General features: G+C 71.0%; 41 protein-coding genes (1 of these 41 cut by a window edge). 27 read left to right on the top strand and 14 right to left on the bottom strand.

Annotated features, from left to right (window positions below; translation table 11 throughout):
* From AB0K60_RS13085 to AB0K60_RS13070, 4 genes are all read right to left on the bottom strand, one after another.
* The coding region (locus AB0K60_RS13085; RefSeq protein ID WP_364052634.1) for an SGNH/GDSL hydrolase family protein at positions 1-1,980 on the bottom strand (1,980 nt) is incomplete at its 3' end.
* Between the two features lie 56 nt (positions 1,981-2,036).
* Positions 2,037-2,291: a hypothetical protein gene (locus tag AB0K60_RS13080; RefSeq protein WP_364052631.1), complete on the bottom strand. Its 255-nt coding sequence runs from the start codon at positions 2,289-2,291 to the stop codon at positions 2,037-2,039.
* 6 nt (positions 2,292-2,297) lie between these two features.
* Positions 2,298-3,056: an SDR family oxidoreductase gene (locus tag AB0K60_RS13075; RefSeq protein WP_364052628.1), complete on the bottom strand. Its 759-nt coding sequence runs from the start codon at positions 3,054-3,056 to the stop codon at positions 2,298-2,300.
* A complete protein-coding gene (locus AB0K60_RS13070) occupies positions 3,046-3,462 on the bottom strand; it encodes an ester cyclase (protein WP_364052625.1) in 417 nt (138 codons plus the stop codon). The genes AB0K60_RS13075 and AB0K60_RS13070 overlap by 11 nt, the downstream gene beginning before the upstream one ends.
* Before the next feature lie 71 nt (positions 3,463-3,533).
* Here AB0K60_RS13070 and AB0K60_RS13065 point away from each other — a divergent pair, with 71 nt between their 5' ends.
* Entirely contained in the window at positions 3,534-4,505 is a 972-nt protein-coding gene (locus AB0K60_RS13065; RefSeq protein ID WP_364052622.1) for a LysR family transcriptional regulator, read from the top strand.
* A 4-nt stretch (positions 4,506-4,509) separates the two neighbouring features.
* Here AB0K60_RS13065 and AB0K60_RS13060 read toward each other — a convergent pair whose 3' ends face one another.
* From AB0K60_RS13060 to AB0K60_RS13045, 4 genes are all read right to left on the bottom strand, one after another.
* Positions 4,510-5,127, bottom strand: coding sequence for a hypothetical protein (locus AB0K60_RS13060; RefSeq protein ID WP_364052619.1), 618 nt, complete (start codon positions 5,125-5,127; stop codon positions 4,510-4,512).
* A gap of 366 nt (positions 5,128-5,493) precedes the next feature.
* Positions 5,494-5,865 (bottom strand): signal peptidase I, encoded by a 372-nt coding sequence (locus AB0K60_RS13055; RefSeq protein ID WP_364052616.1) that lies wholly within the window; start codon positions 5,863-5,865, stop codon positions 5,494-5,496.
* A 191-nt stretch (positions 5,866-6,056) separates the two neighbouring features.
* Positions 6,057-6,581, bottom strand: a complete 525-nt coding sequence (locus AB0K60_RS13050; RefSeq protein ID WP_364052613.1) for a DUF6879 family protein — start codon at positions 6,579-6,581, stop codon at positions 6,057-6,059.
* Between the two features lie 84 nt (positions 6,582-6,665).
* A complete protein-coding gene (locus AB0K60_RS13045; RefSeq protein WP_364052610.1) occupies positions 6,666-7,526 on the bottom strand; it encodes a hypothetical protein in 861 nt (286 codons plus the stop codon).
* A gap of 115 nt (positions 7,527-7,641) precedes the next feature.
* Here AB0K60_RS13045 and AB0K60_RS13040 point away from each other — a divergent pair, with 115 nt between their 5' ends.
* Positions 7,642-8,667 carry a hypothetical protein gene (locus AB0K60_RS13040; protein ID WP_364052607.1) on the top strand — a complete coding sequence of 342 codons (1,026 nt, stop codon included), beginning with the start codon at positions 7,642-7,644 and terminating at the stop codon, positions 8,665-8,667.
* Positions 8,668-9,000: 333 nt separating this feature from the next.
* On the opposite strand, the gene AB0K60_RS13035 is transcribed toward AB0K60_RS13040, so the two are convergent.
* Entirely contained in the window at positions 9,001-9,597 is a 597-nt protein-coding gene (locus AB0K60_RS13035) for an ATP-binding protein (RefSeq protein ID WP_364052604.1), read from the bottom strand.
* Between the two features lie 210 nt (positions 9,598-9,807).
* Between AB0K60_RS13035 and AB0K60_RS13030 the strand changes: the two genes are divergently transcribed.
* The 9 genes from AB0K60_RS13030 (at position 9,808) to AB0K60_RS12990 (ending at position 16,573) form a co-directional block, all read left to right on the top strand.
* Positions 9,808-10,671, top strand: coding sequence for a helix-turn-helix transcriptional regulator (locus AB0K60_RS13030; protein WP_364052601.1), 864 nt, complete (start codon positions 9,808-9,810; stop codon positions 10,669-10,671).
* 41 nt (positions 10,672-10,712) lie between these two features.
* A complete protein-coding gene (locus tag AB0K60_RS13025; protein ID WP_364052598.1) occupies positions 10,713-10,934 on the top strand; it encodes a DUF397 domain-containing protein in 222 nt (73 codons plus the stop codon).
* A 54-nt stretch (positions 10,935-10,988) separates the two neighbouring features.
* Positions 10,989-11,210 carry a DUF397 domain-containing protein gene (locus AB0K60_RS13020; RefSeq protein WP_364052595.1) on the top strand — a complete coding sequence of 74 codons (222 nt, stop codon included), beginning with the start codon at positions 10,989-10,991 and terminating at the stop codon, positions 11,208-11,210.
* A gap of 48 nt (positions 11,211-11,258) precedes the next feature.
* Positions 11,259-11,480 carry a DUF397 domain-containing protein gene (locus tag AB0K60_RS13015; protein ID WP_364052592.1) on the top strand — a complete coding sequence of 74 codons (222 nt, stop codon included), beginning with the start codon at positions 11,259-11,261 and terminating at the stop codon, positions 11,478-11,480.
* A 60-nt stretch (positions 11,481-11,540) separates the two neighbouring features.
* Positions 11,541-11,762 carry a DUF397 domain-containing protein gene (locus tag AB0K60_RS13010; RefSeq protein WP_364052589.1) on the top strand — a complete coding sequence of 74 codons (222 nt, stop codon included), beginning with the start codon at positions 11,541-11,543 and terminating at the stop codon, positions 11,760-11,762.
* 761 nt (positions 11,763-12,523) lie between these two features.
* Positions 12,524-12,712 (top strand): hypothetical protein, encoded by a 189-nt coding sequence (locus tag AB0K60_RS13005; protein ID WP_364052586.1) that lies wholly within the window; start codon positions 12,524-12,526, stop codon positions 12,710-12,712.
* A 164-nt stretch (positions 12,713-12,876) separates the two neighbouring features.
* A complete protein-coding gene (locus AB0K60_RS13000) occupies positions 12,877-13,839 on the top strand; it encodes an amidohydrolase family protein (protein WP_364052583.1) in 963 nt (320 codons plus the stop codon).
* Between the two features lie 95 nt (positions 13,840-13,934).
* The gene (locus AB0K60_RS12995) at positions 13,935-14,645 is read left to right on the top strand and encodes a GntR family transcriptional regulator (RefSeq protein ID WP_364052580.1); all 711 of its coding nucleotides are present in this window, start codon (positions 13,935-13,937) and stop codon (positions 14,643-14,645) included.
* Positions 14,646-14,974: 329 nt separating this feature from the next.
* Positions 14,975-16,573, top strand: coding sequence for a peptide chain release factor 3 (locus AB0K60_RS12990; RefSeq protein WP_364052577.1), 1,599 nt, complete (start codon positions 14,975-14,977; stop codon positions 16,571-16,573).
* 306 nt (positions 16,574-16,879) lie between these two features.
* Here AB0K60_RS12990 and AB0K60_RS12985 read toward each other — a convergent pair whose 3' ends face one another.
* The 3 genes from AB0K60_RS12985 to AB0K60_RS12975 all read right to left on the bottom strand — a co-directional run bounded on the left by AB0K60_RS12985 (position 16,880) and on the right by AB0K60_RS12975 (position 20,925).
* Positions 16,880-19,357, bottom strand: a complete 2,478-nt coding sequence (locus AB0K60_RS12985) for a DUF4132 domain-containing protein (protein WP_364052574.1) — start codon at positions 19,355-19,357, stop codon at positions 16,880-16,882.
* 1 nt (position 19,358) lies between these two features.
* Positions 19,359-19,751 carry a hypothetical protein gene (locus AB0K60_RS12980; protein ID WP_364052571.1) on the bottom strand — a complete coding sequence of 131 codons (393 nt, stop codon included), beginning with the start codon at positions 19,749-19,751 and terminating at the stop codon, positions 19,359-19,361.
* Positions 19,752-19,884: 133 nt separating this feature from the next.
* Positions 19,885-20,925 carry an LLM class flavin-dependent oxidoreductase gene (locus AB0K60_RS12975; protein WP_364052568.1) on the bottom strand — a complete coding sequence of 347 codons (1,041 nt, stop codon included), beginning with the start codon at positions 20,923-20,925 and terminating at the stop codon, positions 19,885-19,887.
* A gap of 384 nt (positions 20,926-21,309) precedes the next feature.
* Between AB0K60_RS12975 and AB0K60_RS12970 the strand changes: the two genes are divergently transcribed.
* Both AB0K60_RS12970 and AB0K60_RS12965 read left to right on the top strand, forming a co-directional pair.
* On the top strand, positions 21,310-22,929 hold the full coding sequence (locus tag AB0K60_RS12970) for a cellulose binding domain-containing protein (protein WP_364052565.1): 1,620 nt from the start codon (positions 21,310-21,312) through the stop codon (positions 22,927-22,929).
* 10 nt (positions 22,930-22,939) lie between these two features.
* Complete coding sequence (locus AB0K60_RS12965; protein WP_364052562.1) at positions 22,940-24,496, top strand: glycosyl hydrolase family 18 protein; 1,557 nt, start codon at positions 22,940-22,942, stop codon at positions 24,494-24,496.
* A gap of 81 nt (positions 24,497-24,577) precedes the next feature.
* Here the strand turns inward: AB0K60_RS12965 and AB0K60_RS12960 are convergent, their stop codons facing one another.
* Positions 24,578-25,066, bottom strand: coding sequence for a flavodoxin (locus tag AB0K60_RS12960; RefSeq protein ID WP_364052559.1), 489 nt, complete (start codon positions 25,064-25,066; stop codon positions 24,578-24,580).
* 121 nt (positions 25,067-25,187) lie between these two features.
* Between AB0K60_RS12960 and AB0K60_RS12955 the strand changes: the two genes are divergently transcribed.
* The gene (locus AB0K60_RS12955; RefSeq protein ID WP_364052556.1) at positions 25,188-26,072 is read left to right on the top strand and encodes a hypothetical protein; all 885 of its coding nucleotides are present in this window, start codon (positions 25,188-25,190) and stop codon (positions 26,070-26,072) included.
* A gap of 5 nt (positions 26,073-26,077) precedes the next feature.
* Here AB0K60_RS12955 and AB0K60_RS12950 read toward each other — a convergent pair whose 3' ends face one another.
* The gene (locus AB0K60_RS12950; protein WP_364052553.1) at positions 26,078-26,665 is read right to left on the bottom strand and encodes a hypothetical protein; all 588 of its coding nucleotides are present in this window, start codon (positions 26,663-26,665) and stop codon (positions 26,078-26,080) included.
* Positions 26,666-26,852: 187 nt separating this feature from the next.
* Between AB0K60_RS12950 and AB0K60_RS12945 the strand changes: the two genes are divergently transcribed.
* The 13 genes from AB0K60_RS12945 to AB0K60_RS12885 all read left to right on the top strand — a co-directional run.
* Positions 26,853-27,122, top strand: coding sequence for a hypothetical protein (locus AB0K60_RS12945; protein ID WP_364052550.1), 270 nt, complete (start codon positions 26,853-26,855; stop codon positions 27,120-27,122).
* Between the two features lie 520 nt (positions 27,123-27,642).
* A complete protein-coding gene (locus AB0K60_RS12940; protein ID WP_364052547.1) occupies positions 27,643-29,829 on the top strand; it encodes a beta-ketoacyl synthase N-terminal-like domain-containing protein in 2,187 nt (728 codons plus the stop codon).
* On the top strand, positions 29,826-30,575 hold the full coding sequence (locus AB0K60_RS12935) for an alpha/beta fold hydrolase (protein ID WP_364052544.1): 750 nt from the start codon (positions 29,826-29,828) through the stop codon (positions 30,573-30,575). The genes AB0K60_RS12940 and AB0K60_RS12935 overlap by 4 nt, the downstream gene beginning before the upstream one ends.
* Positions 30,563-31,432 (top strand): 3-hydroxyacyl-CoA dehydrogenase NAD-binding domain-containing protein, encoded by an 870-nt coding sequence (locus AB0K60_RS12930; RefSeq protein WP_364052541.1) that lies wholly within the window; start codon positions 30,563-30,565, stop codon positions 31,430-31,432. Before AB0K60_RS12935 ends, AB0K60_RS12930 begins: the two co-directional genes overlap by 13 nt.
* The gene (locus AB0K60_RS12925; RefSeq protein WP_364052538.1) at positions 31,425-31,682 is read left to right on the top strand and encodes a phosphopantetheine-binding protein; all 258 of its coding nucleotides are present in this window, start codon (positions 31,425-31,427) and stop codon (positions 31,680-31,682) included. Before AB0K60_RS12930 ends, AB0K60_RS12925 begins: the two co-directional genes overlap by 8 nt.
* The gene (locus tag AB0K60_RS12920) at positions 31,679-32,857 is read left to right on the top strand and encodes an acyl-CoA dehydrogenase family protein (RefSeq protein ID WP_364052535.1); all 1,179 of its coding nucleotides are present in this window, start codon (positions 31,679-31,681) and stop codon (positions 32,855-32,857) included. Before AB0K60_RS12925 ends, AB0K60_RS12920 begins: the two co-directional genes overlap by 4 nt.
* A gap of 5 nt (positions 32,858-32,862) precedes the next feature.
* Positions 32,863-34,038: a hypothetical protein gene (locus AB0K60_RS12915; RefSeq protein ID WP_364052532.1), complete on the top strand. Its 1,176-nt coding sequence runs from the start codon at positions 32,863-32,865 to the stop codon at positions 34,036-34,038.
* Positions 34,035-35,333, top strand: a complete 1,299-nt coding sequence (locus AB0K60_RS12910) for an acyltransferase domain-containing protein (RefSeq protein ID WP_364052529.1) — start codon at positions 34,035-34,037, stop codon at positions 35,331-35,333. Before AB0K60_RS12915 ends, AB0K60_RS12910 begins: the two co-directional genes overlap by 4 nt.
* Positions 35,330-36,727, top strand: a complete 1,398-nt coding sequence (locus tag AB0K60_RS12905) for a condensation domain-containing protein (protein WP_364052526.1) — start codon at positions 35,330-35,332, stop codon at positions 36,725-36,727. Before AB0K60_RS12910 ends, AB0K60_RS12905 begins: the two co-directional genes overlap by 4 nt.
* Complete coding sequence (locus tag AB0K60_RS12900) at positions 36,724-37,008, top strand: acyl carrier protein (protein ID WP_364052523.1); 285 nt, start codon at positions 36,724-36,726, stop codon at positions 37,006-37,008. Before AB0K60_RS12905 ends, AB0K60_RS12900 begins: the two co-directional genes overlap by 4 nt.
* Positions 37,005-38,498: an AMP-binding protein gene (locus tag AB0K60_RS12895; protein ID WP_364052520.1), complete on the top strand. Its 1,494-nt coding sequence runs from the start codon at positions 37,005-37,007 to the stop codon at positions 38,496-38,498. Before AB0K60_RS12900 ends, AB0K60_RS12895 begins: the two co-directional genes overlap by 4 nt.
* Positions 38,482-39,576: a MupA/Atu3671 family FMN-dependent luciferase-like monooxygenase gene (locus tag AB0K60_RS12890; RefSeq protein ID WP_364052517.1), complete on the top strand. Its 1,095-nt coding sequence runs from the start codon at positions 38,482-38,484 to the stop codon at positions 39,574-39,576. Before AB0K60_RS12895 ends, AB0K60_RS12890 begins: the two co-directional genes overlap by 17 nt.
* On the top strand, positions 39,563-41,450 hold the 5' portion of the coding sequence (locus AB0K60_RS12885) for an amino acid adenylation domain-containing protein (protein ID WP_364052514.1). It continues 182 nt past the right edge of the window; only the first 1,888 of its 2,070 coding nucleotides appear in the window; it begins with the start codon at positions 39,563-39,565; its stop codon lies off the right edge, out of view. Before AB0K60_RS12890 ends, AB0K60_RS12885 begins: the two co-directional genes overlap by 14 nt.

Below are 41,450 nucleotides of genomic sequence, written 5' to 3'. Positions count from 1 at the left end.
GCCGGGCGTGCCGACGCCGCTGGCGATGGTGCCCTGCGGGACCCAGTACCAGTCGCCGCCGCTGGGCTTGGGGCCGCCGTTCAGCCAGGCCTGGACCGAGCTGTTGGAGTTGATCTGGAGGTAGTCGGCCTTGCGGTCGCCGTTGATGTCGGCGTAGACGACCCTGCTGGTGGGTCCGCCGAAGGTCCCGGACGCGATCGTGCCCTGGGGGAGCCAGCCCCTGGCGGAACCGCCGCCCGGGGTCCCGCCGTCGGACGCGGTTATCCAGCCGGCCTGCGCCACGTCCCGCAGGCCGCGGTAGAACGCTCCTGCCATCTGCAGGTAGCCGGAGTCGTTGGGGTGCAAGAGGTCGGCCAGATCGGTGAGCGTCACCGGGCTCATGTTGACCATGTAGACGTGCTTGCCGGCCACCCACCGCGCCCCGATCTCCGACCGGAGCGCCTGGTTGAACCGCAGGATGCGCTCCTGGGTCGGCCACCAGTTGGACGGGACGATGGTCGAGACCAGGAGGGTGACCTTGGGATCGGCCCGGAAGATCTGGTCGATGAGGCTGCCGACCCTGGCCGGCGCGCCGTCCGGGTTGTCGTTGTTGCCGATGTGCAGCAGCACCACGTTGGGTCGGTACGTGGCCATCGCCGAGTCCGTGATGCCGGCGATCTGGGAGATCGTCCAGCCGGGGTGTCCCTCGTGGGCGTCGGGCGCCGGGCCCGAGTGCTGTGAGCCGACGAACGTGACGGTGGCCCCGTCCTCTTTCAGTAGGTTGTTGAGAGTCGGTCGGTAACCGCCTCCGTTCGAGCTGCCCGCACCGTGGGTGATCGAGTCACCTAACGCCATGATCCGCAAGCTCTTCCGGAGGTTCGAAGGGTTCAGCCCACCCCACTCCCTGATCGCTTCGTTGAGGAGTCCCTCCAGTTCCTCAAGCTGTGTGCCGACCGCCTCCACTTCCTCGGCCGCTCCCCTTCCGAGCCAGGATTCGACCCAGGGCACCCTGCGCCTGATCCAGGTGCCGATGTCCTTCACGGCCCTGGCGAAATTGCCCTTCGCCCACGGGGCGAGATATTTCTCCCACAGGACACCGCCCGCCAGTCCGAACAGACCGGCGACGATGATGTCCCTGGTTGCCTCAGGGGAGCCCAGGTCTCCGGCGAACCCGTGTGTTACGAGCGACGTCACGATCCCGGTGACGGTGGTTTGGAGCGGGGTGCAGATCAGCGGAATGACAGCGGCACCGACCCCGGAGGCTGTCAAGCCCGAGATACACAGCACCCTGAGCCCGTACCCCGCGGTCCAGCCGATCGCCGTGGCGACGAGCCACTGCCAGAAGCTGGCGGAGGTGGTGATCTCCCCGGCCGGGATGGTGAGAACCAGGCCGGTGCCGTCGGAGGTCACGTTTACTGTGCCGCTGAAATTCGGCCAGGAGGTGTCGATGCCGCCGGGCATTGGGGTCGAACTGTTCGCGATCGCCTCCTTGAGCGTGTCGTCCAATCCGCCGTGCTCTCTGATCTCCGCCTGCATCTCCGGGACGATATCCCGCAGGACGGCAGAATTCAGGCCGAGGTCGGAGGCATTGAGGGTGAGGGTGAAGTCCCCGGCCGCCGCTCGCGCCGGGGTGACGGGAGCGAGGGACAGCACCATCGAGGTGGCCACCATGATGGACAGCGCGGCAATCAGGAAACCCTGGAATGATAGCGCCAACCGATGCGTTTGATGCATAACCCACCCATAAGAGGAGTATCCGGCGAAAAAGTGTAAATGTGGCTTTACTGGGACGATTGCTATCAGTGGGAAGGTATAGCTATCCCACCGATGATGATCAACCGCAGAATGAGCACGAGGTGAACTCCATCTGACATAAGTCACCGGAAAACCTTGGCTCACTGGCGACGCCGCCATCAGGCCACCGCCCGCCGATGCCACTACCAGCGCAGACATCGACCATGATCTCAATGCGTCACTGGAGTACCAGGCGGGCGTGAGCACGATCTCGCCTTGGACGGATCAGTGATCCTCGTGGCGGGGCAAGGGAAAGCCGGGTGTCAAAGACGGCCGGGTGCCCGGCATCCGGGGATGGACGGCCACCGTACGGTCATCACGACCGAGTTGTCTTCGGCCGTCCAGGAGTGGTCGACGCCGGGTCCCCACACCACGTAGTCGCCTTGCCTCTCCGGTACGACGTCGTGGCCACGGAACTCCATGCGGAACCGGCCGCCGACGAGGGCGAGGAGCGCGGAGCGTTCCTCGCCCGTGACCCACGCCAGGCGCCGCTCCCCACGCGCGGATGAACGCCCCACCTGATCTCAGGCCCCCGTGCGTGTCAGGCCGCCGTCAACGTGCAGGATCTGGCCGGTGATGAAACCGGCCTCGTCCGAGACCAGGAAGGCGAGGGCGTCGGCGAGATCCGCCGGAACCGATCGGCGCCTGATGGTCTGCAGGGCCGTCACACGGGCGAACACCTCGTCGGCGGCCGGGCCGCCGGTTCGGACGCGGGTGAGGAAACCCTCGGTCGGCACCAGGCCCGGGGCGATCGCGTTGACCGTGATGCCGTCCTCGCCGAACTCGTTGGCGAGCGCGCGGGTCAGCGCGTGCACCGTGCCCTTGCTGGTCAGGTACGCCAAATCGCGGTTCTGCAGCAGGGTGATGCCCGAGCCGGTGTTGACGATGCGCCCCCATCCGGCGGCGCGCATCCCCGGCACGAAGGCACGGGCGAAGAGCAGGATCGGCTCGACGTTGACGGCCTGCACCTCGCGCCACAGCTCGATCGTCACGTGGTCGATGTCGGTCAGCGGGAAGATCGCGGCGTTGTTGACGAGGATGTCGCAGCGCCCGTAGCGGTCGAGGACCGCGGCGGTCACGGCCTCGACCTGCGACGGGTCGCCGATGTCGCACGCCAGCCCCAGCTTGTCGCCGCCGCCGGTCAGCTTTTTCACGGCGTCGCCGGGGTCGTCGATGTCCACGGCGACGACGTTCGCGCCGTCCGCGGCGAGCCGTTGGCAGTACGCGTACCCGATGCCGCGGGCCGCCCCGGTCACCACGGCCGTCTTTCCGTCAAGCGACACGGGTGAACTCCAAGCCGAGTTGGCGCGCGATCCCGAAATAGTCCTCCAGGTGCCACGTCCGTACGATCCGTCCGTCGATCACCTGGTGGAAGTCCGACGCCTGGAACTCGACCTCGCGTCCGGTGCCCTCGACGCCCAGCAGCTCCCCGGCGTGCACGCCGCGGCCGACCGAACGCACGGCCACCATGTCGCCGGACTCGACGACGTGCTCGATCGTGACGGTCAGGCCGGTGAACACTCCGCGCAGGTGCTCGATGCTCTTCTTCCATCCGTCCGGGCCGGGCCCGGTCCGCATGGCCGGAACGGCTTCCCAGTCGGCGGCGAGGGCCTCGTCGACCAATGCGGTGTCACCTGTGGCGAGGGCCTCGTAGAAGCGCCGGACGGCGATCTCGTTGTCGGTAGTCATGACTGTCACGGTAGGAACGCGCACTACCGGTGATCAAAGACCTATTCCGGATCAGGTAATACGATTCAGGCATGACGGATTTCGACCTTCGGCTGGTGCGCTACTTCACCGTCGTCGCGTCACACCTGCACTTCGGTCGCGCCGCGGCCGAACTGCGCGTCGCGCAGCCGTCGCTGAGCCGTCAGATCACCCAGCTCGAGGCCCGGCTGGGCGCCCGGCTGTTCGACCGTACGCGGCAGGGCACACGACTGACCGAAGCGGGCGAGGCATTCCTCCCGCACGCCCACGCCTTGTTGCGCTCCGCCGAGCAGGCCGCGGCCGTGGCCCGCGCCGCCGCGCGGCCCACCCGCTTCACCGTCGGCTACACCACGGGCCTGATCGTCACCCCTGCGGTTCACGACCTGCGGCGCAAACACCCCGACGCCGACGTACGCACGCTGCACCTGAAGTGGAACGAGCCGCGTCAGGCCCTGCTCGACCGGCGCGTCGACGCGGTCGTCACCCGGCTGCCGCTGCGAACCGAGGGCCTGGCCGTAACGATCCTCTACGACGAGCCGAAGCTGCTGCTCGTACCGGTCGGACACCGGCTGGCCGGCAAGGAGTCGGTCACCCTCGACGACATCGAGGACGAGCCGATACCCCGCTTCCCCGATCCGGACTGGGACGCGTACTGGCGCATCGACCCCCGCCCCGGAGGCCGCCCCGCACCCGGCGGCCCCCCGGTCGAGACCATCGAGGACAAGCTGGAATGCATAGCCGCCGGACAGGCCGTGGCCATCATCCCGGCCGCCCTGCACCTCGGCGGCGCCCGCCCCGACCTCACCGCCATCCCGCTGCACGGCGTCGACCCCGGCCACGTCGTCGTGGCGACCCGCGCCACCGACCGCAGCCGCCTGGCGGCCGCATTCCGCACCTCGGCCCGCGACCACCTCACCGGTGAGCTCCGGAACCGCGCGGAAATCGCCTCCGGAAGCAGGAGAGGCGATCTCAGTGTGGCGCAGCCCGCGCCCGATCCCTCCGCTTACCAGACGTCGCGGTTTTGAACTCTTATCGAATCGGGTCGTCAATGATCAGTGCGGTTCCCGTGCCTGCGACGAAATCGTCGTTCATCCGGACCCCGGTGGCCAATTCCATCACGGCCATCATCTCCGCGACTCCCGGCACGGTGCCGTCCTGTTCGCAGAGGTGCCACACGAAATCCAGCTCGTCGTCCAGCAAATGTGGCATGGTGCCGTACATGCGCGTGTAAGCGTGCAGGTTGGGCGATTGAACGAGTATCTCGCGGTCCTCCATGTGGGTCAGGCGCATCAGCGGACTGACCCAGGAGAGGCTCCAGACCCTGGCGCGCTCGCTCAGCACCCGCACAACGGTGTCCTCGCTGCCATACATATCGTACGGGTCGAGCAGAAAATAGCCGTCGTCGAGAATCTCGACGAAAAGGACCAGCTTCCCGAGAGTCAGACCACCTTCACGTACGTCCAACCGCACGATCTCATAGTCGTCACCGGATCGTGAGAGCGTGGTCGCGATCTCCCACAAATCCGGGCGATGATCTACCGGCTTCACGATCGTCCAGCAGGCGGAGTTCCACGTCAGCCACTGGTGGTTCTCATCGAACCGCCGGTAGTACCGAACTATCTCTTCCGCAATCACGATTTCCTCCACGGTGCGGAGGCTCCCGGTGAACCTCCGTGCCTGCGGTGCGCCTCACCGGTCCTGCCCGTGCCGCCGTCAAGGAGACGCCGGGATAACGGTGGCCGTTCAGGCTGGTAGCCGAACGGCCAGGCCGGGAGTGGGACGCCATCCACCGGCATGGCGATGGCCGGCATTCCGGGCAGAAGCCAAGCATGCGTGTACGACAAATCGGGTTCGTTGCATGTCTTCCCCGGCCGGAATTGGTCGCCTTACCGGATCGCGAACGTCGGCGACGACCTGCCATCCGCGTCCACCTACGCCCACTGGGACGGCGCCTCGGCCAGTCCCGCCCCCAATGCGGCCGAAGCACCACAAAACCCGCTGCTTCGAACGCTGTTAAAGATGGTCGGGCGCCCTATATCCGGAGATGGATGGCCACCGCACCGTCATCACCACCGAATCATCCTCGGCGGTCCAGGAGTGGTCGACGCCGCGTCCCCACACCACGTAGTCGCCTTGCCTCTCCAGCACGACGCTGTGGTCGCGGAACTCCATGCGGAACCGGCCGCTGATGAGAACCAGGAGCGCGGTGCGCTCCTCGCCGGTGACCCAAGCGGCGCGCCGCTCGCCGCGCGGATGAACGCCCCATTTGATTTCAACGTCCCGGCTGTGCCGCAGGTCACCGGGCGTTCTGAAATGGCCGAGAAGCCACCCGTGTTCCTCGGGTGCATCCTTGTACGCGTTCCCCACGTAGACGCCGCTGCTCACGGTCGGACGTTAGCAGACGGCTCGACCATGATCCCGCCGGTCTGCCTGCCGTTCTCGATCTGGAGATCTTCGACGGATGCCACCCGTTCAGCTTTGCCAGCCGCCAACCCGTCAGATGGGAGTCCCGACGCAGTTCCCGGAGCCGAAGGCCGAGCGCCTCACGCGCTCGGAAGCTTGACGCTCAAGGAAGCCTACGACCCGGAGTACTGCCGCCAGCCGGTCGCGTGGCTCCAAGCCACGTCCCGCCAGCGGCAGCGCTTGACCACCTCGGCGGGATCTACGATCAGTTCGGCGCCCAGCAGCCGATCGGCGTCGTCGCAGTGCAGGACCGCCGCTCGCCGCGAGTCGAACAGCCAGTAGTCCTCGTGGGGAAACTCCAGGTCACGAGCCTCAGGGCGGGGCAGGTAGCGGATGTCCTCCCCGTCCTGGACGTTCAACCGCGCCACCGTCATGCTCCACCGCACATAGTCGCCGTGTGGCACGGTGATCACCCGTACGCGCTCCACTCGCTTGCCCTCGGCGACCCAACTCCGCACGTCCTCGCAGAAGTCGGCCACCCAGGAGTCGTCGGCGGGTTCTCCGGCGAGGAACCGCCGGAACGGCTCATGCTCGGAGTCCTCATCGTAGAAGTCGCGTGTCTCCAGGCGGAACGCCGCCGTGTGGGCGAACGAGTTGAACAGGTCGGCGAACTCCTCAGGCGTGAGGAGGTCGGTCACACGTCTCCTTCAACATGGCGGCGCGGTGCACCCGTCGAAGTCGAAGGCTGGGCGTGGGCGGTCCTCGCGGTGAGTGAGCGCTTGCTAGGGCTGGGGCTGGGGTTTGGGGGTGTCGTCGAAGAGGTCGTCGATGTGTGTGGCGTCGAGGGCGCGTTGTAGCCACAGGTCCAGGAGGGTGGGGTCGGTGCAGGTGCTGAGCTGCTGCTGCCGGTCGGGCGGCACCGCGATGTTGCGCAGGCGCAGGACGGAGAGCACAGCGTCGGCTTGGCCTTTGCGGTAGAGGTTTTGTGCCCAGGGGCTGTTCTCGGTGACGTAGGTGGTCACGGTTTCCTCCAGCAGTCGGCGGGTCGGCGGCGGGGCCATGTCGATAGTGTAATTGAACAGGGACGTTGCGTCATCGGCGGGAAGGTCGCCGAGGAGCTTGACGAAGGCCCGGGCGACGTCCGGGCGGTGGCCGTGGGCCATCACCGACAGGGCCGAGGTGAGCAGGTCGCCGGCCATCTGGTTGGGGTCGGTCAGGACGGGGATGTGGTCGGGGCCGACGATCACCGGGTGCATGGTGATGGTGAGGCAGCCGATGCTGATCTGCACGGGGCCGGCGAACTTGGCGGCGTCGGGGTCGGGGGTGATGAAGATGACGTGGACCGGTGCGCGGGTCTCCAGCCACAGGACGGCGGCCGCCACGACGGTGTCGTGCGGCTTCTTCTCCGACATCTCGGTCTCGACCTCGACGATGACGGAGAACCATCGGTCCTGGCGCGGGCCGCCGAACACGACGGTGTCGGCGTGCATCTCGCGGGAGATGCGGTCGCGCAGGTCTCCCGGCCCCACGTGCAGCAACAGGTCGGGCAGGTCGATCCCGCCGACCTCGCGCAGCAGGCGGATGGGCAGGTCGGGGTGGTGTTGCATGAGCCGGTTGAGGGCGTCATGCCGAGGGGAAGGCATGCACGGAACGCTACCATCCGATTACGTGTGGTCGCGCCATCTGGTGTGTCCGGCGCAACGGTGCTCCCTGGTCCAGCGAGCGGCTCGTATGCTCCAGGCCATTACTTTGGTGGGCATGTCCTATCCCGAAGATATGGCGCGATACGCGGACATGCTCGACGCGGGCATGCTGGGCGAGCATATGTGTCTGTCGTGGTGCCGGGGACATACACCGCAGAGTGTGGCGGAGGCGCTCGGAGGCTCCGCTGCGGACATCTCCCTGATGACGCTGCCCGAAGCGGTCGATGAGGCGGCCCCGTTCGCCTTGGTTGATGTACGAGGCGATTGGGCACTGATCGCAGAGCCTTTTGGCGGACGCGTCGGCGACCCCGCGATGCTGCGCCGCCTCGCTGATGGCGGCCGGGCACTCAGCGTGTCATGGAACGTGGAGTTCGACGTCCGGCTTGTCCATTTGAGGGGCGATCAGGTCCAGATCCTGGTCGACCCTCCTTCGCGTGGGCAGGTTGTCGTGCCGGATGCGGCGGATCTGCCTTTCGGGGAGGGTGTCGTGGCGATGCTCGCCTCCGGGCTCGCGCTCGGCGAGAGGCTGTCGGGCCTGCGCGTGAATGCCGAGTGGCTGCGACTGCCACATGCGCGGATCCGGCTCAGGGGTGGCGTCGCTTCGACCGGGTCCTGGTTGCCTGAGCGCGCCCAGGGACATCCGATGCTGGCCGAGCCCGCGCTCGCCGAGATCGTTGAAAACCCCACGCCGTCCGCTCTCCCGCGTATCGCCGCACAGGCTGCGCTCACTGTTGCGGAGTCCACCGGTCTGGGTGACGTGCGCGCCCTGCTGCTCGCTCCGCTGGGTGACCGCGAGCGGAGCGAGCAGCAGGGCAGGTACGAGGCGATGGCCGACCGGCTGCTGCGGGACGCTGCCGGTGAGTCCAGCGAGGGGGTGGCGCCGTTGGGCTCGGCCTCGGTCGAATTGCACAATCGAGCTCGGGCGGCGCTGGCCGTCGCCGCCGCCCTCGGCGACGACCCGCAGGAGTCGGCGCTCCTTGCCGTGATCCGGGCCAAGCAGGTGCGTGGGCTCGACACGGATGCACGGCTGAGGCTGCTCGTACTCGGCGAGTGCGCGCGCTACATCCAGGGGCGCGGCTGAGCGCTACTGATTGCCGCAGAAGTTCTTTCCCGGGGTGGTGTGTTCGGTCCTCTCGGATTAAACGGACCGGGAGATGACGATTTTGACGTGGGAAGGCGGCCGTGACCAGGAGTTGCCGGTGGTCCGGCCTGGATGACCGGGCTGGGGCAGTTCCGTGTGCCCGGTGCGATTCGCCAGGCGGATGGCCGACCTGCAACACGGGCTGGGGCGCTTCCTCGACGCCGCGCGGCTTGCCTCGGGTGTTCTTGCTCTGGGGTACGGGGTGAGGCGTTGTGTAGGGGGAGGGTCGCTGGTCGGAGTGGTGGAGGCGGGGTGGGGAAGGGGTCGGGCGGGTCAGGCGTCGGGGAGCTGGAACCAGACCACGCGGCCGGTGGCGGTTTCGTGCCAGCCCCAGGCTGAGGAGAGTTCGCGGACGAGCCACAGGCCGCGGCCGGAGCAGGTGAGGGTGTCGGGGGTGGGGCGGAGCTCGGGCTTGGTGGTGGGGGAGCCGGCGTCGAGGACGTCGATGTGGAGCGTTCCAGAGCAGCAGGCGACGGCGACGGTGACCTGGCCGCCGGGGAGGGCTGAGTCGGAGTGGCGTACGGCGTTGGCGACCAGTTCGCTGACGAGGAGCACGGCGTCGTCGGTGCGGGGGTGGGCGATGTTGGCGAGCAGGACGCGGACGTAGCGGCGGGCCTTGGCCACGGAGGTGACGTCGCCGGGCAGGTCGATCCTGCCCATCAGGCCCGGCTTCCTGGGGGTGTCGCCGGAGGCGGCGGCGGGCAGCGGGCGCGGGGTCGGGGTGGCGTCGCCGGTCCTGGGTTCGGTTCCGGTCGCCGGGGCGGAATCCGGGTGGGCGAGGGGCGGCAGGTCGGGGCCAAGGGGGGAGTGGGCGGGGCTCGGCGAGGCCGTCTCCGGTACGGGTTGCCGACCCTGGTCGCGTGTGTGCATCGGTAGCCCCTTTCGCTCCTTTGCTAGGCAGTTGAGTGCGATTTGTGGTGAATGTGTTACGCAAAGTGACCGTCGGGTGCTCGATGGTCGCGGATCTCGGGACTCTTGGCAAGGGGATCTGCAAATTTTCCATAGACTGCATGTAGTTATTTCCCGGACGCAGAACGTGTCGATGGTGCACACTATGCGTGGTCACCCGAGGAGGTTTCAGTGACGATCAAGCGTGGACCGACGGTACGGCGCAGGCGGCTCGCCGGTGAGCTGCGCAGGCTGCGGGAACGCAGCGAGATGACCCTTGAGGAGACCGCCGAGAAGCTGGGCTGGTCACCGGCGAAGCTCTCCAGGATCGAGACGGCCCGCGTCGGGCTCACCTCGCCGGATCTCGCCCACATGCTCGACATCTACGATCTGCCCGAGGGAAAGCGGGCCGGCCTGATCGCGTTGGGCAGGTCGGCGCGCAAGCGCGGCTGGTGGGACGCCTACGCCGACTCGCTGCCGAGCGACTTCCCGGCCTACATCGAACTCGAGGCCGACGCCGCGTTGATCCGCAGCTACGATGGCATGATCGTCAACGGCCTCTTGCAGACCGACGAGTACGCGCGGGAGATCAATCGCGCTTCTCTAATGGGGCTACGCGCACCGGCCGAGGTCGACCGGCGCGTTGAGGTGCGCATGACTCGGCAGGAGCTCCTCCTCCGCAAGGAGAACCCGTTGCGGTTCTGGACGGTCATTGACGAGGCTGCGCTCATTCGCCAGGTCGGCAGTGCTGCCATCATGCGGGAGCAATACGCAAAGCTGCTTGAGTTCTCGGATCGAGACAATGTCACGATCCAGGTGCTGCCGTCCACCAATGGTGCTCATCCCGGGACGGCCGGAAAATTTTCAATCATCGAGTTCCGAGAGCTGCACGACCCAGAGGTGGTGTATCTCGAAAACTTGACAGGCAACCTGTACATCGAGAGCGATGTCGAGATATACCAGTATTCACTGGCTTTCGACCACATCCGTGCGATGGCGCTCGCCCCCGAGGAGTCGAGGCTGCTGATCGCACGATTGGCCGAGCAGGCCGCATGAAGAGTAGTCTGCCCCGCGCGTGGAGACCAAGGGGGTTACCCATGGACCTGTCTCGCGTCACCTGGAGAAAGAGCCGCTACAGCGGCAACGGCGCGGATTGTGTCGAGATCGCGGCTGCTGACGCCGCTCGGGCAGGCACGGAGCGGTTGTACCTGATCCGTGATTCCAAGAACCCCGATGGTGCGGTTCTGGCGTTCGCTCCGGGCGAGTGGGATGCCTTCGTCGGCGGGATCAAGAGCGGAAAGCTCGACCACCTGAGCTGATCAGCTTTTGCGCGGTGAGGGCGAGCCCTATTTGCTCGAGGTCAGGGGGTATCCGTGGATCTGTCTCGTGTCACCTGGCGAAAGAGCCGTCGCAGCGGCAACGGTTCGAATTGTGTCGAGGTCGCGGTCGCCGATGCTGCGCGGACGGAGGACAAGCGTCTGTTCCTGGTCCGTGACTCGAAGAATCCCCAGGGCGCGATCCTCGCCTTCGCGCTATCCGAGTGGGATGCCTTCGTCGGCGAGATCAAGAGCGGCAAGTTCGGCCACCTGGGCTGATCAGCTCTTGCGTGTCGAGGGCGAGCTCTCTGCGTCAGGAGGTTGTGCGTGGACTTGTCGCATGTCATTTGGCATAAGAGCCGTCACAGTGGCGAGGGTGCCAACTGTGTTGAGGTCGCGGTCACCGATGCCGCGCAGGCGGGTACGGAGCGACTGTACCTGGTTCGCGACTCGAAAAACCCCGAGGGCACTGTTCTGGCCATCGCCGTAGCCGAGTGGTACGCGTTCATCGGCAGCGTCAAACGTGGCGAGTTCGACGGCTTGGGCTGACTGGCTCTCTCATGCCGAGTAGGAGTAGCACCACACCCTCGTAGAGATCAGGGGTTGCCCATGGATCTGTCCGCCGTCACCTGGCGTAAGAGCCATCGCAGTGGTAATGGAGCAAACTGCGTGGAGGTTGCTGTCACCAACATCGCTAAGACGGCTTCCGGGCGGTTGTTCTTGGTGCGTGATTCGAAAAAGCCCCAGGGGTCGGTTCTCGCGTTCACTCCGGTTGAGTGGGATGCCTTCATCGGCGGGGTCAAGAGCGGCGAGTTCGATCACCTGATTTAGCCGCTTTCTGGTCCGACCGGCTTACTTCCGAACTGCAGTGGATGGTCGGGCAGCAGTGTAGTGATCCTCGGCCCGCTCGTGATGCGCGAGATCTTTAGTGGTCCGAGAGAAGTCATCGCGCAGCTTGGGGCCATAGGTAGTCGACATCGGCGGAACCAAGTACGGGCACGGTTGCCCTGTTTCAGCCGAAAACGCGGCCGATAAGTGAAATCCCTGGGCTGCGAGGCAACTCGTGGGATGTGCTAGCCGTTTTCTGACGGTTACCGCTCATCCCCGAAGGAGCTTGTTCGTGAAGGCCACGTACCTCCTCGCCGTCACCTTGCTTGCCTTGCTGACGGATGTGGGGCGGGAAGCGGTGCTGCCACGCCAGTGGTGACCGTTACGGCCACCGAACCCGCACCGGGGTCACTGTCACGAAGTCCGTCTCACCTGCTACGCCGACGAAAGAAGAGGCGCCGACACGCACGGACACCTTCATCCCTTGCGAGTGGAGGGCCTTGCTCGGCCGCATCAAGGACGCAGGCCCCGTCCAGTCGGCAAGAATCAGGTTGGGGGGCCGCGCGGACGGTCAGCCCCGGCCCCTGCTCGGGCTGACGGTCTTGGCATCGCAGTCGTCGTCGTTGCCGCAACGAACTCGCCGTACCCGCGGGTGACGCACCCTCTCCTGGCTGTCGGCCGCCGTGCCGCGCTCCCGCCGCCCCGCCGCCCCGCCGCCGTGTACGCGCCGGGGAGTCGTCCCGCACTGCGGGTACGCCGCCTTGATGGTGCGGGTTCCGGCCCCGATCCGTACCGGCCTGCCCGGCCCCGGGCACGGCGGTGGCGGCCGCATTGATCGGTGCGACCTGCCCGCGCTCGCCGACAACGCCCAGGCCGGCGACGCCGAGCTCATCGTCTCCGATGCCCGTCCTGCCGCCGACGGCCCGGCCTTCCAGGTGTGGTGGCTTGAGTAGCCCTGTGTTGTGACATATCCGACCTGGGCAGGGGAGGTGAAATGCGAACCCGACGGTCGTTGACGGTGGAAGACTCGTGCCGCGCCGGTGCGGCTCTTGACGATCACTAGGGCGGGGACAATAATCGACTGTCTTTTTGGGATTCGATTATGATGGGAGTGACGATGGCGAAGACCGGCCTCGTGGACACTCATGCGCATTTCCTCTTCGACGAGTACGTGACCGCCGCTCAGCAGGCCGGGCACGTCGTGCCCGATCGCATGCCGGGCTGGCCCACGTGGTCGGCCGAGGAACACATCGCCCTGATGGACGAGGCGGGCGTGGAGCGGGCGGTGTTGTCGCTGTCGTCGCCCGGGGTGACCTTCGGCGGGCCGGGGGAGCGGGCCGCGCTGGCGCGGGCGGTCAACGAGTTCGGCGCGGCGCAGGTGAAAGCGCATCCCGCCCGCTTCGGGTTCTTCGCCTCGCTGCCGATGCCGTACGCGGACGAGGCGGTTGAGGAGGCGCGGCACGCGCTGGACGTGCTGGGGGCGTCGGGGTTCTGCCTCATGTCGAACGCGAACGGGGTGTATCTCGGCGACGAGCGGTTCGAGCGGCTGTGGGCGCTGCTCGACGAGCGTGAGGCCGTCGTCTTCATCCACCCGACCGCCCCGGCGAACGCCGAGCTGGTCAGCCCCGATCGGCCGTACCCGATGATCGAATTCATCTTCGACGAGGCGCGGACCGTGGTGGACCTGTTGTTCGCCGATGTGCTGACGAGGTTCCCGCGGATTCGGTTCGTCATCTCGCACAGCGGCGGCGCGCTGCCGGTGCTGCTGGAGCGGATCGACCTGTTCTTCAGCACGCCCGCGATGGGGGGCGACGCCTCGCGGGACGGGCGTATCCGGGAACTGGTCGGGGGGTTGTGGTTCGACTGCGCGGGCACGCCGCTGCCCTTCGGCCTGCCCGCCCTGGCCCGGGTCGTCGGGCACGAGCGGCTGCTGTACGGCAGCGACTACTGCTTCACCCCGCCGCCCGCCGTGCTGCGGCAGGTGCGAGGGCTGGCGGACGATAACTCCGACCCTCGCTGGCTGGAACTCATGGCGGCCAACGCGGGTCGGCTGTTTGGCTCGTCCGACGCCGCGGCGTGATGGGCGCTTTTGTACGAGGCCGTCCCGATAGGAATCGATAAATAGGGTAAGAGTCGTTCGAAGGGCTGAAATCTGTACGCTGCTAAGGTTGTCGTATGGCCAGGCGCGGAACCTCGAAAACCCTTGGCGGCGACGTCTATTCCCAGCTCCGCGACGCGATCCTGCGCGGCCAGGTGCGGCCCGGAGAGCGGCTCAAGCCCACGGTTCTTCGTGAGGAGTACGGCGTCAGCATCTCCGTCGTCCGCGAGGTGCTCACCAAGCTGGCCGAGCAGCGGCTGGTCGTGGCGGAGCCGAACCAGGGGTTCTCCGTCGCCCCGCTCTCCCGATCGCACCTGGAGGAGCTCGTCGAGGCCCGCTGCTCGATCGAAGGGTTGGCCGTCCGCATGTCGGTGACGCGCGGCGATCTGGAGTGGGAGTCCCGGGTGCTGGCCGTCCACCACCGCCTCGACGGCACCCCGGCCCGGCTGGACGGGCCGGAGAAGGCCATAAACCCCGAATGGATCTCGCTGCACGCCGCCTTCCACGCCACGCTGCTCGCGGCGTGCGGCAACGGCATCATCCTCGACGTCTGCGCCTCCCTGTTCGACATGGCCGAGCTGTACCGCCGCTGGAGCGAGACCGGTTCGTCCACCGTGGCCCGCGACGCCGCGCAGGAGCACCGCGACCTGGCGGCGGCGGCGCTGCGGCACGACGCCGAGCTCGCCGAGAAGCTGCTGGTCCAGCACATCAGGACCACCCGCGACATGGCGCTGGCCGCCATCCCGGCCCTCGCCGAGGAGGCGGCGGGCGAGCCGGCGGAGGCCTGATCCGCCACGGGCTCCTGGCGGGTCGGCACCACTCAGAGGGCCCCTCAAAGGGCTCCTCAGAGGACGGCGGCGAGTTCGGCCACGCGGAACGGTAAATTCGTATCCGGAGTTCGATCCGGCGGACCGTCCGGGCCGCGGGAGCCGCCGGACAGACTGGATCGGCCCGGCCGCCTCGCGGGCGGCCGAACTCCCCCGTCCCGAGCGGTTGAACACTTCGAGGAGTAGGCGATGGCATGCGCGGAACGGCCGCGGGCCCGGACGGCCCGTCGTGAGCTGAGCGCCGGGGGTGCGCGGTCGCGCGCCGCCCGCCGTTCCGCGAAGGGGCGTCGATGACGGCGGCGGGCGACGTACTGGGGGAGGCCCGGCGGCGGCGTACGTTCGCGGTGATCAGTCACCCGGACGCGGGCAAGTCGACCATGACCGAGGCGCTGGCGCTGCACGCCTCGGCGATCACCGAGGCCGGGGCGGTGCACGGCAAGGCCGGGCGGCGCGGCGTCACCTCCGACTGGATGGAGCTGGAGCGCTCGCGCGGCATCTCCATCACCTCGGCGGCGCTGCGGTTCGACTACCGGGGGCACGTGTTCAACCTCGTGGACACCCCCGGGCACGCCGACTTCTCCGAGGACACCTACCGGGTGCTCGCCGCCGTGGACTGCGCGGTGATGCTGCTGGACGCGGCCAAGGGCATGGAGCCGCAGACGCTGAAGCTGTTTCAGGTGTGCCGCCACCGCCGCATCCCGGTCATCACGTTCGTCAACAAGTGGGACCGGCCCGGCCGCGAGCCGCTGGAACTGCTGGACCAGATCGAGGAGCACACCGGCCTGCGCCCCACCCCGATCACCTGGCCGATCGGCGTCGCCGGGCACTTTCGCGGGGTCGCCGACCGGCTGGCCGGCAAGGTCGTGCTGTACGAGCGTGCGCCCGGCGGGGCCACCAAGGCGCTGGAGACCGAGCTGACCCCCGAGCGGGCGGAGGCCGAGCTGGGGGCGGACTGGGCGCAGGCGAGCGAGGAGATCGGCCTGCTTGAGGCGATCGGCGCCGACCACGACCAGAAGCTGTTCGAGGCGCACGAGACCACCCCGGTGCTGTTCGGCGCGGCGCTGCCGAACTTCGGCATCGCCCGGCTGCTGGACGTCCTCGTCGATCTGGCCCCTTCGCCCGCGCCCCGGGCGGAGGTGTCCGGCTCGGCGCGCCCGCTGGAGGCGCCGTTCTCCGGGCTGGTGTTCAAGGTGCAGGCGAACATGGACCCGGCCCACCGGGACCGGATCGCGTTCGTGCGGGTGTGCTCGGGCCGGTTCGAGCGCGGCATGGTGCTCACCCACGGCGCGACCGGCCGGCCGTTCGCGACCAAGTACGCCCACTCGGTGTTCGGGCAGGAGCGCGCCACCATCGACGACGCCTACCCCGGGGACGTGGTGGGCCTGGTGAACGCGACCGCGCTGCGGCCCGGGGACACGCTGTACACGGGCCCGGCGGCGGAGTTCCCGCCGATTCCGAGCTTCGCCCCCGAGCATTTCGCGGTCGCGCGGTCGCGGGACAGCGGGCGGGCCAAGCAGTTCCGGCGCGGCATCGACCAGCTCGACGCCGAGGGCGTGATCCAGGTGCTGCGCTCGGACGTGCGCGGCGACGCCGCACCCGTGCTCGCGGCGGTCGGCCCGATGCAGTTCGAGGTGGTGCAGCACCGGCTCGCCGCCGAGTTCGGCACGGTGATCAGCCTGGACCGGCTGGACTACACGCTGGCCCGCCGTACCGACGCGGCCTCGGCGGAGACGCTGGCCCGCCAGCGCGGCTGTGAGGTGTTCGTCCGCGGCCGTGACCAGGCCCTGCTGGCGGTCTTCACCGACCAGTGGCGCATGCGCACGATCGCCCGCGAACATCCGGACCTGACCCTGGAACCGCTGATCGCCGACACGCACGCGGACGGCTGAGCGGCGGCCCGCCGGCCATCCCGCTCGGAGGAACGCCGATCATGATTGCTCCTCCGGCCTCCGCGGACGTCTCGCGTCTCCGGTGTCCGCGTGCCGGGGACGGTCGGCATGCATGCCGGAGGATCGCCGATCATGATTGCTCCTCCGGCCTCCGCCGTCGCCTCGCGTCTCCGGTGTCCGCGTGCCGGGGACGGTCGGCATGCATGCTGGAGGATCGCCGATCAGCTTCATTACTCCGGCCTCCGTCGACGCGCCCGAGCCGACCGAGTCCCGCATGCCGGCCGATGGTTCCCTCCGCCGCGGGCGTCAGGTCCGTAACTGCCGGGTGATCGACGGGTCGGTGATCGCGGTGTCGGCGGCGAGCAGGAACGCCTTCGACAGGATGATCGACAGCATGCCGCCGTCCTCTTCGAAGGGCAGGAAGACCGAGCGGGCGTCCCGGTCGGCACCGGGGACGATGCACAGGTAGGCGTCGTTCGGCTCCATCAGGATGTTGCCCGACCCCAGGTGGATCCGGTACGTCCGCAGGTCGCCGTGCACTCGCAGGAACCGGTCGGCGAGCTCCAGCCGGTCGGCGATCTTCAGGCGGGGCAGCAGCCTTGCGAGCGCGTCGCGCCGGGTCTTCGCCGTTTCGGTGAGCTCGCCGAAGCCGTACGCGTGCCAGTACTCCTCGTGGCCGCCGAGTGCCTCCTGATCGAGCCCGATCGAGGTGACACCCACGGCCAGGTCGGCGTCCCGGAGCACCTCCGACAGCACCAGCGGCGGCACCTCGGCCAGCGGCACCCCGTCGCAGTCGCCCGGCGTGTCCGCCCAGTCGGCGTGCTCCTGGGGCAGCTGGCCGTCCCGGTAGAAGTGGATCTCCTCGCTGACGCAGTACGACGCCGTGCCCCAGCGGTCGGCGTTCGGGTCGCCGGTGACGTGCATGCCCCAGCGCGCCCGCCAGCCCGACAGTTCCTTGATCGCCTCGCCGCGGTCGCCGCCGCACTCGTAGTCCCAGTGCCCGATGGCGAGCCCGGTCCAGCCGCGCTGGTTGAGCAGCGCCTTGGCCTGCCCGTAGCGCAACACGTGCCCGTCGAACCGGCGCGAGTAGGTGCGGGTGCGCTCCTCCGCCGGGGTGAGCAGGTACACCTCGCGGAAGGCCTGCTTGTACGGCTGCCGCACGCCGAGGTCGAGCAGATGGTCGCGCCAGGCGCGTACGTCGTCGGCGGTCTCCCGGATCGGATGCCACAGTTGGACCGGCGTGTCCGCATAGGGCTGGATCCGGCGGCCCTGGGGGTCGGTCAGTTCCCAGCCGTCCCCGGTCCGTATCGGAAGGCCGGAGGGTCCCTGCAGGATCTGCCAGATCAGGTTCCGCGCGTACCGGCCGGTGACCGGGTGGTCGAGGAAGAACTCCGTCACCTCGTGCCACCGCCACAGCCGCTCCTCGATCAGCGCCCGCTCCAGCCGGAACCGCTCGGCCGGCAGCGCCTGCTTGAGCTCCTTGAGCGTGCCCTTCAGCTCGGCCAGCGCCGGATCCTTGCGGATCGCCTGCGGCGCCGATGTGACCGTGCGGCCGTCCGGGGTGACGAACCGCAGGGCGGGCCCGTCCACGCACAGCCGTACCCGGTAGTCGCCGATCTTCTCCTCGCGTACGCCGTCGGCGTCGAGGCCGAACCTGGGCACGGTGCGGTCGAGCAGCCGCTCGCGGCTGAGGCCCGCGTGTTCGGCGACCGCGTCCAGCGTCCGCGCCACGTTCGCCAGCACGCTCTTCTTGCGGACCTTGACCGTGACCTTGGCCAGGGCCGGGACGACGTCCAGCCCGCCGCGGCGGGCCAGCGTGGACACGGCCGCGTTGGCGATCATCTCGCTGCGGCAGTTCGCCCCCGAGCCGCCCATCCCGACCCCGCAGGTGAGCGCGACGTCGCCGAGCGCCGAGGTGACCCACGGCTCGTCGAGCAGCGCGCACGTCCACACCAGGCCGCGCAGCGTGCGGGCGGTCCGCTCGTGCAGGAAGATCGTGCTTTCGAAGCCCCACCGGGTGGGGTACGGCCCTTCGCGGTGGGCCGCCAGCCGTCGCAGGATCTCGTGCATCAGGTCCGCCGCCTCGGGAACCAGCAGGCGGCGGGCCGTGGCGAGCCATCGGTCGCTCGGCTTGGCGGACGTGGCCGTGGCCCAGTGCCGTAGCAGCCGGACCATGGGGTCCGCGCCGAGGCGGGCGCCGAACTCGCCGGCGAGCAGGCAGGCGAACGGGTCGAGATCCCGGGTCACGTTCCGCACCCGGGCCGCCGCATCGTTCTCCTCGGGCTCGGTGAGGACAGCGGTGAGTCGCTCGCCGATCGCGGCCCAGACCGGCCGGTGGTAGCTCCGGTACCACGTGGCGGTGCCGTCGAGCAGCCGCCGCCGGTCGGCGTACGCCAGTCGCTCGGTCGCGGCGAGGGGGATCCGGTACAGCACCTGGTGGTTGGTGTGTAGCGAGGTCATCAGCCGGTTGGCGGCGTCCCAGAGGAACCGCACATCCTGCGAGGTCCAGGCCAGGTCGGCCTCGGCGACGAAACGGACGGCCTCCAGCAGTCGCTCGTCGTACTCGTGCCCGCCGCCGTGCCCGAGCGTCAGGCGCATCTGCACCCACCGCCCGAACGAGCGGAGCCCCTCGTCGTCGCGCCCCTCGACGACCGACGCGAGCGGCGTGTTCCAGCCGGGCGGGCCGAAGACATCGTCGAACCAGGCGAAGTTCTCCATGTCATCGGGCGGCAGATCGCGCAGCAGGGACGCGTCCACCCGGGTAAAGTCGGCGATCACGCCCATGTCAGCCTCCGACCAGGGGAATCAGCTTGACGAACGAGATCACCGGGTCCCCGGTCAGGTCGATCTCCTCGTCGAGGTCGTCGATCTGCCGGTCGCCGACCAGCAGCAGGAACCCGTTGTGGCCGAACGCCCGCTCGGCGGCGTCGGCCTGCCGCTCCCAGTCGAGGCGCCGCCTCGCGCCGCTCCGGTATCCGTTCCGCTCGACCTCTTCTTCGACCGGCCGCACCAGCCCGGTGAACCTGGGCGTCGGCGCCGCGTTGTACCGGGCGACCTCCTCCCGCACCCGCGTCCGCACCAGCTCCCGCGCGGTGATTCGCGCGGGCAGGCCGGGGAGCGTGAACTCCTCCAACGGCTTGCCCATCGCCGTCTCGTCCCGAAATGTGACCCTCGCCATCGGTGGCCTCCACAGCGCCGTACCAACATGGTCGGCGTATGGATATCAGCGGCGTCCGACAATTTCGTCGCTCGGGTGCCCGGACCCTTCCGCGCCGTGGGCCGGCGTTCTCCTGGAGGGGCCGCTTCGGTCGTCAGCCTGCCTCGTGCGTACGGCGGGCCGCCGCCGCGCGTACGGCGGGCATGACGGTTTCGGCGAAGGCGTGCAGGCTGTGCCTCGCCTCCTCGGCGGTGAGGTCGCCGAAGGCGAAGGTGGCCTCGAAGTAGTTGACCGGGGCCCGCTCGATCTGCTCGATGAGCAGGTCGCGGACGGTCTCGGCGGTGCCGACCAGCGCGGTGCCGCTGCGCAGCGTGTTCTCGGTGTCGGCGTAGGCGTCGCCGCGGTGGTCGCCGTTGCGGTGCCACAGCCAGGTGAGCTGCTGGCAGAAGACGGCGTTGGCCCTGCGGTAGCGGGCGAGCGCCTCGCCGTCGGTCGCGCCGATGTGCACGGTGGCGGCGACGCCGAGGCGGGGCGGGGCGGCGTCCGGCTCGTGCGCCTCCCGCCAGGCGTTCCAGTACGTCTCGGCGGCCTCGGCGAAGACGCCGCCGTTCCAGCGGCCGACGAAGTTGACGTTGTTGGCTCCCGCCCACTCGGCGGTGCGGGTGTTGCTGGAGGCGTACCACAGCGGCGGGTGGGGGCGCTGGACCGGCCCGATGGACAGTTCGACGTCGTAGTCGCGCAGCAGGCGGCCCTTGTGCACCATGCGGCCGGTCGTCAGGGCGCGGGTCACCACCTCCAGCGTCTCGGCGTACCGGGCGCGGGCGTTCTCCGGCTCGACGCCGAAGAAGGCCAGCTCGTACGGGCTGACGCCGCTGCCGACGCCGACGTCAAGACGCCCGCCGCAGAGTTGGTCGAGCGTGGCGATCTCCTCGGCGAGGCGCAGCGGCTCGTAGGCGGGCAGCACGTGGACCAGGGCGCCGATCCGCATCGTCGTGGTGCGCTGGCTGAGCGCGGCCAGGAACAGGTTCGGGGACGGGCACACCGACAGCGGCGTGCCGTGGTGCTCGGTCACGTGGTAGTGGCCGATGCCGGCGGCCTCGGCGGCGACGGCGTAGTCGAGGCGGTCGGCGAGGACCTGTCCGGGGGTCGAGGCACCGAGGTCGAAGGAGTCGAATATCCCGAACGTGAAGGTCATGGCAGGCGCTCTTTCCTGATGGTTGCCGCGTCGTCGGTCGGCCGGGGTCGGCTCGCCGGACGTCGCCGGGGCTTTGTTGTCGTGATAATTCCTGGCTTGTCCAGCAGAAACATGGCATCGCTCGCCTGGGTCGCGCGTCAAGGGTGATTCCGTTGGGCGGTCGGCTGGGCGGTCGGCGATGCCCGCGGGAGTTCGCCGAGGCGCGGTGGATTGGGCCTTGCCCGGCGCTCCGACACGGTCTTACAATCCCTTGTAATTATTAGGAAACTTTCCTAACGAAAGCCGCCCCCACCTCTGTCGCCGTCCGCACCTGACACCGCCAGGCCGTCGCCGAACGGCCGACGCGGCCCGGATAACCCCCCACCCCCCAGCAGAGGTCGCCCCATGCACAACAGGTTCACCTGGCGAATGCCGTCCGTGGCCGTCGCCCTCGCCGCGGCGCTCGTCGCCGTCCTCTTCGCCGCCGTCCCCGCAACCGCCGCCACGCCCACCGCCGCCTTCACCAAGATCTCCGACTGGGGATCGGGCTGGGAGGGCAAATTCGTCATCACCAACGGCGGCGGCACCGCCATCAACGGGTGGCGGGTCGAGTTCGATTTGCCCGCCGGGTCGAACATCGGCACGTTCTGGGACGCCGCCATGACCCGCAACGGCCAGCACTTCACCTTCACCAACGTGGGCTGGAACGCCGTCATCCCGCCCGGCGGCACCGCGAGCTTCGGCTTCAACGGCAGCCCCGGCGGCGCCGGAGCGGTGATCTCCAACTGCCGCCTCAACGGCGCGTCCTGCGGCGGCGGGGACGTCGAGCCCACCCCGACGATCACGCCGACCGACGGCGTCCCCGGCAAACCCGGCACGCCGTCGGTCACCGGCGTGACCGACGGCTCGATCTCGCTGTCGTGGAGCGCCGCGAGCGGCTCCGTGACCGGCTATCGGATCTACGAGGGCGGTACGCTGCGCCCCACCGTGACCGGGACCGGCGCCACGATCAGCGGCCTGGCCGCCTGCACCTCGCACACCTACACCGTCCGGGCGTACAACGCGACGGGCGAGTCGGCGGCGAGCGACCCGGCCACCGGCACCACCACCGGCTGCCCGATCGGGCAGCTGCCCAAGCACTTCCTCACCGGCTACTGGCACAACTTCGTCAACCCGGCCACCGAGCTGCGGCTGTCGGCGGTGCCGAACGAGTACGACCTGATCGCCATCGCGTTCGGCGAGGCGACCTCGACCCCCGGCCAGGTCACCTTCGCCCTCGACCCGGAGCTGTCCGCGGCGCTCGGCGGCTACACCGACGCCCAGTTCCGCGCCGACGTGCAGACGCTGCACTCGCGCGGCAAGAAGGTCATCCTGTCGGTCGGCGGCGAGGCCGGCCGGGTCCAGGTGGCGAGCACGGCCGCGGCGATCGCCTTCGCCGACTCGGTGTACGCGATCATGCAGAACTACGGCTTCGACGGCGTCGACATCGACTTGGAGAACGGCCTCAACGCCACCTTCATGGCCGACGCGCTGCGGCGGCTGCACGCCAAGGCCGGCAACGGGCTGATCATCACGATGGCGCCGCAGACGATCGACATGCAGTCCACCGGGATGGAGTACTTCAAGCTCGCGCGGAGCATCTCCGACATCCTCACCGTCGTGCACACGCAGTACTACAACTCCGGCTCGATGCTCGGCTGCGACCAGACCTTCGCGTACTCGCAGGGCACGGTCGACTTCATGACCGCGCTGGCGTGCATCCAGTTGGAGAACGGCCTGCGGCCCGACCAGGTGGCGCTCGGCCTCCCGGCCGGACCCGGCGCGGCGGGCGGCGGCGTGGTCGCCCCGTCCCTGGTCAACCAGGCGCTCACCTGCCTGGCCACCCGGACCAACTGCGGCAGCTTCGTGCCGCCGCGCGCGTACCCCGGCATCCGGGGCGCGATGACCTGGTCCATCAACTGGGACGCCGGCAACAACTGGAACTTCTCCCGGACCGTCAAGCCGCACCTGGCCACGCTTCCGTAGGGGTCGTGCGATGAGACGCATCCGTACGGCGGCGGCCGTGGCCGCCGCGGCGCTCGCCGTCGCCGGGGTGGCGCTGGTCGCCCAGCCCGCCCAGGCGGCGAACATCGCGGCCAACCCCGGCTTCGAGTCCGGGCTGACCGGGTGGACCTGCTCGGGACAGGCCGAGACGGTCACCTCGCCCGTGCACGGCGGAAGCCGGGCGCTGGCCGCCACGCCCGCCGGCAACGACTTCGCCCGCTGCGAGCAGACGATCAACGTCCGGCCGTCCACGGCGTACACTCTGTCGGCGTGGGTCCGGGGGAACTTCGTGTTCCTCGGCGCGGCCGGGCACGGCGAGACCTGGGCCTCCCCGGGCGCGGCGTGGACCCAATTGTCCACGTCGTTCACCACGGGCCCGGGGGAGACCAGCGTGACGATCCACGTCAACGGATGGTACGGGCAGGGCACCTACCACGCCGACGACATCGTCCTCGACGGCCCCGGCACCCCGTCGGAGTCGCCGACGCCCACCCCAACGCCGACGCCCACGCCGACGACGAACCCGCCGCCCCCGGGTGATCGGCTGATGGTCGGCTACCTCCACGCCTCATTCGCCAACGGATCGGGATATGTCCGGATGGCGGATGTGCCGGACGAGTGGGACATCATCAACCTCGCCTTCGGCGAGCCCACCACCCCCACCTCCGGCGACATCCGGTTCACCCGGTGCCCCGTCGCCGAATGCCCCCAGGTGGAGAGCGAGGCCGAGTTCACCGCCGCCATCCGCGCCAAACAGCAGGCCGGCAAGAAGGTCCTGATCTCCATCGGCGGCCAGAACGGCCAGGTCCAGCTCACCACGGCCGCCGCCAGGGACGCGTTCGTGAACTCCGTCTCCGCGATCATCGACAGGTACGGCCTCGACGGCCTCGACATCGACTTCGAGGGGCACTCCCTCTACCTCAACCCGAACGACACCGACTTCCGCAACCCGACCACCCCCGTCATCGTCAACCTGATCTCGGCGCTGCGCACCCTCAAGGCCCGGTACGGCTCCCGCTTCACCCTGACCATGGCCCCCGAGACGTTCTTCGTCCAGCTCGGGTACCAGTTCTACGGGCCGGGCACGGGCAACGACGACCCGCGCCGGGGGTCGTACCTGCCCGTCATCCACGCCCTGCGCAACGACCTCACCCTGCTGCACGTGCAGGACTACAACTCCGGGCCGATCATGGGACTGGACAACCAGTACCACACCATGGGCGGCCACGACTTCCACGTCGCCATGACCGACATGCTCCTGGCCGGGTTCCCGGTGCGGGGCAACCCGAACGATTTCTTCCCCGCGCTGCGCCCGGACCAGGTCGCCATCGGCCTGCCCGCCGCGCCGTACGCGGGGAACGGCTTCACCACCGTCTCGGAGGTGCAGAAGGCCTTCACCTGCCTGGCCAAGGGCACCGGCTGCGGCGCCTATCGGCCGCGCGGCGTCTACCCGGGGCTGCGCGGCCTGATGGCCTGGTCGATCAACTGGGACAAATTCAACTCCTTCGAGTTCTCCCGCAGCCACCGCCCCTATCTCGACGGGCTCTGACCCGCGAGCCCTGAGCGGATCGCCGGCCGGTCGCCTCCGCGCCGGTCGGCGATCCGTCCGCCGGGGGCCGTCGCGGCCGGGTCAGACAGGGCTGATCGTCGCGGCGACCGTGGCGCCGAGCTCCCAGCACGCCTCCAGATCGTCCTTGCCGGGCGCACCGATCACGGTCACCGGCTCGTGCACACGTTCCCAGCCGAGCCCGGTGGTTATCGACTCCACCGCCCGCACCGCACCGGTCGCGTCGTTGTTACCGTGCACATACAGCCCGTACGGCAGGCGCCGCGTCTCCTCCAGGCACGGATAGTAGATCGTGTCGAAGAAATGCTTGAGCGCCCCGCTCATGTAGCCGATGTTGACCGGGGTGCCGAGAACGACGCCGTCGGCCTCGAACACGTCAACGGCGGTGGCGCGCAGCGCGGCACGGGCGACCACCTCGACGCCTTCGATCTCGTCGGTGGTCGCGCCTCGCCGTACCGCCTCGAACAGCTCCTGCAGCGTGGGCGAGGCGGTGTGATGCACGATCAGCAGCCGCCGGACGTTTCCCGACACGACGCCGATCCTCTCACGCACCGGCCGTCCCGGCCGAGTCCGGGACGCTGCAACGTCTCCATGATCTACATAGTAAAGGGTGCCGCCCTCGGCGAAACGACGAACGGTCAAGAGCGTCACCGCGATTCCGTAACCTACGCCCATGACCACACACCGCTTCACGATCACGGCGGAGGGCCCGTTCGACTTCGGGGCCGCGCTTCGCTTCGTCGAGGACTGGCCGCCCACCGGCTCGCTGCCGTCCGACGGGCGGGCGCTGCGGTTCGCGTACTGCGCGGAGTCCGACTGGCTGCCGATCGGCGTGACCGTGACGGCCGCGCCCGGCGGGGTCGCCGTCGCCACCACGCGCGCCGCGGGCCCGGCGATCCGGGGGGAGGTGGCGCGCATCCTCTCCCTCGACGTGGACGGCAGCGGCTTCGCCAAGCTCGGCGAGGCCGACCCGATGCTCGGCGAGCTTCAGGCCCGCAACCCCGGGCTGCGGCCGGTGTGCTTCTGGAACCCGTGGGAGGCCGCCTGCTGGGCCGTGATCGTGCAGCGTTCGTCGATGCTGATCGCCTCCCGGCTCAAGCAGCGCATCGCCGAGCGGTACGGCGCGCGGGTGAACGTGGACGGCCGGGAGTACGCCGCCTTCCCGCCCCCCATGACGCTGCTCGACGCCGGCGGCCTCGGCCTCCCCGCGCAGAAGGAGGAGTGGATACGCGGCCTGGCGCGGGCCGCCCTCGACGGCGCGCTCACCACCGAGCACCTGCGCGGACTCCTCCCCGACGAGGCCCTGGCCGAGCTTCGCGCCCTGCCCGGCATCGGCCCGTTCTCCGCAGGGCTCATCCTGATCCGCGGCGCGGGCGCGCCGGACGTGTTCCCGGGCGACGAGCCGCGCCTGTTCGCGATCCTGCGCGAGGCGTACGGCCTGCCGGAGGACGCGCCCCTGGCCGCGTACCGCAAGGTGGCCGCCGCGTGGCGGCCGTACCGTTCCTGGGCGTCCTTCCTGTTCCGCGCCTCCGCGTACGGCGCCGCGGACGAGCGATAGGCGACTCAAACCGTCACGGCGAGGGCGAAGGGGAGGACGGCGAGAGCACCGACGTGGCGGAGGAGGACGGCGGCCATCGTCATGGTCCAGCCGGTGTCGATCCGGCCGTCCACGAACAAGACCGGGCCGCCGACGCCGTGACCCCCCGGGCCGGCCGCCGCTCCGGCTGACGCACGCCGGGACGCCGGGCGGCTCGATTCCACTGTGTCTCCCTCGACGTGCGCAGGACCGGAACGCTCGAGACCTACCGCTGAGAACGAGAACACGGAGTGAACGTGCGCGTCATCGCGGATCGCATGCGGCTCGTACGGGTCCTGGCGGCGGCCCGCCCACTGCCGCTGACCTTGCTCACGGCCGCCCTGCTGATCGAGAACATGATCCCGGCGGCCACGGCGGCGGCGTTGGCGCTCCTCGTGGGTGAGCTCGGGGTGGGTGAGCTCGGGGAGGTGGCCGGGCAGGGCACGGGGGACCTGCTCCTCGTCGCGCTCGTACCGCTCGGCGGGTTCGCGGCCGTGCTCGTGCTCGGGCATCTCGCCGAGGCGGCCGTGGCGCCGCTGGAGCAACTCGCCGCCGCACGTATCGACGGGCGGCACCGGACCGAGGTGACCCGCCTCGTCACGTGCAGCGACACGATCGCCACGCTTGAGGTGGCGAACGTCGCCAAGCTTGTCGTGATGATGCTGCCGCTCGGCACGGTGAGTCCGTGGCTGCTGCTGCTCCTGCTGTTCGCGATCGTGCCGGTCTGGTGCGACCACCGCGGGCAGAGCGCTGCGCGCCACCGTGGACGCGATCGTCACGGGCGACACGCCGGGCGCGGCCTTCGAGCGGTACATGGCCAGGGCCCGGACGCTGGGCCGCGCGACCGGGGCGGTGACCGTGATCGTCTCGCACCGCTTCTCCACGGTCACCGGCGCCGATCTGATCCTGGTGCTGGATCGGGGCAGGCTGGTCGAGGCGGGCACCCACGATGAGTTGTTGGCGCTCGGCGGCCGGTACGCGGAGCTGTACGGCATCCAGGCCACTGCGTACGCCGGGGAGACGGCCTCGTAGCACCACCTCGCCCGCCGATCTTCGCCTGTGCCGACGACGTGCCGAGACGCGGGGACCCGTCTGGGCGGGAGGTCGATGAGCCTGGGCGGCGGTGTCGGCCGCCGGGCGTGACGGCGGCGGCACCGGCTGCGTACCGGGATAACCGCCTGTTTCCACGTCCCGCCGATGCGGTGGCATCCCCGAGCGAAATTTCGGGAATGCTCTATCGTGATTTTCGGATATGCCATTCACGGCGGTGAGTGTAAATATTGACAAACCATTTTGACTGAACTGTACCCGCCAAAACAAGGGAACGTTCCATATGTCGTGGAACGGGTGTGCGGCACGTGTGCGGAGGCGCATTATACGTGCGTCGGAGCTGGTCGTAGAGTCCGCTTCCGGCCAGATTCGGATGCACGTCATCGAAGATGAGAAAACCTCGCGATGAGCTCTTGTGGCGGAGCTGAAGCGTCATTACTATTATCATTTCGTGATCTCAGGTGATTGATGGCCTAGGTAACTCGATCCAGATGGGGAGTCGGTGGGGCACCCTGCCGGTCATGTAGCCGTTATCGGATTTCACTGTCGTTTTCCCGGTGCAAATGATCCGACGGAATTCTGGCGGAATCTCATCGTGGGTGTCGACTCGATCACGCGGACTCCCGGGCCGCATGGTGTCGCCGCGCGAGGGCTGCTCGACGACCCCGAATGGTTCGACGCCGGCTACTTCGGCATCTCGCCCAGGGAGGCCCGGATCATCAATCCGCAGCACCGGGTGTTCCTTGAGTGCGCCGTGGCGGCATTGGAGGACGCGGGCCACGACCCCGACCGGTTCCCCGGCGCCATCGGCGTGTACGCGGGCTGCGGCGAGAACGACTACGCCCGGCTGCTCAGGGCGCACCGGGCATCCGGCCCCGCCGTATCCGACTGGGAGATCCGGGTGGCGAACGCGCCCGACTTCCTCGGCAGCAGGGTCGCCCACCGGTTGAACCTCCACGGCCCCGCCGTCGCGGTGCAGGCCGCCTGCGCCACCTCGCTGGTCGCCGTCCACCTGGCGGTGCGGGGCCTGCTCGACGGCGACTGCGATCTCGCTCTCGCCGGCGGGGTCACCGTACGCGTGCCGTCCCGGGTGGACCCGCCCGACGAGGTGGGCATCCAGGCGCCGGACGGCGTCTGCCGCGCCTTCGACGCCTCCGCCGCCGGGCTCGTGAGCGGCGACGGCGTGGGCATCGTGGTGCTGCGGCGGCTGGCGGACGCGCTCGCCGACGGCGACCGGATCGACGCGGTCATCCGCGGGTCCGCGGTGAACAACGACGGCGCCGGCCGCATCGGGTTCACCGCCCCGAGCGTCGACGGGCAGGCCGCCGTGATCGAACAGGCCCAGCGAGCGGCCGGAGTGGACCCCGGGACCTGCACGTACGTGGAGGCGCACGGGACCGGCACCCGGCTCGGCGACCCCGTCGAGATCGTCGCGCTGACCAAGGCCTTCCGGCGCGGCACCGACCGCACCGGATTCTGCGGGATCGGCTCGGTGAAGACCAACATCGGGCACACCGACGCCGCCGCCGGGGTGGCCGGGCTGATCAAGGCGGTGCTGGCGGTGAAGCACGGCGTGATCCCGCCCAGCCTGCACTTCGCCGAGCCGAACCCGGAGATCGACTTCGCCGCGAGCCCGTTCCGGGTGGTCACCGTGCCGCGGGAATGGCGGCCGGCCGGGACGCCGCGGCGCGCGGGCGTCAGCTCGTTCAGCGTGGGCGGGACCAACGCGCACATCGTGCTGGAGGAGGCGCCCACGTCGCCGGCACGTCGGCCGCGCGGGGGCCGCCGGCTGCTGCCCCTTTCGGCGAAGACCCCGAGGGCGCTGGAGGCCGTCACCCGTCGGCTCGCCGTACATCTGCGCACGCACCCGGCGGCGGCGTTGGCCGATGTCGCCTGGACGCTGCAGGTCGGGCGCCGCGAGCTGCCGTGGCGGCGGTTCGCGCTCGTCGACGGGCCGGAGGACGCGGTGCGGGTGCTCGCCGGGGAGCACCCGGACCGGCTCGTCACCGCGGCGGGCGAGACCCGTCCCAGGCCGGTCACGTTCCGCCCGCCCGGCACCCACGCCGCCGAGGTGCGCGCCGAGTGGGCCCGCCGGTACGCGGCCGAACCGGCGTTCCGGCGCGCCGCCGACGAGTGCGGCCTTACGGCCGACTGGACCCCGAACGGCGCCGATGACGTGCTCGACGCCCTCGGCCGGCTCTGGCTCGCGGGCATACGGATCGACTGGGCCGCCCTGCACCCGGAACGCCCGCGCCGCATCGCCCTGCCCACCTACCCCTTCGAACGGCGACGCCACACGGTGGTGGCCGACCCGCCGCCGACCGAGGCGGTCCCGGCACCCGTCACCGACACCGTGCCCACGGAGCCCACGGAGCCCTCGGGGCCCTCGGCGGTCGCTGCTCCGGCGGCGCCGGCGGCGGCGTCCACCCCCGTACCGCCCGGCGAAGGCGAAACGCTCGTCCGGGTCGCCGAGCTGTTCGCGGAGATCTTGGAGCTGCCCGAGGTCGAGTTCGACGAGAGCTTCTTCGACCTCGGCGGCGACTCCCTCGTCGCCACCCGCCTCGTGGCGCGGGCCCGGGAGGTCTTCCCGGTGGAGCTGGCCCCACGGACGCTCTTCGAGGCCCCCACGGCCGCCGAGCTCGCCGCGCTGATCGACGAGCACATGACCGGCGGGGGACCGACGCCATGACGCGGTGGGCCGTCCGCCGGCACCGGCGGCAGCACGCGGTGGCCTCCCTGTACTGCTTCCCGCACGCGGGCGGATCGCCGGGGGAGTACCTGCGCTGGTCCGACGCCCTCCCGGAGCTGCAGGTCTGGGGCGTGCACCTGCCCGGCCGGACCACCCGTACGGCCGAGCCGCCGTTCACCCGCATGGAACCCCTGGCCGACGCGGTGGTGTCCGCCGTCCCGTTCGCCGAGCCCGTCGTGTTCTTCGGCCACAGCCTGGGCGCCCTGGTCGCGTTCGAGGTGGCGCGGCGGCTGCGGGAACGCGGCGGGGCGCGGCCCGTCCACCTGGTGGTGTCCTCGTGCCCCGCGCCGCCGCTCCCGCCCGTCCGCCACCCGGTGCACACCCTGCCGGACGACGAGCTGCTCGCCGAGGTGGAGCGGCGCTCGGGCGAGCCCCTGGGCCACATCCGCGCCGACCCCGGCCTGCGGGCGCACGCGCTCGCCTGCTACCGGGCCGACTTCGCCGTACTGGAGACCTACCGCTTCCGGCCGGGCGACCCGCTCGACTGCCCGATCACCGTGCTCGCCGGCGCCGACGAGCGGTGGACGCCCCGGGCCGGCGACTGGGCCGGGCACACCCGCGGGCCGACGGAGCTGCGGCTCGTCCCCGGTGGCCACTTCCACTTCCGGCACAGCCGCGCGCAGACCCTGCGCGCCCTACGCGAGACCGTCCTGACGAAGAAGGGAGAGCTCCGGTGGACCGGATAGGCGTCGTGGGTGCGGGCACCATGGGCCGGGGCGTGGCCCAGCTCTTCGCCGAGCACGGCCACGAGGTCGTGCTCGTGGACGTCGCCGAGCACATCCTGCGGGCCGCGGCGGCCGACATCGCCACCAACGTCCGCCTCGCCCCGCTGGTCCGCCCGGGGACGCCGGCGTGGCCCCCGGAGGAGGTGACCGGCAGGATCCGGTTCACCACGGAGCTCAAGCGGCTGCGCGAGGTGGACTACCTCGTCGAGAACGTGACCGAGGACTGGGCGGTGAAGCGTCCCCTGTACGGCGAGCTCGACGCGATCTGCCCGCCCGGGGCGCCGTTCGGCGTCAACACCTCCGCGATGCCCATCACCCGGGTCGGCGCGGCCACCACCAGGGCGGACCGGGTGATCGGCGTGCACTTCATGAACCCGGCCCAGCTCACCCCGACGGTGGAGCTGATCCGCGGCCTGCACACCTCGGACGAGACGCTCGCCCGGACCCGGACGCTGCTCGACGGGGTCGGCAAACGCCACGTGCTGGTCGCGGACTCACCGGGCTTCGTGACCAACCGCGTGCTCATGCTCACCATCAACGAGGCCGTGTTCCTGCTGCACGAGGGCGTCTCCACCGCCGCGGACGTGGACCGGCTGTTCAAGGAGTGCTTCGGGCACGCGATGGGGCCGCTGGAGACCGCGGACCTCATCGGGCTCGACACCGTGCTCCTCTCGCTGCGGGTGTTGCACGAGGAGTTCGGCGATCCGAAGTACCGGCCCTGCCCGCTGCTGCGGCGGCTCGTCGACGCCGGGCTGCTCGGGCGCAAGACGGGCCGGGGCTTTCACACCTACGAGTCTGGGGAGCGGCGGCGTGGCTGACCACGACAAGGAACTGATCAGGAACTTCATCGCCGGCCACGTGCACGGGCCGGCGGTGGACGACGACGAGGACCTGTTCGCCGGGGGCCTGGTGAACTCGCTCTTCGCCGTCCAGCTCGTCATGTGGGTGGAGCGGACCTACGACATGCGGGTGTCCGGCGCGGACCTCGACTTCGCGAACTTCCGATCGGTCAACGCCATCGCCGGCTTCGTACGGCGCAGGCGGGCCCTGGCCGGAGGCGCGGCGTGAGTTTCGACCTTACCCCCGAGCAGCGCCGCCTGCGCGAGGACGTGATCGCGTTCGCCCGTCGGGAGCTCGGCCGCGACGCGGCCGGCAACGACCGCGAGGGCCGCTTCCCGGTGCGGGACTGGCGGCGCTGCGCCGAGTACGGCGTGCTCGGCTGGCCGGTGCCCACCGCGTACGGCGGAGCCGGCCTCGACCCGCTCAGCACGATCGTGGCCCTCGAGGCGCTCGGCTATGGCTGCCGGGACAACGGGCTGGTCTTCGCCGTGAACAACCACCTGTGGGGCTGCGTGATCTACCTGCTGCTGCACGGCGACGAGGAGCAGAAACGGCGCTTCCTGCCGCCGCTGTGCGCGGGCACGCTCATCGGCGCGCACGCCCTCACCGAGCCGGAGGCCGGCTCGGACATCCTCGGCATGGCCACCACCGCGAAACGCGACGGCGGCTGCTGGCGGCTCACCGGTGCCAAGTGCTTCGTCAGCAACGGCCCGGTGGCGGACGTCCTCGTCACCCTCGCCCGCACCGGCGGCGAGGGACGGGAACCGGACCGGCTGTCGGCGTTCCTCGTCACCGCCGACCTGCCCGGCGTCGATCGCCGGCGGGAGCTGCCGAAGATGGGGCTGCGCAGCACGCCGCTGGGCGTCGTCGAGTTCGACGACGTGCCGGTCCCCGCGGCGAACCTGCTCGGCCGCGAGGGGGCCGGGTACGCGCTGTTCACCTCGGCGATCGAGTGGGAGCGGTCGTTCATGTTCGCCTCCCAGGTGGGGGCGATGGAGCGGCTGCTGGAAGGCGCGGTGCGGCACGCGAACTCCCGCCGCCAGTTCGGGCGCACCCTCGGCTCCTTCCAGGCGGTCTCCCACCCGATCGCCGACATGAAGATCCGGCTGGAGCTGGCGCGGCTTCTGCTCTACCGGATCGGGGCGCTGAGGGCACAGGGCCGGCACGCGCTGCTGGAGGCCACCATCGCCAAGATCTTCATCAGCGAGAGCCTCGTGCGGACGGCCACGGCCGCCGTACAGATCCACGGGGCGCGCGGCTACACCGCCGAGGACGGCATCGAACGGGAGCTCCGCGACGCCCTCGCCGGGCCCGTCTACGCCGGGTCGAACGCGGTGCAGCGCGGCATCCTCGCCGAACTGCTCGGCGTCCGGGACGCGCTCACGGGAGGCGGGCCGCGATGACCCGGATGACGACCCGGATCCCGCTCGTCCCGGCCGTGCCCGAGGCGCTCGCCGAGGAGCTGTCCCGGCGCGTCTACTTCGTCTCCGAGACGATCACCGGCTTCTCCCTGGTCCGCTCCGGCGACGAGATCACCGCCGTGGACGTGACCGGCGCCGTCGACCCGGTGGAGCTCACCCGCAAACTCAACCTCGTCATCGCCGGCGACGTGCTCGCCCAGCGGCCGGCGAAGCCGAAGGTGGTGTGGCGCGTCGCCGCGTCCGGCCCGGTCAAGGACGTGTACGGCGAGCTGGTGGACCGGGGCGCCGCCGTCGAGCCGGGCGAGGGACTGGTCGCCGTCGGCGAGCCCGTGCTGTCGCTCATGGACCGCCTCGACGCCGGGATTCAGGCCCTCGTCGCCGAGGAGTTCGGCGCGCGGGAGTTCCGCTACCCCACGCTGATCCCCGCGGGCGCGCTGCGCCGCACCGGCTACCTGACGTCCTTCCCGCAGTTCCTCATGGCGGTCACCCGGCTGCACGGCGACGTGGACGACTACCGCGCGTTCCTCGACGCCCTCGCGGCGGGCGGCGACGTCTCGGCGGCGCTGCGCGCGCACTGCGGCGGCTTCGACCACTTCCTGCCGCCGACCATGTGCTTCCACACCTACCACCAGTACGCCGACGGCCCGCTGCCCGCGCCGGCGCTCGTGGTCACCGCCCGCGGCAAGTCGTTCCGCCACGAGTCCCGCTACCGCCGCGCCCTGGAACGGCTGTGGGACTTCACCATCCGGGAGATCGTCTTCCTCGGCCCGGCCGGGTTCGTGCTCGACTGCCGTACCCGGCTGATGCGCCGCACCCGCGCCTGGCTGGAGTCGCTCGGGCTGGGCGGGCGGTGCGAGGTCGCCGCCGACCCGTTCTTCCTCAACGGGACCGCGGCGGCTCGCGCCTGGTCGCAGCGACTGCTGGAGCTCAAGTACGAGCTGCGGCTGCCGCTGGACGCCGACCGCGACGTCGCCGTGGCCTCGTTCAACCACCACGAGCGCTTCTTCGGCGAGTCGTTCGGCATCCAGGACGAGGCGGGCGAGCCGGTCTTCACCGGCTGCGCCGGCTTCGGGCTGGAACGCCTCGCCTACGCGTTCCTCTGCCGGCACGGCCTCGACGCCGCGAACTGGCCGGACGCCGTCGCCGGGACGGTGGCGCGGTGACCGCGCGTCTGCTGGCGCTGTCCGCGCCGACCCCGGAACGGCTGGAACGCGCGACCGACGAGCTCGCCGACCGGCTGGAGAAGATGGACGAGGCGGAGTTCGCCGGCCTGCCCCCGGTGCCGGAGCCGCCCGCCGGGCCCGGCCCGCTGCGCCGCGCCGTGGCGGCGGAGACGGCGGCGAAGGCGGCGCGGTGGCTGCGCCGGCGCGACCCGCGCCGCGTGTTCTCCGGCGACGCGGGCGCGCCGGCCTCCCCGGTGCTGTTGTTCTCCGGCGTCGGTGACCAGTACCCGGGGATCGGTGCCCGGCTCCATCGGACGGTGCCGGCGTTCCGCGACGCGCTCGACCACTGCGTCGACGTGCTCGCCGCGGAGCACGGCCTGGACCTGCGCCCCTTCCTGGCCCCGCCGGAGGCCGCCGCCCGCCCCGGCCTCGCCGCGCTCTTCGACCAGAGCCTCACCCCGGGCGAGATCCACCGCACCGTCGTGGCGCAGCCGCTGCTGTTCGCGGTGGAGTACGCCCTGGGACGCGCGCTGGCCGCGCTCGGCGTCCGGCCCGCCGCCCTCGCCGGGTACAGCGTCGGCGAGTACCCGGCCGCCTGCCTCGCCGGGGTGATGCCGCTCGGCCACGCCCTGCGGCTCACCGTCGAACGCGCCCGGCTCGTCGATCGGCTGCCCGAAGGCGCCATGCTCGCGGTCGCCGCCGGGCCCGAGGCGCTGCGGCCGTACCTCGGCGGGCCGCTGTCGCTCGCCGCCCTCAACGGCCCCGGGCAGACCGTGCTCTCCGGGCCGGTCGCGGCGGTCGAGGACGCCGCCCGGCGGCTCGCCGGCCGGGACGTCGCGTGCCGGCGGCTCGCCACCTCGCACGCCTTCCACTCGGCGATGCTGGAGCCGCTCGTCCCGGCGCTGGAGGAGCTGCTGCGCGCCGTACCGCTGCGCCCGCCCGCCGTACCCCTGCTGTCCAACGTGACCGGGACCTGGGTGCGCGCCGAGCAGGCGACGAGCCCCGCCTACTGGGCCCGGCACCTGTGCCGGACGATCCGGTTCGGCGACGAGGTCGCCGAGATCTGGCGGCTGCCCGCCCCGCTGCTCGTCGAGGTGGGGCCGGGGCAGGCGCTGACGCGGCTCGCCCTCGCGCACCCGGACCGGCCGGCGGACGCGTGGGCCGCGGCGGTGCCGACGCTGCCGGGCCGGTTCGAGAGCCGGACCGAACGCGAGCCGCTGCTCGTCGCGGCCGGGCGGCTCTGGGCGGCGGGCGCCCGGATCGACTGGCACGCCCTCGGGGAGGAGGACGGATGAGCCGGATCCGGGACGTCCGCCCGGTGCCGCGCGACGGGATCCTGCCGCTGTCCTGCTCACAGGAGCGCGTCTGGTTCCTGCTGCGGCTGCAGCCTCGGATGCGCGCCTACCAGTTCCAGGCGACCGTCGAGTTCACCGGGTCGCTCGACCGCGACGCCCTGGCCCGGGCGCTCACCGAGGTGGTGCGCCGGCACGAGATCTACCGCACCACCTTCGCCGACGGACGCGACGGCCCGCGGCAGGTGGTGCACCCGCCGTTCCCGGTCGAGCCGCCCGTCCACGACCTGTGCGCCGCCCCCGATCCCGACGCGGCGGTGGCGGCGGCGATCCGCGAGGCGGTCGCGGTACGGATCCCGGTGGACCGGCTGCCGCTGGTGCGGTGGCGGCTGCTGCGCGTGGCCGACGACCGGCACGTCCTCCTCCACCTCGAGCACCACCTGGTGCACGACGGGTGGGCGTTCAACCTCTTCGTCGACGAGCTGTGCGCGCTGTACCGGGCGTACGCCGCGGGCGAGCCGTCGCCGCTGCCCGAACCCGAGCTCCAGTTCGCCGACTACGCGGTGTGGCAGCGCTCGTGGCTCGACGGCCCGGCCGCGAAGGAGCAGCTCCGATACTGGCTCGGCCGGCTCGACGGCGTGCCCTTCTTCCTCGACCTGCCCACCGACCGGCCCCGTCCGGCCAGGCGGCGGTTCGCCGGAGACGCGCCCCGGTTCACCGTGCCGGCGGGCCTCGCCGCCGAGGTCCGCGCGCTCGCCCGGCGCGAGCGGGTCTCCCTGTTCACGGTGATGTTCGCCGCGTTCCAGGTCCTGCTCGCCGGCTGGTCGGGCAAGGAGCTGTTCAGCGTCGGATCCGGGGTCGCGGCGCGCGGGCGGCCGGAGACCGAGCGGCTGTTCGGCATGCTCGTCAACACCGTCGCCCTCCGCGCCGACCTGCGCGGGAACCCCACGTTCCGGGAGCTGCTGGGGCGGGCGCGGGACACCACGATCGGCGCCCTGCGGAACCAGGACCTGCCGTTCGACCGCGTGGTCGCCGCGCTCCGCCCGCCCCGGATCCCGGGACGGCAGGCGCTGTGCGAGGTGATGTTCGCCTTCCACGACGCCCCGATCCGGGTGGTCGGGCTGCCGGACCTGAGGGTGCGGGTGACGCCCGGCATCGCCAACGGCAGCGCCAAGTTCGACCTCAACGTCATCGGCATCCCGTACGCCGAGCAACTCGCCGGGCGGAGCGGGCCGGAGAGACCGGGCGAGATCGAGTTCATCTGGGAGTACGACGGGGACCTGTTCGACGCCGTGACCGTCGCGCGGGCGGCCGGGCGATACGAGCGGGTGCTCGCGGCCGTGACCGCTGATCCGGGGGCGCGGGTGTCGGCGCTGACCGGCGGGGGGTGGACGTGACCGACGAGGACGGGCTGCTCGACGGCGAGCTGATCGACGGCGAGCTGATCGACGGCGAGCTGATAGACGCGGTGCGGCGCGCCTGGGCCGAGACCCTGGGCATCGACGCCGACGAGGTGCCGCTCGACGAGGGCTTCTTCGACGCGGGCGGCAACTCGCTGCTGCTGTTACTGCTGTGGGAGCAGCTCAACGGGCTCACCGACCGCGCCCTGCGCGCCACCGACCTGTTCCAGCACCCCACCGTGCGCGCCCAGGCGACGTTCCTGGTGGGCGGCTCATGAGCGGGGACCTCTACCAGGTGTTCGCCGCGGCCGCACGGCGGCACCCGGGCGCCGTCGCGGTCGAGCTGCCGCACCTGTCGATCACCTACGACGAGCTGCGGCGGGCGGCCGAGGCGATCGCCGCGCTGATCTGGGACCGGTACGGCCCGGCGGAGCGGATCGGCCTGTCCGCGTCCCGCGGCCTGGTGGCCTACGCCGGATACCTGGCGGGGCTGCGGCTCGGCGCGGCGGTCGTGCCGCTCAACCCCGACCATCCCGCGTCCCGCACCGCCGCGGTCCGCCAGGCCGCCGGAGTGGACGTCGTGCTCGCCGACGCGGCCGTGTCGCGGCCCGCCGAGGGGAACGGCGACGGCGGGCCGGCCGGTGGCGGTCACGTGCTCGCGCTCACCGAGGACGAGGTGCGCGCCGCGCCGGGCGGCCCGGCTCCGCCGTACCGGGCGGGGCCGGACCGCACGGCGTACGTGCTGTTCACCTCGGGCACGACGGGCCGGCCCAAGGGCATCCCGATCAGGCACCGCAACGTGCTGCCCTTCGTCGCCCACAACGCCGCCCGCTTTCAGGTCGGCCCGGGTTGCCGCATGTCGCACACCTTCGACCTCACCTTCGACCTGTCGATCTTCGACCTGTTCGTCACCTGGTCCGGTGGGGCGACCCTCGTCGTGCCGGACCGATCCGAGCTGTTCAGCCCGGTCGACTACGTGTCCCGCCGCGGGCTGACGCACTGGTTCTCCGTGCCCTCGGCGATCTCCGTGGCGGCCGCCTTCACCCGGCTGCCCGCCGGGCCCGGCACGACGCTGCGCCACAGCCTGTTCTGCGGCGAACAGCTCACCCTCGACCAGGCGGCGGCCTGGCACGCGGCGACGCCCGAGTCCGCGATCCACAACCTGTACGGCCCCACCGAGCTCACCGTCGCCTGCGCCGAGTACCGGCTGCCCCGGGACGCCGGCCGGTGGCCGCGCACCTGCAACGGCACGGTCCCCATCGGCCGGCTCTACCCCGGCATGGAGTACCTGATCGACGAGGGCACCGGCGAGCTGTGCGTGCGCGGACCCCAGCGGTTCGACGGCTACCTCGACCCCCGGGACGACGCGGGGCGGTTCACCGGCGGCTACTACCGCACCGGCGACCGCGTCGCGCTCGAGGACGGAGAACTCGTCCACCTGGGCCGGCTGGACGACCAGGTGAAGATCCGGGGCTTCCGGGTGGAGCCGGGCGAGGTGGAGGCCGCGCTGCGGCGGCTGCCCCAGGTACGGGAGGCGGTCGTCGTCGCCGTCGCCCGGGACGGCGTCAGCGATCTCGCCGCCTGCTACACCGGCCGGAAGGTCCCTCGGCCCGAACTGGTCCGCGCCCTGCGCGCGACGCTCCCGGTCCACCTGGTGCCCCGCTGGTTCCTGCACCGCGAGGCGCTGCCCCGCAACGCCAACGGCAAGGTGGACCGCGGCGCGCTGCGCCGACTCGCCGAAGAGGTCACCGATGTCACCAGCGCCTGAGCCCCTCCGCGTCGATCCCGCGCCGCCGCCCGGGATCGACCTCAGCCTCTTCTACTTCGCCGCCGACGACCCCGGCGACCGCGAGCCGGGCGGCGACCGCTACCGGCTGCTGCTCGACGGCGCGCGGTTCGCCGACGCGGCCGGCCTGGCGGCGGTGTGGACCCCGGAGCGGCACTTCCACCCGTTCGGCGGACGCTACCCGAACCCGGCGGTGACCGGGGCCGCGGTCGCCGCGGTGACCGAGCGGGTGGCGATCCGGGCGGGCAGCGTGGTGGCGCCGCTGCACCATCCGCTGCGGATCGCCGAGGAGTGGTCCGTGGTGGACAACATCTCGGGTGGACGGGCGGGCGTCTCCTTCGCCTCCGGCTGGCACGCCGCCGACTTCGTGCTCGCGCCGGAGGCGTACGCGGACCGGCGGCGCCTCGTGCTCGAACGGGCCGAGCAGGTGCGGCGGCTGTGGCGGGGCGAGACCCTGACCGCCCGCGACGGGACCGGCGCGGAGCGGCGGGTGCGCGTGCACCCGCGCCCGGTGCAGCCGGAGCTGCCCATCTGGATCACCAGCGCGGGCGACGTGCGCACCTTCCGCGCGGCCGGGGCGATGGGCGCGGGCATCCTCACCCACCTGCTCGGCCAGGACACCGACGACCTCGCCCGCAAGATCGGTGAATACCGGGCGGCGGGCGGCGGCCACGTGGTCGTGATGGTGCACACGTACCTGGGCGACGACGAGGACCGGGTCCGGGAGCTGGTGCGCGCGCCGCTCACCCGCTACCTGCGCCAGTCGCTCGGCCTGCTGCTCGGCTCCGGATTCGACGGCAGACGCCGCGTCGATCCCGCGAGCCTCCACCCCGACGACGTCGAGTTCCTGGTACGGCGCTCCTTCGAGCGCTACTACGACGGGGGCGGCCTGCTCGGCACCCCGGCGAAGGCGCGGCGGACGGCCGAGCGCCTGCGGCGCGCCGGCGTCGACGAGATCGCCTGCCTGATCGACTTCGGCCTGCCCGCCGACACCGTGCTGGCCGGTCTGGAACGCATCCTCGAACTGCGCGACGTGGGGGACGCCCGTGTCCGAGACTGACTACGAAACCCACTCCGAAACCGACTCCGAAACCGACTCCGAAACCGACTCCGAAACCGACTCCGAAACCGACTCCGAAACCGACTCCGAAACCGACTCCGAAACCGACTTCGCCGCCGCGGTCGCCCGGCTCCGCGTGCCCGGCATGGGCACCGAGGCGGTGGCCCCGCTCCTCGCCGACCTGGTCCGGCTCATCCGGCCGCGCCGGGTGCTGGAGGTCGGCATGGGCTACACCACCCCGTTCCTCGCCGCCGCCCTCGCCGAGGTGGAGCGGCGGACGGCGCGGGAGTCGCGCGCGCTCGCCGCGAAGACCCGCCCCTACCTGGACGGCGAGGCCCCGCTCGACGACGCCTGGCTGCTCGCCGACGCCGAGCAGGCGCGGTCCCGCCCCGACGCGGTCGCCGTCGTCGACGGGCCGCGCTCCCTCACCTACGCCGAGCTGGACGCGCGCTCGGATCGGCTCGCGTACCTGCTGCGCCTGCGGGGCGTGGGGCGCGGCTCGCGCGTGGGGGTGCGCATGGAACGCGGGCACGAGCTGGTCACGGCGGTGCTCGCGATCCTCAAGGCGGGCGGCGCTTACGTGCCGATCGACCCCGGTTACCCGGCCGAGCGGCAGCGGCGCATGCTCGACGACGCCGAGGCGACGGTGGTGGTCACCACCGAGCAGGTGCGCGAGGCGGCCGAGGCCGGCCCGCCGCCGGAGGACCCGGCCGTGCCCGCGGGACCCCGGGACCTCGCGTACGTGCTGTTCACCTCGGGATCGACCGGCCGGCCCAAGGGCGTCATGGTCGAGCACCGGTCCGTGTTGCGCCTGGTATGCGCCACCGACTACGTCCGGCTCGGGCCGGACGAGCGCATCGCCCAGGTGTCCCACCCGTCGTTCGACGCGTTCACCTTCGAGCTGTGGGGTGCGCTGCTGCACGGCGGCGCCCTTTGCGTGATCCCCACCGAGACGGTGCTCGGCCCCGGCGGGCTCGGGCGGGCGCTGGCGGCCCACCGCGTCACCACGATGTTCCTCACCGCGCCGCTGTTCACCGAGGTGATGGCCGACCGGCCGGACGGCTTCGCGGGGCTGCGGAACCTGCTCGTCGGCGGGGACGTGCTCAACGTCGCGGCGGCGCGCAGGCTGCTCGAGCTCGAACCGGCCGACCGCCCGGCCGCGCTCGTCAACGCCTACGGCCCGACCGAGACCACCACCTTCGCCGTCTGCGGCCACGTCACGTCGGTGCCGCCGGACGCCCGCTCGATACCGATCGGCACCCCCATCGCCAACACCTCCTGCTATGTGCTCGACGAGGCGCTCACCCCGGTCCCGCCCGGTGCGGAGGGCGAGCTGTTCATCGGCGGGCCCGGCGTGGCGCGCGGCTACGCGGGACAGCCCGGGCAGACGGCGGAGCGGTTCCTGCCCGACCCGTTCGCCGCGGAGCCGGGCGCGCGCATGTACCGCACCGGGGACAGGGTCCGCGAGCTCGGCGACGGCACCCTGGAATTCCTCGGGCGGCTCGACGACCAGGTGAAGATCCGCGGCTTCCGGGTCGAGCCCGGCGAGGCGCAGGCCGCGCTCCACCTGCACCCCGAGATCAGGCATGCGGCGGTGGTGGTGGACGACGCCGCGGGCGAACCCCGGCTCGTGGCCTACGTGGTGCCCGCCGTACCCGGGGAAGTGCCGGTCGGGACGCGCGAGTTCCTCGCGGCGCGGCTCCCCGAGTGGATGATCCCCGCCGCCTTCGTGGCCTGCGCCGAGATCCCGATGACGGCGAGCGGAAAGGTGGATCGGGGCGCGCTGCCGCCGGTGCCCGAGGACGCCCCGGCCGCCGGGGCGGTGCCGCCGCGCACCGAGCTGGAGCGGCGGCTGGCGCGGATCGCCGCCGAGA

The organism is Thermopolyspora sp. NPDC052614 (assembly GCF_040678635.1).
Classification (GTDB): domain Bacteria; phylum Actinomycetota; class Actinomycetes; order Streptosporangiales; family Streptosporangiaceae; genus Thermopolyspora.
Note: the sequence above shows the minus strand (reverse complement) of the source record. Positions and strands in the feature narration are given on the sequence as shown.

What these genes read in the sequence shown, in the direction of transcription:
- AB0K60_RS12975 (WP_364052568.1), bottom strand. Translation starts at nt 20,925, where the DNA reads ATGACCTTCACGTTCGGGATATTCGACTCCTTCGACCTCGGTGCCTCG.
- AB0K60_RS13045 (WP_364052610.1), bottom strand. Translation starts at nt 7,526, where the DNA reads ATGCCTTCCCCTCGGCATGACGCCCTCAACCGGCTCATGCAACACCAC.
- AB0K60_RS13065 (WP_364052622.1), top strand. Translation starts at nt 3,534, where the DNA reads ATGACGGATTTCGACCTTCGGCTGGTGCGCTACTTCACCGTCGTCGCG.
- AB0K60_RS12905 (WP_364052526.1), top strand. Translation starts at nt 35,330, where the DNA reads ATGAGCCGGATCCGGGACGTCCGCCCGGTGCCGCGCGACGGGATCCTG.
- AB0K60_RS12935 (WP_364052544.1), top strand. Translation starts at nt 29,826, where the DNA reads ATGACGCGGTGGGCCGTCCGCCGGCACCGGCGGCAGCACGCGGTGGCC.
- AB0K60_RS12995 (WP_364052580.1), top strand. Translation starts at nt 13,935, where the DNA reads ATGGCCAGGCGCGGAACCTCGAAAACCCTTGGCGGCGACGTCTATTCC.
- AB0K60_RS12895 (WP_364052520.1), top strand. Translation starts at nt 37,005, where the DNA reads ATGAGCGGGGACCTCTACCAGGTGTTCGCCGCGGCCGCACGGCGGCAC.
- AB0K60_RS13035 (WP_364052604.1), bottom strand. Translation starts at nt 9,597, where the DNA reads ATGCACACACGCGACCAGGGTCGGCAACCCGTACCGGAGACGGCCTCG.
- AB0K60_RS12990 (WP_364052577.1), top strand. Translation starts at nt 14,975, where the DNA reads ATGACGGCGGCGGGCGACGTACTGGGGGAGGCCCGGCGGCGGCGTACG.
- AB0K60_RS12965 (WP_364052562.1), top strand. Translation starts at nt 22,940, where the DNA reads ATGAGACGCATCCGTACGGCGGCGGCCGTGGCCGCCGCGGCGCTCGCC.
- AB0K60_RS12970 (WP_364052565.1), top strand. Translation starts at nt 21,310, where the DNA reads ATGCACAACAGGTTCACCTGGCGAATGCCGTCCGTGGCCGTCGCCCTC.
- AB0K60_RS13010 (WP_364052589.1), top strand. Translation starts at nt 11,541, where the DNA reads ATGGATCTGTCCGCCGTCACCTGGCGTAAGAGCCATCGCAGTGGTAAT.
- AB0K60_RS13070 (WP_364052625.1), bottom strand. Translation starts at nt 3,462, where the DNA reads ATGACTACCGACAACGAGATCGCCGTCCGGCGCTTCTACGAGGCCCTC.
- AB0K60_RS12980 (WP_364052571.1), bottom strand. Translation starts at nt 19,751, where the DNA reads ATGGCGAGGGTCACATTTCGGGACGAGACGGCGATGGGCAAGCCGTTG.
- AB0K60_RS12890 (WP_364052517.1), top strand. Translation starts at nt 38,482, where the DNA reads ATGTCACCAGCGCCTGAGCCCCTCCGCGTCGATCCCGCGCCGCCGCCC.
- AB0K60_RS12955 (WP_364052556.1), top strand. Translation starts at nt 25,188, where the DNA reads ATGACCACACACCGCTTCACGATCACGGCGGAGGGCCCGTTCGACTTC.
- AB0K60_RS13025 (WP_364052598.1), top strand. Translation starts at nt 10,713, where the DNA reads ATGGACCTGTCTCGCGTCACCTGGAGAAAGAGCCGCTACAGCGGCAAC.
- AB0K60_RS13000 (WP_364052583.1), top strand. Translation starts at nt 12,877, where the DNA reads ATGGCGAAGACCGGCCTCGTGGACACTCATGCGCATTTCCTCTTCGAC.
- AB0K60_RS13040 (WP_364052607.1), top strand. Translation starts at nt 7,642, where the DNA reads ATGTCCTATCCCGAAGATATGGCGCGATACGCGGACATGCTCGACGCG.
- AB0K60_RS12915 (WP_364052532.1), top strand. Translation starts at nt 32,863, where the DNA reads ATGACGACCCGGATCCCGCTCGTCCCGGCCGTGCCCGAGGCGCTCGCC.
- AB0K60_RS12985 (WP_364052574.1), bottom strand. Translation starts at nt 19,357, where the DNA reads ATGGGCGTGATCGCCGACTTTACCCGGGTGGACGCGTCCCTGCTGCGC.
- AB0K60_RS13005 (WP_364052586.1), top strand. Translation starts at nt 12,524, where the DNA reads ATGGTGCGGGTTCCGGCCCCGATCCGTACCGGCCTGCCCGGCCCCGGG.